Here is a 57,671-nt window from a genome sequence, read left to right on the forward strand (position 1 = left end):
TTAATCGCTAAAAAGTATTTATGAGTGCTTTGCACAAAAAGTGCTCATCACAGTTTCACTCCCCACCCCTTCTAGTTCTCATTTATTTAATGTTTGATCTGCAACTGCATAAAAAAAGCGACTCTCGCCGCTTTTTAAAATTACCGTGCTTTAGCGCTTACGCCTTCTAAGAAGTGCAAGCGGTGCACTCAGTAAAGTCAGCCAGCCAAATGAACCCGAATCACCATCTTGGTCATCGTCGTCATCTCCCCTGACATCAATGAGGTTAACTCTCACCTCGGTATACTCAGATACATTACCGAACGTATCCTGAGCCCGTACACCAAATCTAATTACACTTTGGAATTCATAATCCAACTCACCTTGAACAATGATATCGCCATTACCAGCAATGCTAAATGGCGCACTGCCTATGATCATGAATGAGTCAACAGGTGAAGTATCTGCATCGGGATCCATAAACTCTAAACGGCCTATGATAGTCCCTAAAGCAGCATTTTCTCTCACTTCAAAAATCTGACCGCCAGGGATATTAGGTGTTCGGTCAGGCACATCTTCGTCATTAGGGTCATCCACAACATCAATTTTCACTTCGACAAAGTTAGATTCATTCCCACCTGAATCAACGGCTTTGACGACGAAAACGAATGCTTGATGAACTTCATAATCAACTAAACCAGTGACCTTAATACTGCCGTCTGCATCTATCTCAAATGGTACATCACCCAAAATTGTGAATGATTCTATCGGAGAATCATCAGGATCTGGGTCTTCAAACTCGAGCATGCCAACAACCGTACCGACTTCCGAGTTTTCAGTAACCTCAAAACTCTGTTCGTCTTTAATGACGGGTGCGACATCGTCATCACCCAGCTCATCCAATACCTCAACATTTACTTCAGTATAATCAGATGTGTTGCCCATTGAGTCCATAGCACGTACGAAGAAGCTGTATTCACTTTGCATTTCAAAATCCAGCTCAGTAGTGACAATCACTTCACCTGTAGGATTGATCATAAATGGTACTTCATCCAAGATCATAAAGCTTTCCACTGGTGATACATCCGGATCTGGATCGGTAAACATTAACATCCCGATAGACGCGCCAGCTTCATTATTTTCCATTACTTCAAATGATTGGCCTTGATCTATCACTGGATCTCTGTCGGGTGGAACTGAAATAGCCATATTAAACATTTGTTGACTTTCAAGTTCGCCATCACTTACCGTCAAAGTCATCTCGTCATCAAATGATGTATAAGGCCTTCCTGATAACACGCCGTCAATAAACGACATGCCCGGCACCGAAGGTTCTAAAGTCAGTGTAAGATCACTTCCCTCAATATCTTCAACTTTATCGTTAAAGTCTAAAACAGTCAGCTCACCAATGAATAACTCAACGTCTTCAATAGGAGAGATCACTGGTGCATCATTAACTGCATTGATAGTAATTGTGACTGCAAATTGCCCGTCTGGCAGTGGGTCATTGTTTGGTGCTGTTTGACTATCAGTCATGCCCTGGAATACAAAGTTGTCTTCGCCAACGTAGTTTTCATTTGGCATGTACATCACATTTGCATAGTCTTGCGCTAATACTTCGGCACCCTGTTCCAGTGCGTTCTCACCATTAAGCAACATACCATTGCTTGGCACCTGAATTATTTCAACTGAATCGAATGCATTAGATAAATTGTCTGCAAAGGCAGAGCCTACTGCCACTTTCATATCTTCGTCAGTAGTAAATTCTCTGTCTGATTGCGTTGAAATTGGCACTTTGTAAGCGCTGCGACCATGCGTAAAGGCAAACAGCTCATTCCCTTTAATCGCAAGTTTAGCGATATTTGTATTCGCTAACCCTAGACCATCAGCCATCCAATTTTGGCCACCGTCAGTTGATACAAACACCCCTAAATCTGTTCCGACAAATAGCCTCTGGGTATTATTCGGATCTACTGCAATTGTCATTGCAGGAATATTTGGCAGACCGGTGTCACTGGCTTGCCAGTTTTGCCCACCATCCGTTGTTTTCCATACGTGTGTCGCATCAAAATTGGAGACAGTTGCATAAATAATTTGGTTGTCTGTCGGGTCAAATGCAACTGAGCTTATCGTTACCCCTGACTGAACGGTTGCGGTTGTCCAACTCGAAGTAGTTGTAGCTTGATCTGCTTGGTATGACACGTAAATAGCGCCATTATCTGTTCCTGCTGCGACCGCGGTTTCCGTATTTGGTGCAATTCCAATTGAATATACAGAACCATCCAATGCCGCAGATGCAGCTGACCAATTTGCGGCTTGGTCATCTGTTCTCCATAATTGACTACCACCTATCCATAAGACTTGTGGGTTTGATGGCGCCATTTCAAAACGGGTTATAAATGGAAAACCATTGTCACCAGTAATACCATTGACAGCACTGCTAAAGCTTTGTCCGCCATCTGTAGACTTTTGTAAAGATAGACGCGTAAATTCACCAAACATAATATCAGCATTGGTCGGATCGATGGCCGTCCAGCCACCATCACCGCCAAGAATTTCTACCCAGCTATTAAAACCATTGTCCACCCCGACCAAAGTACCGTTATCTTGAGTTCCGCCAAAGTAACTTGTGCCATTGGGCTTGACCGTACCATGATAAAACTGAGTAACTGCATATCCATTATTAAGCGTTGACCAGCTTACTCTCTGCGTTGGATCTGCCGTTGAATTACCGCACACTTCGCTTACCGTTAATCGACCAGACAACGCATTGTCTGTTTTTTGGATCCCGCCATCATTGGCAACAAACATGGTGGTATTCGTTGTACCGTTGTAATCTGGATGAAAAACAATTTCATGTTGATCCGCATGTGCATACTGTGGGTTTGTGGGGTTTAGCCACCAAATACTGGTCGGTACGAATGTTTGGGCACCATCGTCAGAGCGAAAGACATCTATACCACCTGTCCATACTACATCTGGGTTAAGCGGGTCGACCGCGATAATATTGTCATACCAACCCTGATTGAAAAACTGCGGCGTGCCACCGGTACATTGATCTAACAATCCAAAATACGTATTGCTGAGCAGCAAGCGAGTAAACGAATCTGCAGTATTTTTGGTTACTGTTTGGGTCCAATTCACCCCCATATCTGTGGACTTGTAAACAGAGTCCATCCCATGATCATTGCGATTGGCAGCCAGCGCATAAATAATATTGTTATCTGATGGCGCGACAGCAATAGTAGTTCGGCCTTGTTCGGTGCCAGCAATGACTTGAGACCAAGTCTCTGCGGCATCAGAGCTGCGATGAACTCCGCCAGCATTAAAAGAACCACAAGCCGTCAAAAGTACATCCGTACCTGACTGGGATAACACAGTTAAATCAGTACAGCCTACAGAGGTACCTTGAGGCACAAATTTGGTTTCCCAAGAAGTACCACCATCTGTCGACTTATGCACACCCGTTCTCGTTGCGGCGTAAATAGTATTCGACTCATTTTTACTAAATTTAATCTTATTTACATACTGAAAATTAGTATTGCTCGCAGTGCTTGAAATCTGTGTCCAAGTCATCCCGGCATCTTCTGATTTAAATAACCCGTCACCGCGCAATGCATCGAAATTAAACAGGCCTTCACCTGTGCCAGCATAGAGAATATCAGCATTACTTGGATCAAACGTTAAGGTCGTTACTGCAAGGTTTGTAGCCAGATCGCTAAGTGGCTGCCACGACGCCCCCGCATCGGTTGTTTTCCATACCCCACCAGCGACACCTGCTGTATACATAATATCGTGATTTGTAGGGTGAATGATGAGAGTCCGAGTTCGACCGCCAATATTTCCCGGACCTAATTCCTGCCACTGACCAAGCTCTTGATTTTGTCCGTCAGGTGCGTTTAAGTTGGGCTGAATTTCTGAAAGCAATGCATTATTTGCTATTGAAAACTGCGGCATCTGTTTAATTTGCTTTAATGCGTCAGAATACTTTTCAACAGGCAGCGAGGTGGCACCAACCGGCAGCCTTTGTTGAACATAAAATTCTTGTGCCTCTTTCGGTTTGTCGTAGCGCTTTGGCGATTGCGACTTTTTCTGTGCTTTCTTTTCTAAAAATTCCGCTTTACGCTCATATGGTGTCAAAGCTTGATCTTGCAGTGCAATGTAAGACACACCGCCAAGCGCAATGGCGACGGCAATACTCACAGGGTGGAGAAGTCTCATTGGTTTATCCCTTTTCACTTTTTAATGTTTTAGAGTGCCTATCAATCTAGGGATCGAGACTTCTTAAATATGACTACAGACAATTTGAATGACAACGCACCAAGCGTTTCACCCTAGCACGCGCAGAGTACGCTTTGTTATCTCTACACTTAACATCGTTCTCTTTTAGATAGGTATCCGACTAGAGTGTAGTAACAAACGCACATTAAACATAAAAAGTTTTTAAAGAGAGGAGAAAAAAGCAAAGGTTTGAGGATATAAGTTAAATAGACACACTCTAGTGTGCCGGTTTGTAAGTTCAGTGACTTACTCTATTTTAAAGGACTGCGCTAATATAAATATCAAACCGGACACTACCGTCTATTTGCCAAATAGCAGGTCCCAAAAACTCGGAGGCTCGTGTAACTGGTGATATTCCTCACGAAGCGAATTAATTTCTTTGAGTGCATTGCGTGCTCGGTCTGGTTGGCCATTGTTAGCCATCACTATGGCACTCTTAGCAACAGCGATAGTTTTATTCAGGCCATCAATTGATTGAGCCTTTTTTTCCGCCTGAAAATTCTCGCTTTTTGCCTGCTCGACCAACGAAATAAAGCGTTCTAAATGGCTAATCATTTGTCCTTTATTCTCAGCCTTTATCGCAAGTTTATACTCGTGACCCATTTTTTTCATGAGCTGGTTGAGATCGCTCGACTCTGCATATACTGAAAAGCCCAAAAACACTGCTATAACCAAAACAAACTTCATGACGCCCCCTTAAAGTTTGCGCTAGTATATATAAATAAACTTTGCAAACAAGACCAAATATACGTAATGGGAAAATTGACTTTAAGCTGTAGAAAAGTATTTGTATTCATTACTTTATTTTGCATAAGCTACCTACATCCAATCAGTGCTGTCGCGGCTCAAGACGCAGCCCGCTTAAAAGTGACATTTGTAAACCCAGGCTCAAGTGGCGTAAATCCAACAGGTAATTTTTGGCTTAACGTCTCTAAAGTAATGAGTGCCGTCGCACAAGATACCAATATTGACCTCACTATTTTATACGCAGAGCGAAATCATATTCTGATGAAAGAGCTTACCAAACAAGCGCTTGAGTCTGATGCTGATTACCTTATTTTGGTTGATGAGAAGCGTGTAATCACAGAAGCACTGCTTGACTCACCCAAAGTCCACCCGAATATTTTGTTTTTATTGAACAGCCCTAATCAGCTAGAAATAAACAGACTGAGCGCAAAAGGTTTTGGCATAAAAGCAGCCATCCTACCTGATAATTATCAAGCCGGAAAAGAGCTTGCACGAGAGTTAGTAAAAACGGTTCAAAAAGATTTAACGGCCACCGAATCATTTTCCATGCTAGCGTTTCTAGGCGATATCGCCACAAACGCAGCCCTAGAGAGAGAACAAGGGCTATTGAGTTACACAAACCGTATTTCAAATGTAAATATTGTAGATAAAGTTGATGCCCATTGGTCTCAGCAAAGAGCCCATGAACTAGCAAGAGGATTGTTAAGGCGACATAGAAATGTCGAACTAATTTGGTGCGCGAATGATGCGATTGCATTTGGCGTTAATCAAGCAGCAATAGAACTTGGTATCAGGGATAAAATCAAAATTGGCGGAGTCAATTGGGACAGTGGTCACGAGGATAAATTAGATGTATCCATTGGTGGTCATGTCTTCCTTGGAGGCTACCTACTTATTGAGCTTAAAAAATACCAGCGTGGATTAGTGAAGTATATCGGTACCCAAAAAGTAGCTATCTTTCGCCCCTATAGCAGTACTTTCGAACCAGTTTACAAAGCTATACATGAAGATAACCTAAATCAAATAGACTTTTCACAATTTGTTGACGGAAAGAAAAGTTACACTATTATGACTTTAAACAAAGAATTAAATTTTTGACCTTTTTTTGACCAAAAATTAGATTCTTTAATTACCACAAAACATTAAATTGAAATTACAATCCCAATTAAGTTTTTATTATAAATTTATTAACCTCGTCGCTTTTTAGCGTATTTTTTGCACTGTTGACAGCTTCTCAAATACCTGTTTTAGTTAAATTGGTTAACAACATGTAACTAGGACAAACAAAATGAAACATAACATTCTAACAAGCACGAAACACACATTACTTGCCCTTGGCGTTGCGTCTGCGCTTGGTGCTACAACTGCACATGCAGCTGCATCTGAACGTATGATTGTCACATTAAAACAAGAATCGATGGCAAATGCGCTACCAGTTGCGTTATCACAAGCTGAGATGGCTGATTTTAAATCTCAGTCTCTTGAATTGTTCGCAAATGACATCAATGCACAAGCGATTAAAACACTACCTAATATCAACGCAGTTGTTATGGAATTAACTCCTGAGCAGCTTAAACAACTTGAGGCTGATGGTAATGTTGCCACTGTTGAAGTTGACCCTAAACGTTTCGTTCCTGAAGCGATTGATGCAAGCATAGCTCCTTTTGCTGAGTCAACACCCTACGGTATTACTATGGTTCAAGCTCAACTAGTCAGCGATGCAGCAGCAGCTAACCGTAAAGTATGTATCATGGACACAGGTTACCACCGTGACCATGAAGACCTTGTAAGTGTTGGTGTGACAGGTGATGACGGCTATGGTTCAAACGATACGGGCCTTTGGCACAATGATGGACACGGTCACGGTACTCACGTTGCAGGTACTATTGCAGCATTAGGCGGCAATGGCACAGGCGTTGTAGGTGTGAATGCATCTGGCAACCTAAAACTACATATTGTTAAAGTTTTCAATGACTCTGGTCGTTGGGCTTATGGTTCTGACCTCATTGAAGCAATCAATCAGTGTGAAGCTGCTGGCGCTAACGTAACAAGCATGAGCCTTGGCGGAAGTGGCAGCTCAACAGCGGAAAGAAATGCATTTGACCAAAGCTACCAGCGCGGCATGCTACACATTGCAGCAGCGGGTAATGGTGGTAACAGTGCTCTGAGCTATCCAGCTTCCTATGACAACGTTGTTTCTGTTGCTGCTGTTGACAGCTCAGAAAACAAAGCGTCTTTCTCACAGTATAACAGCCAAGTTGAAATTGCAGGTCCAGGTGTTGGCGTAAACTCAACATGGAACAATGGTGGCTACAGAAGCATCAGTGGTACATCCATGGCAACGCCTCACGTATCAGGTGTTGCAGCACTAGTTTGGAGTAACTTCCCACAGTGTTCTAACGCTCAAATTCGTGCAGCCTTAAATGCAACAGCAAAAGACAAAGGCGCTGCGGGTCGCGATACATCATATGGTCACGGTATCGTTCAAGCAAAAGCTGCGTATGATTACTTGGCACAAAGCTGTGGTGGTGGCGTTGATCCTGCACCTGTTGCAAACTTTACATTCTCTACTTCAGGCCTAACTGCAACATTCACAAATGGCTCAACTGCTGGTACGTATAACTGGACATTTGGCGACGGAAACTCAAGCTCACAGAGCTCACCAAGCCACACTTATGCTCAAGCTGGTGCGTATAACGTAACACTTAAAGTTACGAACGCTGCTGGCGACTTTGATACAGTTGTTAAGCAAGTAACTGTTGAAGATGCAGTAACACCTCCTGGATGTTCTGGTCTAAGTGCTTGGAGTGCGTCAACGTTCTATCGTGTTGGTGACCGAGTGTCGTATAAAGGCTATGAGTACAAGTCGACTTGGTGGTCACGTGGTGCTCAACCAGACATCTTCAGCAATGTTTGGAACAAAGTAGGTAAATGTAATTAATTCATAACCTATTGCGAGAATAAGATACTCGTACACAATATAACCCCAACACAGGTCCACTGAGTTGGGGTTAGCTTTTCTTTAAATACGTAAACTCCGATTAAACCAGCCCCGATTATGCCAATTGCTCTTTTAAGCGCTTCTAAAATACCTGGTTGAATAGATTGCAAAGCAATGAATTGCAATGTCACAGCCAAAGAAAAACACAAAGCGGCTAATATCCACATTGCTTTATGCTTGTTAAGTTTATCAAGCGCCAATGTAGGCCTAAACAAAATCGAATTAAGTACTAACACGATAAATGTGACATACAGAATATGAAAATCCACCGGGCTATGCTGCAAAGCTTGCTTGTCAAAAACAATACATAGACCCCAACAAAATGACGTTACCAAGATATACCCCGCTCCTGGCTCTTGAACTGACAGCCTACCTCCTTGCAGTATGAATGACGCCAGTACCAGTACCCCGACCGCAACCGCTTCTATTAGACTTAACGCTTCTCCCATCCAAATCCAAGCCGCAGAACCTGCGATCACAGGTGTCAAACATAACATAGGTAACATAACAGCCACCTTGCCTAACGCCAAAGCCCGGATAAAACACACACTCCCCACGCCAGCCAATACGCCACTGATTGTTGCCGGATAGAAATAGTCAAACTGAGGCAGTGCTCGGCTGAAAGATAACCAATAAGCAAAGTATGCTGGTAACACAGTCGCGCTAAATACAACAGACATTGCTGGAGCAGAAAAGAATGCTGACAATCGCTTCCTAGCATAGTCAAATCCAACCCAACAGAAGGCACTTAATAGGGCAAATTCCATACTTATGACTAACTTATAATTTGCTAAGCGCAAGTTGTGTTTGGGTTTTCATATACTGATTGATCTTAGGGTGCTCGGGTTTCCAACCAGCCAAAAAACGATGAAAGTCGGCCCATATAAAACACCAACTTTCTCGCCACTCACTTTCCAATAGTTCTATATCTATTGAAGCGTTTTGATTTTTAATCAGCTCTTTTAATTCCGAAAAATAAATATCCAAAAAATATGCTGCATGGGAGCTGAGCTGCTCAGCATTTAGCACGGTTGTGAATAGCAACATGACATCTGCGAGTCCTGTCCCAATGCCCGTATGTTGAAAATCGTAACCCATCACTGAACTATCATTGAACGCAAAGTTTGCAAGTTTAGCATCGCCATGGATCAGCGTTTTAAAACTCACCGCATCGAGCTTTTCATTAATTGCATGTGCCGCACGCTTTAGCGGCGAGTCTGGCATTTTTTCAAATTCGTCAGGTCGAGTTTTCAAATACCAGTAATTACCATAACCCAACAAACCAAATGAAGACTCACCTCCGCCAACTCGCATCCAATTTGCATGAAAACCCGCTAGCCATTTAAGAGTACGCTCAATATCCCCATGACTCGCCTCGACTATATTATGAAAACCATGTTGCTCGAAGTCTTCCAGTAACGTAACAAAAGTCCCATCAAATTCATGTAACTCAATTACCTTAGGTATGTAACACGGCAAAGGAAGGCTTTCGGCATAATGCGTGTAAAAATACTGTTCTTTAACATAACTACGCACTTTTCTTTGCAACGAGAAGGGAGTTTGCCGAATATTTGCATGCTTCAGATCATCAGGTACCTTGCTCAGCTTAACCGCATATTTACAAGAACCAAATTGGAATTTGTCCAAAAAACCACAGCCATTCCAAAGAGCCTGAGCACTTCGTTCGTGTGTTTGGAGAGAATTAAGGTAGTGTGAGTAAAGAGAATGCTGCATAAAAAAACCGTTCGCTTTTTTATGCAGTTTATATGATACACCCAATTATATAAATAATTGGGTGTATGTTCTTAGTATTTATTGATTAACGACAGACTTAACTGAATCGACTTCCTTCGAGTCTTGGATTAAATTTAAATCAAAATCAAACTCATCCACTCGAATCGCTTTTTCACGCTTGCGATTATAATCGACCAACTTAACATATTCTTGCTCATTGATGATATTCGCGACAAAGGCATTGTTTAACGTATCTGCGAAGCTAACACCCGACTTAATTTCACGCTTTTTAAGTGACTTCTTCACTTTCGCTAACGACTCTAAACACCCCATCTTCGCTTTATAAGCCTGTTCATTGATATCATGTCCATCACCTTCAGTCGGCTTAACTAAATGCGTAAGTTGCTGTTTAAAATCAGTGTCTAATTGTGCAGCTTTTGCTAGCTTTCTGATCATATCGTCACTAATTTTTGGCATACGGTGCGAAAAGTTCATTGTCGCAATACGCATAAAACGTCTTGCTGCTTTGCTTGGGAAGTTATCCAAAAACTTATGAAGTGCCTTTTCTGCTTCCATCAATGCATACCGTGTCGCATAGTGAAAATAAGGTGCAGCTTGCGCCCTATCTTGCTGAGACACTTTTTGCTCATAGTATCGAATTGAAGCCATCGCAGCGTACACAAAGCTCATCACATCGCCAAGTCTTGCTGATAGTAATTCAGCTTGCTTTAGCTTGCCACCAAGAACAAGTAACGAGAAGTCTGCATAAACGGCAAGTTTAGAAGCCAACTGCTGCGCTGCTTTTTCATATTGGACGACTTCAGGCAAAGTGGATGAACCTGACGCCAAAAATGGGAATGCACCGAGTTTAAATGCACGAAGCCCGTTACCAATACTATAGCCGACCGTTTTTCTTAAAATTTTATTGAATTCTTTGTCTGCATTCGCCTCTTCGCTATGAATAGACTCGACCATCGTTTGCAAATAAGGGTGACATCGCATAACGCCTTGACCAAATATCATTAAGTTACGAGTCAAAATATTCGCGCCTTCGACTGTAATCGCGATAGGTTGTGCAACATACCCGCTTGCCAATGTATTTTGTGGGCCCGTTTGGATTGCCTTACCCGCGAGGATATCCATAGCAGAGTCAAGTACATCACGACCCAACTCCGTCATATGATACTTTGCAATAGCAGTGACAACAGACGGTTTTAGGCCCATGCCTAAGCCTTCAGTTGTTAAAACTCGCATTGATTCTTGCAAAAATGCTTTGCCAGCGATATCCGCTAGCTTTTCTTGGATCCCTTCAAACTGGCCAATTGCCAAGCCGAATTGCTCTCGTACAGCTGCGTATTCAGATGCCGACTTCAATGCAACTTGGCTCGTTGAGACGCCCAGTGCCGGCAACGAAATGCCTCGACCAGCTCCCAAACAACTTACTAGCATTTGCCAACCACGGCCGATATTTTCTTGTCCGCCAATGATGAATTCCATCGGAATAAATACTTTGTTACCCCGCGTTGTACCATTGTAGAATCGGATCCCCATAGGATCATGGCGATTGCCAAGCTCTACACCAGGGTGAGATTTCGGGATCAAAGCACAGGTGATACCCAAAGATTCCTTGCCTCCAAGTAAGCCATTTGGATCAAACACTTTAAAGGCCAAACCGAGCACCGTTGCTATCGGAGCAAGTGTGATATATCGCTTATCCCAGGTCACTTCAAGACCAAGTACCTCTTTGCCTTCAAACATGCCTTTTGTAACAATGCCTTGATCAGGAATACCACCCGCGTCAGAGCCTGCTTCCGGGCTTGTCAAAGCGAAACATGGAATGTCACGCCCATTAGCAAGTCTTGGTAAATAATGTGCCTGCTGCTCAGCCGTTCCATAATGCAGTAACAATTCACCCGGACCTAATGAATTTGGAACCATCACAGTAACAGCCACAGCTGAAGATTTGGTTGCAATCGTACCAACAATGGTGGAGTTGGCGTAGGGGCTAAACTCTAGACCACCATATTGCTTTGGAATAATAAGGGAGAAAAAGCGCTCTTTTTTCAGAAACTCTAAAATATGTTCAGGTAAGTGCTTTGAATTTTGGATGTGATTCTCATCAATCATCGCCATTAATTCTTTAACAGGACCGTCTAGAAACGCCTGTTCGTCAGCCGACAATTTCGCTTCGGTCACAGCACGTAAAGCGGAAAAATCTGGTTTTCCTTGATAGATAGAGCCTTCTAGCCATACATCCCCCGCATCTAAAGCTTCTTGCTCAGTAACTGAGATGCTTGGCAAAATTTTTCTTAGTTGTGTTCTTAAACTCATAATTAACTCATCCGACCAGATAGATATACCTACATTACGTCATAAAAATCAATTTAGATCAATTGCTCAAATGAAAAAATTAACGATATTTTTACTACTCGCTGAGTTTTTTCTTTAAAACCTACTGATAATTAATAGCTTACACGTGTGCGCTGAAATAATATTTTTTGTCTTCAGGAAGGTAAAATTTGCGATAAAGCATTGCGGATGCTAAAAGTTGGCACAACTTGCTTGCGTTATAGTCATAAGTGTTTGAGGACAAATCGAGATTTCTAGCCCTCTTTTGCCACCACTGACATAAATTTGCTCATGCTGTTTCGCACTGTCATGCAATATCACCGGAATTTTACGCTTATGAGCGAATGGGCTTATCCCACCAAGCAAATACCCTGTAGCACTTTGCGCGCGATTTTTATCAGCCATTTGCGCTTTTTTACCTGACACAGATTTCGCAAAAGACTTCAAATCTACTTGTTGTGTAGCTGGTGTGATGCCTATAAACAAGTCTCCATCTACATCAATCACTAGGGTTTTAAATACCTTACACTCTTCAAGATTTAGCTTGCTAGCGGCTTCTTGTGCATAATTTGGCGATTTTGGATCATGCTTAAATTTTAAGACCTCAAACTGGACTTTACTTTTGGTCAACAAGTTAATTGCAGGTGTCATATTAAATCCTTACTAATTATGGCTTTACTAAAAAATAACGAGTATTCAATCGAGCCTTAGTGCTAAAACATCTACACGTTATTTGCAATTTATTATCCAAGATATTTTTATTATAAATTGTACTAAATTATGCTCGACAATACTGGATTGTCGACTAAAGTAGTATATACCAGCAGATTCAATCTGCGTTGGTAGTTAGAAGCGAAAACTTGCTGTAACAGCGATGTTGAATTGTGCCATTTATAAGTAGGTGCGTCGCATGTATACAAGCTTAGCGCAAGGTATCGGTGTCACTTTGAGTATTTTGACCGTCATTTTCGTTTTACACAGTGAATACAATGCTTGGTCGAACAAGCTAGCGTGTAATGAAAAGTGCGAGCTATTAGGGTGTCATTCAGGAACACTGATTTCAGGAGAAAGCCGACCGGATTTAGTTTGTCGGTGCAACGATGATATGGATTATCTCGTAATATTAGACTGAGAGTAAAACGGCGCCATCGGCGCCGTTTTGATTTATTCTGACAGACTAACCAAATTACTTGGTCAAATCATCAAAAAATTTCTTTACGCCATCAAAGAAGCCTTGTGCTTTAGGGCGGTTCTTACTGTCACCGCTCATGCTTTCTTCAAGCTCTTTTAATAACTCTTTTTGACGCTCATTCAGGTTAACAGGCGTTTCAATTACAACTTTACAGATTAAATCGCCAACAGAGCCACTGCGTACTGACTTCACGCCTTTACCGCGCATTCGGAACATCTTTCCAGTTTGGCTCTCTGAAGGGATTTTAAGATTTGCTCTGCCATCTAAGGTCGGAACTTCAATCTCACCGCCAAGCGCTGCGGTAGTGAAGCTAATTGGTACTTCACAGTATAGATTGTTACCATCACGAACAAAGATTGGGTGCTCTCTCACGGTTACCTGAACATACAAGTCGCCTGCTGGCGCGCCATGCATACCGGCTTCACCTTCGCCAGATAAACGAATACGATCACCCGTATCAACACCTGCCGGAATTTTAACCGATAGCGTTTTAGTCTTTTCTACGCGACCTTGACCATGACAGCTGTCACATGGATCAGAAATAACCTGGCCTGTACCTTGACAAGTAGGGCACGTCTGCTGAACAGCGAAGAAACCTTGACGCATTTGAACTTGCCCCGCGCCGTGACATGTTGAACATGTCTTCGGTTTAGAACCTGCTTTAGCACCACTGCCATCACATGGTTTACAACTTACCCAAGTAGGCACCTTAATCTCTACGTCTTTACCCTTAACGGCCTCTTCTAGCGTTAAGTCTAAGCTGTAGCGTAAATCGGCTCCACGTTGCTGTCTCGATTGACGACGGCCACCACCGCCACCAAAAATATCACCGAATACGTCCCCGAAAATATCGCCAAAGTCGGCTCCGCCACCGAATCCGCCATGGCCTCCACCACCGTTTTGTTCAAACGCTGCATGGCCGTATTGATCATACATCTGGCGTTTCTGACTATCCGTTAGGACCTCGTACGCTTCTTTTACTTCTTTAAACTTAGCTTCTAAAGCTTCATCACCCGCTGTACGATCTGGATGATACTTCATTGCTAGGCGCTTATAGGCCTTTTTTATATCACGTTCACCGGCGTCTTTTGATACACCTAATACTTCGTAATAATCACGTTTGGACATAGTTATCACACTACTCTTACAAGACAACTCTCCGAAACCTACGTTCGGTTGTGAGCCAAAATTTAAAAACACGAAGGGCGCGTCAAGCGAAGTCGCCGCGCGCCCTTAACAGTCAACAATTACTTGTTGTCTTTAACTTCTTCAAACTCAGCATCAACAACATCATCGTCTGCTTTCGCTGAACTTTGTTGTGCACCTGCATCAGGACCTGGTTGCTGTGCCTGCGCATTTGCTTGTGCGATTTCCATTAGCTTTTGAGATTTCTCTGCAAGCGCTTGAGTCTTCGCATCGATGTCTTCTTTGCTGTCGCCTTTAATAGCTGCTTCAAGTTCAGTTAAAGCACCTTCAATTGCAGTCTTGTCGTCAGCTGGAAGTGCATCACCCGCCTCTTCAACTTGCTTGCGAGTAGCATGAACAAGTGCATCAGCTTGGTTACGTGCGCCAACTAGCTCTTCGAACTTTTTGTCTTCTTCAGCATTTGCTTCTGCATCACGTACCATTTTTTCTACTTCATCGTCACTTAGACCAGAAGAAGCCTGGATAGTGATTTTCTGCTCTTTGCCCGTATCTTTGTCTTTTGCAGATACGTGTAGGATACCGTCCGCATCAACATCGAAAGTTACTTCGATTTGTGGTGCACCACGCTGAGCTGGGCGAATGCCTTCTAGGTTGAACTGACCAAGTGACTTGTTATCAGTTGAACGCTTGCGCTCACCTTGTAGTACATGGATAGTTACCGCAGACTGATTGTCTTCAGCTGTTGAGAACACCTGTGACTTCTTAGTCGGGATAGTTGTGTTCTTCTCGATAAGCGCCGTCATTACTTGACCCATTGTCTCAATACCTAGAGATAATGGAATAACGTCTAGAAGAAGTACATCTTTAACGTCACCAGAAAGTACACCACCTTGAACAGCTGCACCTAGTGCTACCGCTTCATCAGGGTTAACGTCCTTACGAGCTTCTTTACCAAAGAATTCAGCAACTTTTGACTGAACTAGTGGCATACGTGTTTGACCACCAACTAGAATGATATCATTTACGTCGCTTACAGACAGGTCTGCATCAGCTAGTGCGCGCTTAAGCGGCTCAATTGACTGATTTACTAAGTCTTCAACTAAAGACTCAAGCTTAGCACGTGTTAGTTTAACGTTCATGTGCTTAGGACCAGTTGCATCAGCAGTTACGTATGGAAGATTAACTTCTGTTTGCTGTGCAGATGAAAGTTCGATTTTCGCTTTCTCAGCCGCTTCTTTAACACGTTGCATCGCTAGCGGATCTGCTTTTAGGTCGATGCCTTGCTCTTTTTTGAACTCTTCAACTAGGTAGTTGATAACTCGGTTATCAAAGTCTTCACCACCTAAGTGCGTGTCACCGTTTGTTGCTAGTACTTCAAACGTGTGTTCGCCGTCTACTTCGTCAATTTCAATGATTGAGATATCAAAAGTACCACCACCAAGGTCATATACCGCAACAACGTTGTCACCTTGCTTTTTGTCCATACCGTAAGCAAGTGCAGCAGCTGTTGGCTCATTGATGATACGTTTAACGTCTAGACCTGCAATGCGGCCAGCATCTTTTGTTGCTTGACGCTGAGAGTCGTTAAAGTATGCAGGAACTGTAATTACTGCTTCAGTAACTTCTTCACCTAGGAAGTCTTCTGCAGTCTTTTTCATTTTCTTAAGAACTTCTGCAGAAATCTGTGGTGCAGCGCGTTTTTCGCCGCGTACTTCAACCCATGCGTCACCATTGTCAGCTTTAACAATGTTGAATGGCATGATGCTGATATCACGTTGTACTTCTTCATCTTCAAAGCGACGACCAATTAGTCGCTTAATTGCATATAGCGTATTTGTAGGGTTAGTAACTGCTTGACGCTTTGCCGGTTGACCTACTAGCGTTTCGCCTTCTTCTGTAAATGCAATAATCGACGGGGTAGTACGATCGCCTTCCGCGTTTTCGATAACGCGCGTATTCTCACCATCTAAAACTGCTACACAAGAGTTAGTAGTACCTAAATCGATTCCAATAATTTTACCCATGTGAATCTTCTCCGACCTCAAAAAATTCGTTGTTCTGTTAGATGACTTGATAAATAGGGGCGGCAATTTCTAATTCAACCTTAAAGTAGAAAAAAATTTCATTTTTTTTCAATTTTTTTTATTTTTAGGATGAACAGAGCAAAAAGCAGGCAAAAAATCTGTATTTATCCATTTAGAGTATATATTCTAATTGGGTAAAAATAACACATGGACTCACTATGGATTTTCATACCTTAATTTCGTCTTCTCAACTACAGGCACAAGAAAGCACCTTAAGCGTTCCTAACACTTGGAGCCAAGGCCGAACCGTTTTTGGTGGGTTGAGTGCTGCGCTGATGCTACAACAAATGTATTTAAAGCTTGACGATGCATCGAGAAAACTGCTTTCTTTCAATTGTAATTTCGTCGCGCCACTCATCACTGAAACACCATTTACGATTAACACCACGATATTGAGGCATGGTAAAAACGTTACGCAGATTGAATCCAGAATTATGCAAAGTGATACTGTATGCCTCGTTGCCCTTGCCTGTTTCGGTACGCAACGGCAATCTAAAATACAAGTAGAATCAACTCAACAACCCCGCATACTCAATCAAGAGATAGTTAGCAGTCAAACGATTAAGTATGTTGAAGGTGTGTTTCCAGCGTTTATTCAAAATATCGATCTCAATATTCAAGCAGGAGCGATGCCCTTTAGTGGCTCTGACTCGACAGAAATTCATGGTTGGATGAAGTTTAAACAGGTCCCAAAGAACTTATCTCCGGAATTAAGTATCTTAGCGTTAGCAGACGCATGGCCACCAACTTTACTGCAACTGTGCGATAAACCGTCTCCTGCAAGTAGCGTGTCTTGGTATGTAGAGTTTCTACAACCTTTAACCATGAATATATCTGATTGGTTTGGTTATGAGGCAATCACACATCAGGCAAATAGCGGATACGGTATTGAAGATGCAAAAATTTTCTCTAGCAGCGGAGAGTTAGTGGCACTTAGCCGACAAACTGTCGCCGTATTTGATAGTTGATATTCTTTAAATGCTGGAACACAATAGAGGTATATATCTCTACTGTGATTTTATATTGTGATAACTGCTTGCCAACATTGTGATTATTTAGTGTCTATCGCACACATGGACAAGCATCAAAGAGCCATATGTCCGCATTGTGGTAACACCTTGGCTCACTGTCAAGTTAACTACAACCAGAGCATAAATGCGTTTGGTTTGTCATCAATACTTTTTTTGATAGTGAGCCTGCATCCTCATTTTATCTCTTATGCACAACATGGTTTAAAACAATCCATTAGCTTGATCGAAGCAATCTCGCTCCTCGCTACCAACTTTAGTACGCTGTTGGCCGGGCTACTCGCCTTTACTATTTTGCTGATGCCTTTGCTTGCATTAGTGTTAATTATGTTGGCTCACTCCCCGCTTTGGAAAAACTTAAATCCACACAATGCACGCGTCATAGTACGAATTTTGATGCTATTAAAGCCGCTTAATCTTGCAGATATTTTTCTTGTGGCTGTACTGATCAGTGCTTTCAAATTGACTGAATTTGCAGAGATTGAGGTTGGACTTGGTTTTTGGTCTTATATTCTCTTTGTTTTGTGTTTTATTGAAACACTATCCTTACTCAGTAAAGAACAACTCTGGGAAAGAGAGCAAATAACTTACTGTCCAGATGAACAAACTTGTGCACCCAGAGCACAACAGCAATCCTTAAAGAAATGTCATGTTTGTGGCCAGCTTAGTAATGCAACACATTGCCCTAGATGCACATCAAAGCTAAAGTACCGAAAAACAAATTCGCTAGAAAAAAGCGCGGCATGGATGTTGACTGCCATGGTTTTACTGATCCCTGCTTTGGCGCTTCCAATTATGGATACCATCAATCTTGGACTGCATACCAAGGCAACTATCTACAGCGGTGTCGAAGTTATGTGGCATGCGGGCTCCTACCCAGTGGCAATTCTTATTTTTGTCGCCAGTATTTGTATTCCCATCATTAAAGGGGTCGCGCTCTTTTATTTACTTTATCAAGTTAAAGCATGCACTCAGCCTAAATTGGCAAGTAAGTTGTATAGAGCACTTGAATTTATGGGGAAATGGTCGATGATCGATGTGTTCGTCGTTATTTTGTTGGTTTCTCTAGTGCAACTTGGTACTGTGTTAAGTGTTGAACCTCAATCAGGTATTGTGTTTTTCACTGCTATGGTATTATGCCAAATAATCTCTGTAAATCATTTCGACCCTAGGCTATTGTGGGATAACTTGAATAAACATGAATGAGAAAGCTTATATAGAATCCAAACCAAAATTTTCTGTAATTTGGATTGTTCCTATCATCGCTGTTTTAATCACCGGATGGATGCTCTATCAACACCAATCTAATAAAGGCCATACGATTTTTCTAAAAATGGATAATGCTGACGGCATCATTGCAGGGAAAACTGAGGTGAAAGTCAGAAGTGTGCAAGTTGGCATTGTTGAGTCTCTCAAATTACAAATAGAGCAAAACGCAGTTATTGCAACCATACGCATATTTAAAGACTATGATACTTTGCTCACAGAAGACGCCAAATTTTGGACCGTAAAACCACGGGTCGATGAAACCGGGATATCAGGCTTAAACACATTGCTTTCAGGTGTTTATATCGAGCTTTTACCTGGAGAACAAAGTAACTTAGCCAACCTCTTTACGATGCAGAATCAGCCTGCGCTCATTGCACCCGATATTGAAGGTGTCAGATACAAACTCAAAGCAGCAAACGCCGAGGTTCTGGACGTTGGAACTGGCATATTTTTTAGAAATTACAAAATTGGACAAGTTGAAACCGCCAGTTTTAACGAAAAGACACTGGAAATGGACTACGGAATTTTCGTTAATTCCCCCTATGATGAACTCATCTCTAACAATGTTATTTTTTGGGTTAACTCAGGCGTAGAAGTTGACTTATCTACCGAAGGGATCAAAGTTTCTACTGGTTCTTTGTCAAAATTGATCAAAGGCGGGATCTCTGTTGATTACCCGCCAAACTCTGTCGCTGACTCTATTGCACAGCAATACACTCAATATAAGTTACATAAAAACTTTGCGGTTGCACTGGAGAGGCGATTTGACTTATTTGATCTATACCTTGTTGAATTTGAACAATCCATTAAGGGGTTGAAGCCTGGCGCACCTGTCGAATATCGAGGAATGCGTATTGGTACCGTGGAGCAAGTGCCAGCGCAACTAGTTCGAGATGGACAGCCTTTATACTTCCAACAAAATAATACGTCGATTCCGGTGTTAATAAAGGTAGAATACGGCAGAATCTATGAGGTAGATGAGCAGGCCAAGCAATACTGGCAAGGAAACATAGAAAAATGGATTGAAAATGGGCTACGAGCATCGCTAAAAAGTGGTAATTTATTAACCGGTGCGGTATATATAGAATTAGATTTTTATAGTGCAGCCAAGCCGGAATCAATTGCCAAACACTCTGTATATCCTGTGTTACCCAGTGTACCGAGTGGATTTACGGCTTTATCCGAACAAGTTATGGCATTGCTTAATAAACTAAATAGTTTGCCGTTAGATGCAGCCTTGGGTGAAGCCAAAGACACGCTCACCGCATATAAACAATTGGGTGCTGAAACTGAGCAACTTATAAAAGATTTAAACAACAAAAAAGTACCAGAAAAAGTGGAAAAGAATTTAACTCAATTACAGGGCACGTTGACTCAGCTAACCGCAAGCTTGAAACAATTTGAAAAAACCCTGTCGACCTATCAACAAGGCTCTGGTGTAATGGATCAGTTGACCGATACACTGAGTGAGCTAGAAAGCTTGTCCAACACCTTAAAACCAGTAACTAAAGGCCTAAATGAGCAACCTAACATGCTGATTTTCGATAAAAACGCGTCCGAAGATCCCGTACCGAGGAAGCGTTAATGAAATCGTCATTACAAATTTGCTTGTTAGCTTTACTAATGATGGGTTGTAGTAGTAACTCAGATGGTCACAAATACTATAAGTTCTCTGATCAGGCTCAGTCGGTCGAAAAACAAATTGGCGCGCCAGAGACACCTATTTACTTGGATCAGGTAGCTATTTTAGGCGTTTCCAACCAACAAGCATTTGTTCAGTTTACTCAACCCAATACGGTTAATATTGCAAGCTTTCACTTCTGGGCTGAACACCCAGAAAACATGCTGACACAGTTAACCCTGAGCTATTTAAATAAACGAGGCTTGACGATAATTCCTAGGACGTTGGCAGGCGATTTAAATACAACCCGTTACAGTTTAAAGCTTGTTGTAGATGAGTATGCAGGTCACTATGAAAAAGGCGCTATTCTCAGCGGCAATTGGTATTTTTACAAGTTGCAAGCTGGCAATACCCAATTGATTCAAACAAAACGATTTTCATTTGAAAACCAGCTTCAGGACGATGGTTTCGATGCATTAGTAGCAGCTCATAAAAGCAACTGGCTGCTACTGTTAAATGATGTTGAGCAAATACTTACTGCCCAACTCAACAAAAGTAGTAAGTAAACAAACAATCAGCTTTGTTAGGCGACTGGCTAAAAATCTTCCCGTTGCCTTCAAAGCCTAGCCTCTTTAATAATTTTTTGCTGTTGTGATTTTCAACATCTGTTATAGCGTGAAGCTTGGCTATGTTGAGGTGTTCACGTGCAATAGCAATAAGCTGTTCACATGTCTCAAAAGCTAACCCTCTACCTGTATAATCATCTAAAAATGCATATCCTAAATCAGGCTCTTGTAGATAAGGACGCTGGTAAAAACCCGCAATCCCAATGGCCTCACCTGATTGCAAATAAACAATATACGGAGCGCTGAGTCCTTCTTTATAAGGAGATAAAAAAGAGCGTTCAATATACTCGATTGCGGTATGGTGGTTGTTTACCTTTTTGTCACCAATATACTCGATAAAACTCTGCTGATTGAGCAACTTAATAATAAAATCAGCATCATCAAGAGTCGCTTTTCTAATTTCACACCGTTTAGACACTGTTATTATATTTCCAGGCATCACAAACTCCCCCGCCACATATTTTTGTTTTTCTATTTTAAGGCTGTAAAAACCAATATAGAGCCGTGCTCTATATTGGTTTTGTTACCACAGCATCGAAGGTGCCGTAGTAGCAAGTAAACGAGAGTCTACTCGTAGCTGACTTTTTTATACAAGTCCTCTAGAGAGCTTATCTTCTTTTGATTAGGCAAGTCAGCAAATGGCTTTTCAGAAAACTTATTGCCTCTCAATTGAATATTTAACCTTGGTGCCTTTGCATTTAACAATGTATGACTTAAATAAGACTTAAGATCTTCCATTGTGACCTGCTCAGCCGCAGTAATTAATTGCTCTTTTGAGTCAAATGACAATTCATTTTTATACCAGTCCGTCAGAATAGGCTGCGCTTCTTCTGCTAAGTTTTTAGGTTCCTCTTTTAGGTTAGCCAATGCCGATGCTTTGATTTGTTCAAACTCTTCCGCGGTTAAGTTGTCCAGCTCTTTTGCATATTCCAACTTAAATGCGTCAAAACGTGCTTGCATCGACTTGACATCTTTGACCGGCGTTTGAATAAAGAGCGCAATTGCCGAATGTTCATCAATACTAGTCGCTATAGCTCCCACAGCATAGGCCAACTGCTCTTCAGTACGTAGTGTATTGAAAGCTTTTTGTCTTAAGTGCGACTTCAATATTAATGCTGCGGCTTTCTGTGCGTAACCAGGCTCCGGATGTACCACAACATCAATAACTGCGACATCAGCTACATCAGTATCTTTTTGTAAGACGATCACTTCACCTTGTTTTGGCTGCCAAAAACCAGCCCTAACATAATCGACCTGACTTACTTCGTTACCTATATGGGCCTCTAGGCCAGATACAACATTAGTGATATCTTGCTTATTGTAGTTACCATAGCCAAATACACGCACTAAGTTATTACTGAGTAATTCACTCTGTGCATTTTTAAAGCCATCGGTAGTCATATTTTTAGCAGCTTTAATCAAAGCCTCCGTATCGAAACTACCTTCGCGAGTAACTTGCCTGTATGCTCCAAAAACTTGATAGTATGGGATTTGCTTTTCTTTATTTTGCAAAGTACGAACATATCGATCAATTGCTTGCTCGAGTTGTTTTTGGTTTGGAGTTACGGCCAATCCTTCGAGCGCTTTTTCTAACAATACTGGCTGCTTATCCGTAAAGCCTGAAACCGACATCACCAAGCCGTTAGCGTAGCTAAGCTCCAAACCCATTCCTGCAACGTGTGCTTCAGTTATCAACTTCGCTTTTTCAATCTCATAGAGATCAGCCCAAAGGTTTGCAGCAACTTGGGCATTGATATCGTTAATTGGCAAAGCACTGTTTAAGACTATTTCTAATTTCCCTTTTGGCTGCTCGCCAAAACGTTTGCTCGGCTTAAGCCACGCATGTATACGCTTACCCTCATATACCTTTTCAACCACTTTAGATTCGGAGTTTTTGAGCTCAAAGTTTTCCGGTAGCAATCGGTTGACACTCGGTAACGCTAAAGCAAACTGACTGGGTTTAGACCAAGATTTAACTTCACTTTCCCCAATGGGCTCAACCTTATATTCTCCATCATAAAAGTGAAGCTTGCTGTCAACGGGCTCATCTTTACTTATGTACCAAACACGCATGGTATCGGAGTTAAGCTGCTTTAGGACCTGATTTACTGCTTTTGGATCAAACTGAGCAAAATGATAGTTTGCATTAATCGCATGTGTTAATGGATAGTCTTGCATATTGGCAGCTAATGTACTTACATATGAAAACTCATCACTCTTTTCTAAGAATCTAAATTGATTATTCAATGATGTTCTGATCTCTTCGAAGTACTTGCTATCAACTCCCTGCTCTTTAATCAAGTTTATGTACTGCATAATTGTTGCAACAATGGTTTCGCGTTGCTGCATTCCTTGATCAGTCAATTGAACATCAATTGTTAATGCACCGTAATTACCATAGTGATTTGGCGACGCGTTTGCCGTCAACGAAGAGATAAGCCCCTGCTCTTTCAATACTTGAGCTGGACTGCCTTGCATTTCATTGCTCAATAAATAGCTAACAAAATAGTTAGGTTTGACGGCAAAGTCAGACATATTATTTTCAATTATAAACTCGACATTAAGCGCTTTGACATCTTGATTCGGTCGATAATGAATGCGTTTTTTGCCTACTTCGCTAAAGTCTATCTTTTTGGTTACTTCTGGCTCAGGGATATTTTTATTTTTAATGGTACTAAAATGTTTTATCGCTTTTTGTTCCATCTCAGCCAATGGCATATTTGAAACCATCGCGAGTTTCATAATGTTCGAAGAATAATATTTATTGTAGAAAGCGACTGTTTCTTGATGCAGGCTACTATTCTCCTTGTCACCGAGCGTTTCCAAATTACCTATCAAAAATCGGTTAGACGGATGGTCACCTAAAAGCTGCCTAGCCAACTTGAACTGCCCAAAAAAGTCCATTTCTCTGCGCATCGACCACTCGGCATTTACAGCGTTTTTCTCTTTATCTGTATACTCAGGGTAGAGTTTTGCCGACTTAAAAAAGTCTGAAAAGCGGTCCAGTGCCTCGTCGTAAGCATCATTGTTTATTTTAACCATGTAGTTGGTCACATCTAACCAAGTATACGCATTATTGGCGCCGCCATTATTTTGCACAAACTCCGCATACCCATCTGGATCTGGAAACTTTTCTGTGCCTAAAAACAACATGTGCTCTAAATAGTGTGCCATTCCTTGCTGAGACATAGGATCATGAAGCAAACCAACACCAACGCTGAGAGCAGCAGCTGACTTTTCAGCACTAGGATCAGAAACAAGCACAACCTCAATGCCATTCTCTAGAGTAAGTACTTTGTAAGCACGGTCGTCATTGGGGCTCACCACAAGCTGTTCAGAAATAAGTTGTACAGGTTGGTTGTTGAAAGTCGTCGTCGAGCACGCTGTCAAAATGCCAAGCGAGATAGCGCCTAGTGCCATTAGTTTTTTCATAAAGTTCCCAATATAAATTGCATATTTGCCGAGTAGCAGTACTTAAAGCAAATAGCCTTAGATTATCTTTTTGAATGTATTGCCATATACTGATAGTAATGTCCGATATGCACAAGCACAAGCCAAAAAAAAGTGTAACCGATTGTTAAATATAGACAAGCTAGCGCTATTAAAAGTTCTTCAGTAAGAATCTTTTTATCACTATTTAATAACTTAGCCCATTCAATGAACAGAAAAGTTAATTTTTATGATTAAAAGTGTTTTTTTTGAATCAAAAACACTCTACACTGCGTGCAAATTGCTCAGTTCTCAAACTGGTGCTACAAGGCAAGTATATAAAAATCAACAGGGGCTAAAAAATGAATGAAGAGCAAATTTGTGATTTTGGCATTCATGCAGGCGAACCATATAGCAAACTGCCCGCATGCTTTTTAAATTGGATGGTTGAAACCAACCATAAAAAACGGAATTTTGCGAAAAGCGAACTCAATAGAAGAGAAGAGGCTGTGCTCAGTTCTCGCAATACTTCAAACCCCACAACTTTGTAATGCCATTTTCGTGTAATTGCTTTAAACTACGCGCATAAATAAGTTCAGATTTTTATAATAATTTATGCGCATAATTATTTCTTTGTTTTTGCTTTGTTTTTTAGCTGCCTGCCAATTACTGACAGTAAAAGACAATGCACAATATTTAACAGTCCTACATACCAATGACAACCATGGTCGATTTTGGCACAACGAAAATGGTGAATACGGTATGGCTGCACGAAAAACCCTTATCGACAAATTGCGCAACGACGCAGTAAAACAAGGGCATAGTGTTATTTTGCTGTCTGGGGGTGATATAAACACAGGCGTTCCGGAGTCGGATTTACAAGTAGCTGAACCCGATTTTAAAGGGATGAGCATTATTGGTTACGATGCAATGGCCATTGGCAATCACGAGTTTGACAACCCATTGAGCGTACTAGACAAGCAGATAAAATGGTCTAATTTCCCTTTGCTCTCAGCCAACATTATTGATAAAAAAACCAATAAACCAGCTTACCAGTCGTACACTATTATCCAAAAAGGGCAGCTAAAAATAGCGGTTGTAGGATTGACCACTGTCGATACTGCAAAAATCGCCAATCCACAGTATATCGGCCATTTGGACTTTATCACGCCGGCGGTTGCTACACAGCCTCTGGTAGATATGATCAAATCGACGTATCAACCTGACGTCGTTGTTGCAGTAACGCACATGGGTCATTATCACGATGCCAAGCACGGAATCAATGCTCCTGGTGACGTCACTTTAGCCAGAGATTTGAAACCAAACACCTTAGATATGATCATAGGAGGTCACTCTCAGGAGCCGATCTGTGTAGATGAAATGGGTAAGCAAGATGCTTCTTTTTCACCAGGTAAAGCTTGCTGGCCAGACAAGCAAAATGGTACTTGGATTATGCAGGCCCATGAATGGGGCAAATATGTGGGCAAGGCGGTCTTTAAGATTGAGAATGGCAACAAAGAACTACTTAGTTACGAACTAGTTCCCGTCAATTTAAAAGATGACCAAGGTAACTTCATCACCAATGAAATTGAGAAGGATACAAGCCTATATAATTTCTTACTCCCCTTTCAAGAAAAAGGCGCGGAAAAACTTGCTGGGGCAGTTGGTAATGTAGATGCCTTCCTAGATGGCCGCAGAGACACAGTTAGATTTACCCAGAGTAAATTGGCCGACCTTATCATCAATGCACAAACTGAAGCTGTAGGAGCAGACTTTGGCATCATCAGCGGTGGCGGTATCCGTGCAAGCATAAAAAAAGGCGATGTAAACTACAAAGATATTTTGAAAGTCCATCCATTTAGAAATCGCGTTGCTTATATTGACTGGCAAGGGCCTGAATTAGTGGACTATATCAGTGTCGTAGGAAGCTTTCCAGCAGATGCAGGTGCTTACCTACAGTATCATAAAATCGACTTTAGTATTGAAAATGGCCTTGCCAAGATAAAGACAATTAATGGCAAGCCATTTGATATTAATGGAATTTATAGAATGAGCATCAATAGTTACAATGCAGCTGGAGGAGATGGCTACCCGGTTATTACCGAAAAGGAAAGTTATCAAAATACCGACAGCACAGATGCGCAAGTATTGAGAGCTTATATCGAAAAATATTCACCAATAAAGACAGGTAACCTTTGACCTGAAATTTAAATAACAGATGAGAGCATAAAGCGACCCGCTGAATGCTCTCCTCTTTCTTTTACTTACCTACTACCTCTATATCTTCTTCATTTATTTTCGTTAGAGCGTAACTATGCAGCTTTGATCGAGATCCCTCACCATGAGCTTTAGGCGGATAATACTTAGCTTTTAATTCAGGTGTTGCAGACAACAGCTCATCAAGTGCAGCCCGAATTTCACTGAGCGTTTTTTCAAGGCTATTCGAAAAGTTCGGTCTTTTTCGAATTGTGTGCCCGAGTGAAACTAGGCGGTGAAAATACTTATCAGCCATATCCAATAGCTCTTCAGGTAAGTCTTTGTTTTGATTTAGTGACGCTTCAGGATACGTCATACAATACTCAAGCAATGCTAGGTAAAAACACAAGGGTTTATTTGCTAACTGTACCGTTAGCTCTTTATTAGAAGTAAGATGTAGCGTTTTGGAATATAAATCAATTTTAAGAATTTCCAGAGTAGGTAAAACAACCTTTTTCTCTTCACGGACCTGCTGTTTATACTTCCTTCTCGAAATATTTTTTAAAAGCGCAAAGTTAAACATTGCAAATACCAGCGGAAATATAAGCAAAGAGTAATTGTGACTGTAGTCTGCCTTTAATAATAAGTATGTTCTATTACCTGGAGCTACAAGCTGCTCAACACTCTCCCCTTTAGCTGGCGATATGGGTTTATTTGAGATAGCGATGAGCGTTACACGGCTGCTTTGCTGTGATAAATGTTGGTTCACACCCTCAATATACAGCTCTAATGCTTCTGGATCTCCTGAATAATTCAGCATAGCATCTGCTAATGGTAGTCTGTGCCTATCTAGCGAAACTCTAAGTTTAATTTCTTGTAGGTCATGATATACAACATCATCAATTGTATATTTGGACATCGTAATAAAAACGAATAGAAAAAATATTAGGTAGACAGAGAACACTAACGCTTTTTTTAATTCCTTCATTCGCGCTCACCTAAAAACTCATAAGGAAACGTATTACATTGCCAATATTCATTAATACTATCAAAGTAGCTTGAACCTGTCTCTTGGGCTACTTGATGCAATAGGCTTTGCAATGAACAAGCAAGCTCAGTGTTGTCGCTAACCATTTTCAAATACCACTTACTTCCGCTTATATTACTCCCTATCGGAGTTATATAATTTTTTGAGAAATGAGCTTCGTCAGCTTCATTCCAATATGTCGCTATAATATCTAACTCTCCCGACGAAAGTTTGTCGCGTAAAATTTTGTGAGATGTAACATACTGTATGTTTAGCGCATCTATATCTATGTCTAATGCTTTGAAGGTTTGCTTTGGCATAATATGCCCGGAGCGGCTAGTTGGATAGTCTAATAGGCCAATTTTTTTATCTAAAAAGTAGGCTTTTTCCAGCTTAGGCTTCTCTCTATTAGATATAAAAAATGCAGTGTACTCGGGATAGCCAATAACAGCTTTATAACTGTAAGTGGATTCAGCCATCAAAGCCTTCATCACATTGTCTTTTGATAACGTCAAATCTGCTAGACCTTTGGCTATGAAATCAATTTGCTCTGCTAAGTTGCCACTCCAATATACATTTACTAAGCCAAATTGTTTTGCTAACACAGGATCTGAGCATAGTTTTTGTGCTAATGCGTCTGCTAATTTTTTTACCGGGACATGCACATTGAATGACTGTGTATTTGATACTGAGCGAGTTTGGCATTGAATATGTTTTTCAAGCAAATTAGGAAGCACTACCACAGAAGGGCTATTGAGCGCCTTTGCCAAGTAAAAACATGCCAAAACAGATAGAAACAAAACTGTAACAATGGTTGTATTATTGCTTAATTTAAGATTGTATTTCACATCAATTAGATTCTTTTATTTCCTACAGGCTTATTAGATCAACTTTCTTTACTTATTGCAACAGGTAATTTTACTAATAAGACGTAAGATATTGATTTAAATGCTTTATTAACAGGAAATTATGAATACTCTTGACTCCTTTTATTTTCGTTAAAAACCCGGACAATTGACCTCATTAGAATACTTGGTAATTATCTGATTTACATTTAGGCGAGTAAGTGATGTTTAGAGGTTCAATTAAAGTTTTTGCACTCTCCCTTGGCTTGGTGAGTAGCTCCGCTATTGCTTGGGGTCAAAACGGGCACAGAGTGATCGGTGAGTTGGCTCAGAGCTATTTAACGCCCGCTACTGCATCTCATATTCAATTGATCCTTGGTGACGACACATTAGCAGAAGTATCCACTTGGCCGGATGAAATGCGCTCTGACTCGGCACACTTTTGGAAAAAGCAATCAGGTAAATGGCATTACATCAATATTGATAAACCTGAGCACATGCATCGCCACAGCAACCCTGAGATCTCAAACAAAGAAGAAGTAAAACACATTCTTGATGGTATCAATTTCACAGCAAATGTACTTAAAGATTCTTCCTCAGACTTAAAAGACAAGCAATTTGCTTTAAAGTTCCTTGTACATTTAGTTGGCGACGCACACCAACCTTTCCATGCTGGACGAGCCGAAGATTTAGGCGGAAATAAAATTGATGTAGAATTTTTTGGAAAGTCTACTAATCTTCATAAAGTTTTTGACACGGAGCTAGTGGAATACCAAAAGTTATCTTTCACAGAATTTACTCGCTTCATTACTACCTCAGACAAACAGTTAATCGCTAACTATTTAAACAGCACACCTTCTGATTGGTTATTGGAATCCAATAAAATTGCTGAGGACATATACGAAAGCAATGAAACTGAAATAAGTTGGGGTTATATATATAAACATACACCGACAATTAAAATACGCCTTCAACAAGGCGGATATAGATTGGCTGGGTTGCTAAACCAAATTTTTGACAATAACTCAAAGCCTTTAGTTAATGCGCTTGCTAATAAATAAAAGCTTTGAAAAATGATATTTAAACTAACTGATAAACCTAATAACACGGGAAACAACATAATGAAAAACGTTCGCTTAACTAAAGTAGCTGGTGCTTTAGTCTTAGCCCTAGGCGTGTCTGCTTCAGCTTTTGCTTCTGAAACATCTTCATCGATGCGAGGTAAAGTAACTACTCCTGAAGGCAATGCCGCCGCAAACGTTAAAGTAACTGTCATTCACGAACCTACTGGTACTGTTAGCCAGTTTGTAACTAACGACTCTGGTGCATTCATTGCAAAAGGTCTTCGTGTAGGCGGTCCATACAAGGTTATCCTTGATTCTGACGCTTACCGCGACTCTGAGCTAAACAACATTTATTTAGACTTAGGCCAAACTCGTCGTGTAACTTCTCAGTTAGAGCCAAAGAAAATTGAAACTATCTCAATTTCAGGTTACAAAATTGTTCAGCAAGCAGGTGGTTCTTCAAGCGTATTTGGTGAAGAAACAATTAGAAACATGCCAAGTTTCAACAACGACCTGAAAGACGTGGCTCGTTTGAATCCACTAGCTTCTGTAAACGGCGCAGGTGAATTGACCATCGCTGGTAACAACCCAAAAACAAATAGCTTCACAGTTGACGGTATCGGTCAAAATGATGATTTCGGTCTAAGCTCTGGAGGCTACCCTACTCAGCAGCCACCAGTTGCACTAGATGCTATTGAGCAGGTTTCTGTAGACGCAGCACCATTCTCTGCTAAAAAAGGTAACTTCGGTGGTGGTCAAATTAACGCTGTTACAAAGTCAGGTTCGAATGATTATACCTTCACAGGCTTTTACGAGTTCTCGAACCCGAGCCTAGCTGGTAAATTAGACTCAATCAACGAGATTGCTGGTGAGCGAGATGAAGCTGGCCACCGTACATACGAAACGGTTTCTGATGACTCTATCCTGAACGAAAACCGTTATGGTTTTAGTACAGGTGGTGCGATCTTAAAAGATGAGCTTTTCTACTTTGTAAACTACAACTCATGGACTCAAACTAAAGAGCTTTCTTACGGTTGGGAAGGTGCTGGCACAACTCATGAGCACGATATCGCTCAAGCAGATTTTGATCGCTTCAACAGCATTTTACAAAACACGTATGGCTTAGATGGTGCCCTAGGTGGTGATCCAGAAAGTACAAACGATGCTCTACTTGTGAAATTAAGCTGGAACATCAATGATGCACACCGTGCTGATTTCACTTACCAGTGGCAAGATGACAATCAAGATCGTGAATACTCTGAAGGTGGTGATGAGGTTTTACTTGCTTCTCGTCGCTTCACTGAAGAGAAGTCATTCAATAACTTCTCTACAAAAGTTTATTCAGATTGGACTGACAGCTTCTCAACTGAAATTGGCTTCGCTTATAAAGATGTTAAAAGCGAAAGTATGAATAACTCAGACTTAGGTACTGTTGAAGTTCACATTGATGGTGGTCGTTCACCAAGCTTTAACTTTGGTCGCGATGAATTCCGTCACGCGAACATTTCTGAGACTGAAACGGCAACATTCACTTTTGATGGTACTTACTTCTACGGTGACCATGAAATTAACTTCGGTGCTCAATTAGAAAGCTTACGTCTGTATAACTTATTTGGCGCGAACACCAAGGGTTCTTGGACATTTAACTCTCTAGATGATTTCGCCTCTGGTACACTAGACGAATTCTCTTACCGTAATGCATATACAAATAATGTGAATGACTTGGCATACGACGCGACTCGTAAGCAAATAGCTCTATATATTGAAGACAAGTTCTACCCAACTGACGATTTAGAATTAAATGTTGGCCTACGTTATGAGCGTTTATCTTCAAGCGATAAGCCTACTTTGAACGCTGCATTTACTGAAACGTACGGTTTCTCTAACCAAGAAAACTTAGACGGCATCGACATTATCCTTCCTCGTATTGGCTTTAAGTACTATGCAACTGAAGCACTAACAATCAATGGTGGTATCGGCCGCTTCCAAGGCGGTATTCCAAATGTTTGGTATAACAACCCTTACCAAAATGATGGTCTAACATACGTTACAGCTTCTAATACAGCTGTTGACCAATATGTAGAAGTTAACAACAACCGTGCACAAGCAGACGCTCTAAGAGTTAACAACGCAGGCTTTGCTTCTGTTCCTGCAAGTGTACAAGATACACTGGCTAAAGGCGCAGGTAGCACAAACTATACAGATCCTAACTTTGAACTACCTTCAAGTATCCGTGCTCAAGTAGGTTTTGACTACGAATTTGACTCAGAGCTACTAGGCGATGGATTTAAATGGTCAGCAGAGCTTTCTTACCACATCAAAGAAAACGAAGCGATTTGGAAAAACACAGCACTTAAGCCTGTCGGCACTTCTAAAGATGGTCGCGTTAAGTACGAGTCAATCTACGATGGCGATGCTGCTGAAAACTTCGATATTATGATGACTAATGCATCTGAAGATGTTCGCTCTATTATCTTCAGCACATCACTAGCTAAAGAGTTTGATAATGGCCTATACGTGTCTGCAAGTTATACGCATCAAGACATTGAAGACGTATCGCCAGGCTCATCATCTCGTGCGCAAAGTAACTATAAACATGCAGTTACACAAAGCCGTAACGTTGACCACGTTGCAACTGGTTACTATGAAATTGAGCACAGCTTGAAACTGAATGTTAGCTACACGACTCAGTTCTTCGATGGCTATGACTCTAAGTTTAACCTATTCTTCGAGCGTCGTTCAGGCCGTCCGTATAGCTATGTTATGGGCTTCTTTAGAGATGGAGACTACGGTGATACTCGTGACTTCAACTCGAATAGCGCATACCTAGCATACATTCCATCAGGTCCTGATGATCAGAATGTAGAATATGCTGAAGGTTTCAGCTGGTCACAACTTGAAACTTTATTAAACCGCGCAGGTATCTCTGAGCGTGGTCAAATCCTTGACCGCAACACGTTCAGACAACCTTGGGTTACAACTATGGATGTCAGCTTCAAACAAGAGATCCCGGGTTTCTACAAAGACCATAAAGCTCAGTTTTATGTCATGATCGAGAACTTCGCGAACATGCTAAATAGCGACTGGGGTCAAGAAGAGCGCTTGAGATTCCCTAACCAAAGTATCTATGACTTTGGTGGTCTAACTGACGACGACAAAATCATTATCGAAAATAAATTCGGTGGTGCAGACGTACGTAACTTCAACGAAATCGATGAAAACAAGTCAGCTTGGCGCGCTAAAATCGGTGTTCGTTACACATTCTAATATCTAACTTAAACATGTAATTAGATGTCAAGGCCAACTTAATGTTGGCCTTTTTATTGACTATGCATTGACTAATGATTCTTTTGTACAAACTCTTTTTTAAACCTCACATAGTAAAGCTACAGTATCCTGTAGTGCGATATCCGCCTAACAGCCATCTTTTTAAAGCTATAACCGCGTCCAGCAGATACAACATGAACGAGCTTTATAAAATGCCGATTAGATATGTTACATACGGAGAAAATGAATTAGCTTTGTGCAGACAGGGATTTTAAGTTATGAAGAGACAGGTGGTGCCAGGAGTAAACAAAACAGTTTAAACCATCGATGACTTTGAAGAGGTCATTTATGCTCACGAGTCATAAAAACCCTCTTCATTTTATATGTAGCAGTTACGATGATCGTTTAGACAATTACTTTCAGCCAGTCACTTTTCTTTCGACAGACTGAGATAGCTTTTCGATCAAAGCTTTTAAAGTAACCTTTTCACTCTCACTAAAATTTGACAATAAATCCCGCTCCCACTCCTTCGCCTTTGGTGTCAACATCTCGTATAAATTGATACCACCTGGTGTGGCTTGCAACACCGTTGCGCGTTTGTCATCAGGGTGTTTGTTCAACCCCATTAACCCTTTTTCTTCTAATTGCTTTATCGCGCGCGATACGGTGGACTTGTCCATATTTGCCAGCTCACAAATTTGCCTAGCTGTAGCAAACTCCAAATTGAGTACATGAGACAGTACGCGCCATTGGGCTTGTGTGAGACCCGCCTCTTGATTATAAACTTGAGCAAAGTCTTCACTCACTTGAGCGGATAAAGATACCAACTGATAAGGTAAAAACTGGCTAATATCTAAAATAGTTGGTTTACTCACGGTGCAAAGTACCTCTCACTTTTGTAATTATTTATTTACAGTACATCTTTATCAGGATGTTTGCAATTACTCTCACATGAGAGTATCTTACAGGAAACATCAATGGAGTCTACGTAAAATGAGTACAGAGTTCGACTATTTGACAGGATTTGGTAACGAATTTGAAACCGAAGCCCTACCCGGCGCATTACCGGTTGGACAGTTTTCACCTCAAAAAGTGAAATACGACCTATATGCTGAACAATACAATACAACGGCGTTTACAGCACCGCGTGCAGAAAACCGCAGAAACTGGTTCTACCGTATACGCCCATCTGTATTGCAAGGTGAATACCAGCCAATGGACAATGGCCTGGTAAGAACTGCTCCTATTACTGAAGTACCAACGCCACCGTCAATGCTGCGTTGGAACCCGGTAGAAATACCAGCAGAAAAGACTGACTTTATTGATGGCCTTGTGACTATGGCTGCCAATGGTAGTGCTAACAGCCAAGTTGGTATCGGTATTCACGTATACGTCGCAAACGCTTCAATGGAAGGTAGATATTTCTACAACGCTGACGGTGAATTGTTATTCGTTCCACAACAAGGCGAACTTGTACTGCACACTGAGTGCGGCAAACTTGCTATTAAACCAGGCGAAATCGCAGTTATCCCTCGCGGGCTGAAGTTTCGTGTTGAGCTAATCAGCGAACAAGTTCGCGGATATATTTGTGAAAACTACGGTCATCCATACATTTTACCTGAACGCGGTCCTGTGGGCGCTAATGGCTACACAAACGAACGTGATTTCCAATATCCAGTTGCTGCTTTTGAAGACCTTGAAGGCGACTTTGAGCTTGTAGCTAAATTTAATGGCAACCTATTCCGCTGTGATATTGGACATTCGCCACTAGACGTAGTTGCCTGGACAGGTAACAGCGCACCATATAAATATGACTTGTCTCGCTTTAATGTAATTAATACTGTGAGCTTTGATCATCCAGATCCATCAATCTTTACAGTGTTAACTTCTCCATCGGGCCAAGAAGGTGTTGCAAATGTCGACTTTGTGATTTTCCCTCCTCGATGGATGGTTGCTGAAGACACGTTCCGCCCACCATATTACCATCGTAATATTATGAGTGAGTTTATGGGCCTTATTGAGGGTGTCTATGACGCAAAAGAACACGGCTTTGTGCCTGGCGGTATGAGCTTGCACAACTGTATGTCTCCGCACGGCCCAGAAGCTGACGTATTTGAAAAAGCCTCAAATGCAGAGCTTGAACCACAGCGCTATGAAAATACATTGGCCTTTATGTTTGAATCACGCTATGTAATTTCACCAACTAAATATGCACTTGAAGGCAAAGAGCGCCAACCTAACTACTCGGATTGCTGGAAAGGCATTAAGAAGTATTTCAAGGGCGCATAATTGCATAACAGGCATTAAGCAATCATATTTTATATTGGCCACTTTATTGTGGCCTTTGTCGTGAATAAGGATTTAACATGAAACTTTATACATACTTTCGCTCATCTGCTGCGTATCGCGTGAGAATTGCCCTTAATTTAAAAGGCATTGATCATCAGCTTGAAGCCGTTAACCTATTGAAGTCGGAACAGCAACAGGCGCCATATACAGCTAAAAACCCGCAGGGCTTGTTGCCAGCAATGGAGACAGAGCAAGGTACTTTGGCACAGTCTTTGGCTATTTTGGAATGGTTGGAAGAAACGCATCCAGAAACACCGCTTCTACCTGCTGATCCATGGCAAAAAGCGCAAGTTCGTAACTTTAGTTATGCCATTGCCTGTGATATTCACCCTATTGATAACTTGCGTGTTCTTAAATACTTAAGCAGTGAGCTAAATGTTACTGACGAACAGAAGACAACTTGGTATCAACATTGGATCATTGAAGGGTTTAAGAAATTAGAACCTACATTGGGAGACGGCCCTTTCTGTTTTGGTGACCAACCTACACTGGCAGATTTGTGTTTAGTTCCGCAAGTCTTTAACGCGTTGCGCTTCAAAGTGGATATGTCACAATTCCCTAAAATTGCAGCCGTTTATGAACACTGTAATACTTTAGATGCCTTTATCAAAGCGGCACCCGAAAACCAACCGGATGCAGCTTAAATACGTATTTATGTTTGGGGTATTATTTTAATGCCCCATGAACTTGATCAATATGAGCCAGTAAATCGTGTCCCAAATCCGTTAAATAACCGCCATCGGGCCTATCTATCACCCCTTTATCAAACAACCGCTCTGCAGCAGCTAAAATACTTTGATCCGCACTGCTATGTATTTTAAGGCCTTGGTGCAAACTACTCCTTGGAAATTTTGCCAATAGTTCCAGTTCCGCCATCAACTGAGTGTCAAATGCCATACTTCCCCCTAATTACAATCAAGCTACCAATTGGGCATGACTTGTGCTTACATTTAAATATACTGGTCAGACGGTGTTGCCGCTGACAATCCTTTAGAACAGCCGTTTAAGCTAGCTAAAGTACATACTACCTTTAGTGCCGATAAACGTACTTCGACCTAATAAACATTAGCCCAGACTATGAGTAATGCCATGTATAAGATCAATTTTTTATCATTTTTAATAATTTTTTTATGTTCCCTGCCGATTAATGCAAAAGAAAACTCCCCTAGGGTGTTCGTTGATTCTCCGCAGCGAGTTTGTTGGTTTAATTCATCTCAGTATAGCGAAGGCGCTTTGATAAAACAGTTTGACCACATATATGTATGTAGCCATAAATATGGTAACCAGCCACAAAGCCAACTCGTATGGTTAAAGCTTGATGAGAATGGAGAGCCGAAAAGGCTAGATCTTAGAGGTAAGATACGAGTACACTAGCGCGTCGCGAAAATTAGGTTTTAAATATGAGTACACAACAACCAAATAACCCACTGCACGGTGTTAAGTTACAAGACATCGTTGAAAAGCTTGAATCTGAGCTAGGTTGGGAAGAAATGGCGCAGATCGTCAATATTAACTGCTTCAAAAAAGACCCTTCCGTAAAGTCCAGTCTAAAATTTTTGCGAAAGACACCTTGGGCAAGAGAAAAGGTAGAGCAACTGTACCTTGATACATTTCACGGTTTTGCTTGGCCTTCCAGCCCAGAATCTAAAAAGTAGCCATAAAGCCAAGAGGAAAAGCTCCTCTTGCTGTTTTTTAGTTAAATCCCAATTGCTTATAACTGTTAACTATTTTTTTTGTCACATGAGGTGGCAAGTTTTTGTTGCACGCAAAGTATAGCTCCATGTCCAAATTGCGCAGCGTCAAAACCGGTTCAAGCAATACACTTACGGGCTCGTGCTTTCTTTTAAACTCAAACTGATCATCACTTAATATCACAAGGTCAACAAATTTATGTCGTGTTGCGAGCAACTCAAAAACACGTTCAAACGAGTTGATAAGCACGAGGTTGTATCCCTCAATAAAACCATTTTTCACTAAAAACTGATGGCTGTAATTATCTTTGATAACGGCAACTTTGTATTGCTTAGCTTCTTCTATTGAATCAATTGAGATCTGAGACGACTTTAAAGCATAAAAAGAGGTGACAAACTTACTAATGGGAAATACCCAATTGAATTTTTCGCCTCGTTGCTCATTTTTAGCCATAGAGAAGATACAGGTATTTTCATCTCGAGCTGCTGTATTGTAGGCTGTAGTCCAAGTTTCTACCGAGATCCGGTAGTTGATCTTTGACTTATTTAACACCGCCTTTACTTTGTCAACGGCAGTGCCTACTAGCTCCCCTTCTCCATTAATATACTGAAATTGTGGGAAGTTCTCCGTAACAATATGTAAGGTATAACTCGCATGAGCAAAGCTCAATGTTAGCAATAAACAGCATCCAAGCATCCATCGATACAACACTTATCTCCTAACAAATCACATTTAGTAATACAAACTATAGGTAACAATTACGGGTCTGTGAAATTACAGCACGAAGAGGCAATCAGCAGCGCCTGTGAGGTATTTTCTAAAGTAAGAGTGGGTAAAACAAAAAGGAAAAGGGGCATATTAGCCCCTCTTAGAATCGCAGTTAGGCTTTATTCATCGCATCAATTAAGAACGCTGAAATCTTCGCACCTTCTCTCAATGTTGTTTCTGAACTTGATTGGCCTGCAAGGGAGCTATCTGTGAATGGCGCAATCTCCATCATATCCGCACCAGTGATCGGGAACTCTTTAGCAAGAGCTTTGAGGATTGTCATAGACTCTTCAGGTGTTAATCCGCCAGTTTCAGGGGTGCCTGTCGCCGCGGCAAACTCTTCATCTAATGCGTCAATATCAAAGCTTACATATAGCTCATCGACATTGTCGGCTTTAAGCTGCGCAATTACGCCAGCAACGATAGCGTCAGCACCTTGCTCTCTAATTTCATGTGCCCAGTGTTGTTTAACGCCAAAAGTGCCTTCCCAATGCTCTTTTGCTTTACCGCTTGAGCGGATCCCAAATTGAATTAGGTGATGAGGAGCAGGCAAAAATTCAAGGATATGTGTACACCAAGAACCAAAACATAGGTCAATACCTAGTCTTTCAACCAACAGATCTGTGTGAGCATCAAAGTGAATAATCGCAGTGCGTTTGCCTTGCGCTCTTTTCGCTTTTAAATATGCCTTTGTTAGTGGGTAACTAATAGAATGATCACCGCCAATACCAAACACACCTTTATCAGGGTAATGCTTGTAGAAACCATCACACACATCTTCGGTAATTGACAACGGCGCTACAAAATATTCGCTATTCTCATCTTGATAAAGGGCTTTCTGACAATTAGAGATGGTCCCTTCATTTAAATACTTGTCATGTAGTAGGTGAGGAATAACACGCACATCACCTAAATCAAATGCTGTTGTTTGTGGCTGCTGTTCTATTAGCGTGCTGCGTAAAAATAACGGACCCCAGTTTGCACCACGTAAAATACCACCACCACAATCAGAGCTAATACCTAAAATAGCAGCTTTGTGTTCGCTGTTTTCAATATTTTGCAAAGAGTCTTTCCAAAGTGCCTCTACACCTTCAGTTTGACCATATAGCTTTTGTCTCAGTGCTTCTTTGCGTTCCTTAGCTGTATTCACAGTGAATACCCCATCACCTGGTGGGCACAGACAATTTTCTAGTTTTTCAAGGTATTGTGATTTGCTGTTGCTCATAGCGTGCTCCTCAATAATTTGCATAATCATGCTAAATTGACTCTACTTCAAAAACGTAATCCGCTAATGAAATCAGCTCACTTTTAACCAATTTTTATTTGAACACAATAAAATCACTACAAATAAAAACCAATTTAATCAACGACTTAATTGATTATAAAAATGACCTACGAGAAAATTACAATTAGAATAACGCTGATATAACATGGTAGGAATATAAGTCAACCGCTGGATGCTAATCACATAAAAACACCAGCGGCTGAATATTCACAGAAGATGTCTAGTTATTCGTATCCTCTGGGCTTTTTGGTCTTGATGATTGCGATATATCCATGCCAACTGGCATAAGCAAGTAGCGGCATAATAATGATGAACCCTGCTGCGCCTGTCAAAAACCCAATGATAACCATAGTGACTATGGTCAACCCCCACACGATCATGGCTGGTACATTAGTGCCAACCGCATGTATAGATGACACTACCGCCGTCATAATATCGACTCTTCGCTCCATCATGATTTGAGGCGTAAATGCAGAAATCGCGAAAACAGCCATCATCAATACACCACCAACAATGGATCCGAGTGTTAAAAATGCTGATAGTTGTTCAAAGTTGGGGTTTGGCACATTCGGATACAATGCATGTATCAACGCCGCCAGTCGCATCCACACTATCATGATAACCATTAATAAAATGGCAAACCCCCATTCTCCCGCAGGGTTTCTAAACATGGATTTCAAACTATGCATTAATGTTGGCTTGTGACCTTTTTCTAACTCCCAAGCAACATCGTACAAACCTGCAGCGAACGCGGGACCGATTAAAGCGAATGCCACTGAAGCAGGTAAAATAACGAGGTGTGTGCCAGACTGAAAAACAAGCCACATAATAAAAGCGGGGATAATACTAAATACTAAACCGTATATTAGACTCAGGATTGGTGCCCTCACAATGTCTTTGCAAGCTAATGATAACCAGTGAAATGGGGCTAGCGCACTAATTTGATTGCTTTCCAAGCACCGCGCGAATTCTGGGGTTTTATCTACCGAGTGAGATGTTGGCATAAAGGTGTCCTCTCTACATTGCTATATTAAGGTTTAGATGAGCTGGGCCTAACATGCAAGCATTGCAATAGTACACTGTTATATTTGTTTTCAAATTCGTTAAAAAATGGTTTTGCGTTACAACTTTACCCGTAATCAAACCATGCTCGTTTTATAAGTAACCAGTCAGTTAGCTTGGTTTAGCTCAGAGGACATGTGTCCTGTACTTAAACCTCTTTAACTTTAACCATTACGTTTTAGAACATAAAAAGGTTTTTTATGGAAAAGGTATTTCACTTGGGATTAACCCAAGCAGATCTTCAAGGTGCTAAGCTAGCAATCGTTCCGGGCGATCCCGAACGTTCAAAACGAATCGCCCAGCAGTTAGACAATGCTATTTGCCTAGCGCAAACAAGAGAGTTTCATATTTACCTAGCCACAATTAAAGAGCAACCAGTTGTTGTTTGCTCCACAGGAATTGGTGGCCCGTCTACTTCTATTGCTGTGGAAGAACTCGCTCAGCTCGGGATCAAAACATTTTTAAGAATTGGTACCACAGGTGCAATTCAGCCACATATTGATGAAGGTGATATTCTCGTCAGCACTGCATCAGTTAGACTAGATGGCGCAAGCCAGCACTTTGCTCCTTTGGCATACCCTGCGGTTTCAGACTTTCATAGTACTCAAGCTATGGTGCAAGCTTGTGAATTTGAGAAGGTGCCTTATCACACAGGTATCACCGCTTCGAGTGACACATTCTATCCAGGACAAGAACGTTACGACACTTTCTCCGGCTATGTATCCAAAGCATTCCAAGGGTCATGTGAAGAATGGCAAAAGCTCAATGTCATGAACTATGAAATGGAGTCAGCGACTCTATTCACTATGTGTGCAGCTCTTGGCCTAAAAGCAGCTTGTGTAGCCGGCGTGTTAGTAAATAGAACAAGGCAGGAAATTCCTGACGTTGACCATCAGTTGGTTGAAAAGCGTGCTGTTTCAGTGGTAATTAAAGCCGCCGAGATCCTTATTACTCAATCAAAGTAGGCTTGCGCCTACTTTAGACTAAAATACGTGGTGCTCCAAAGGCACGGTGCCTTTTAAGTTGGTCAATACAGCTTGAGCCACGGATTTTTGATTTTCAAAACCCGCTTTCTCTACTAATGTAATGCGCTCTACACAAGCATCTTCTAACTTGATACCGGATAGCGCCAATTGACTTAATACGCTGCTCATGGGTGATAAACTCGGGCTGTAAGCGGCATTTTCCGCATATCTGCCATAAAAGGCTCGTCCATCTTTCAAAACCAACTCTGCCGCACTCAAATTGCTAGTATAAGGCACATAGGCTTGACGTAAGTGTTGTTTCAATGCTTCAGATATAGGCAGGTTGATATCAACATCGGACGCTACATTTGACATAAGTGACGCCCCATTGCCCAGATCACTCGGACCAAAATCACAAGGCAACAACTCGTTCAAGGTAAACCTTCCATTTGGCAGTAGTATTGACAAGGTACCAGCCGAGTTCAACTCATTCATAAACTGGCGACAAAATCCACAAGGTGCGGCATTAATGGCTATCGAAGTGATTTCTTGCGCACCATTTATCCATGCATTATTGATTGCTGCTTGCTCTGCATGAACTACCAAAGATAGTGCCTGACGTTTAAACTCTAAATTAGCGCCCAAATACATACTGTCCGTAATTTTATCAAAAACCACGGCACCAACATAAAAGGAAGAGATAGGAGCTTGAGCAAATTTTGCTGCAATTGGTAACAAGGCTTGCTGAAGTTGCTCTTTGTCACAATTGAGTTGACTTATCAGTTCAGATACGACAGTCGTCTTTAATACACCGTGTGTTTGCTTAGCGCTATCGTAAATATATTCTTCTGTTTTGCTGTCTATTATTACCATAATTTAATTATTATAGAATATGGCATGTCAGTTTACGCAGGTTTTACGCGTTACTCAACCATTCCTTTGCAGATTTAAAACACTCAAAGTTTTCTGCATGAATACCAAACCTTTTTACTTTTTGTAAAAACAAATCGTGCATATAACCTTCAAAACCAACAACACGGGCAATTTGCATATTGGTCAAATGATGAGCAACCTTAGGCATTACATTGACAATGTCAATGGCAGCAAATTTATGCTCTAACTCTGAAACGTCAATGAGCACTTTCTTACTGCCATGTTGCTCTGAATACGCCTTAGCTGCTTTATAAGCATTGACCACATCTTCTGCTCCGGCTTTACCACGCACAGTCATTAAAATTAAAGACGTAGTTTGATCATAGGTAATACTGGTTGATAGTACTGACATATAGAACTCTGCAAAGATACCGACATAGAAATTACTAAAGAGGGCAAGGATTTTAGTTTAAAGCGTGGCGCTGTCAACAAAATAGGATTTAAAAATGAGTAAAAAATAAAAAACCAACCCTTTATGGTTGGTTTTTTATTTCACTGCGTTATAAAAATGTATTTTCAAATTACATTTAGCACATAAGTATTAGCCAGTATTACGTAAACCTGCGGCGATCCCCATCATTGTGATCATCAGTGCACTATCTAGATTTTGATCATCTGCTGCGCGTGTGCGCTTTAATAACTCTACTTGCAACAGGTTTAGAGGATCAGTATAGGGGTTACGTAACGCAATTGACTCTTTGATCCAAGGCTGTGCAGACAATAAACTCCCCTTAGGTGCCAGTCGCAATACTTCATCCATGGTCTCTTTCAGCTCTGCTCTTAGCTTTTCCCCAATAATCTGAAGTTCTTTAGGCACTAGGCGCTCGTCATAATATTCAGTTAGCCATAAATCAGCTTTACAAAACACCATTTCAAGCATTTCGATTCTTGTTCTAAAAAAAGGCCACAGCTCACTCATTTCTTCAATTAACGATTCACCACCTAAGTTGAGGACAGCTTTTATCCCCTCATTCGCTCCGAGCCAGGCGGGCAACATCAAGCGGTTTTGACTCCATGCAAAAATCCATGGTATTGCACGTAAGCTTTCTATACCTCCTTTTGGATTACGTTTGGCAGGTCGAGATCCGAGTGGCAATTTAGCTAGCTCTATTTCTGGTGTCGCACTTCTAAAATATGAAACAAAATCTGGCGTATTACGGACATATTGGCGGTATCGTTCACATGACGCTTCACTGAGCATATCCATGGCCTCGCGCCATTGTGACTTCGGTTTTGGAGGTGGGAACAAGTTATTTTCTATGATCGCACTGGCATATAACGAAAGACTTTGAATCGCAACTGGAGAGAGTCCAAATTTAAATCGTATCATCTCCCCTTGCTCTGTCACTCTTAAACCATGTTTAAGCGAACCTGGTGGCTGTGAGCGTAAGGCTTGACGTGCGGGAGCACCACCGCGGCCAATGGTCCCTCCTCGCCCATGAAATAGCTTCATTTTAATCCCGTGCTTGTCTCCCAATTCGATAAGAGACTCCATGGCTCGGTATTGCGCCCAGCCAGCCGCCATCATTCCCGCATCTTTTGCCGAATCTGAATAACCAATCATGACATACTGTTGATGTGACAAGTGGCCCTTGTACCAACTCGAACTGAAAAGTTCAGTCATTACTTTGTCTGCGCGGTTTAAATCGTCGAGCGTTTCAAATAACGGCGCGACTGGGAAATTAAACCCAACACCACTTTCTTTGAGCAGCAGTTGAACAGCCAATACATCAGACGCATACTGTGCCATAGATATGATATAAATCCCCAGAGCAGCACTATCTTGTTGCGCAATCACATCAAACGTATCTATCACTTCTTTTACGGATTCATTTGGACGCCAATGCTTTGGTATGATCGGTCTCCTTGAACTTAGCTCAGACAGCAAAAATGCCTGTTTATCTTGCTCAGACCACTGGGCGTAATCACCGACTCCCAGATATCGCGTAAGCTCTGATAGAACCTCAGTATGACGGGCTGAGTCTTGGCGAATATCTAGCTGGCATAAGTTCACGCCAAAGCAATTTAAGCGACGTAGCACATCTAACAGCAAGCCATTGGCAACAACTTCCATTCCCAGCTCATTGAGAGAATTGAAACAAACCAACAGTGGCTCTCGTAGCTGTGCTGTGAATTTAATTTTATCGCGGCAAGACGTTGGTGTTCCTTTGATTTTACTCTCTAAAAAGTCAATGGTTTCGCGTACATCTAATTTAAGGTTTTTCAATAGTGCACGATATGGTTCACTCGTTTCACCCGTTTGCGCTAACAACACCTTGTTTGCGCCACTCATAGATAACTCTGCACTTAGCTTATCTAGATCTCGGTAATAAAGGTCAAGCGCCATCCAGCGGCCATGGTCGAGCACACTTTGTGTTACTGTCGCGGTTACATTGGGGTTACCATCTCTATCTCCGCCCATCCACGATGCAAGCTTCACTGGTGAAAAGCTCTGAGGTAGATGAATACCTAGATACTGCTGCGCCATCTTGCCAAGTTCACCAACAAATTGTGGAATTGCGTGCCACAAGCTGTTTTCAACCACGGCAAACCCCCACTTAGCTTCTTCTAAGGGTGTCGGCCGCTTATCTCGAATTTCATTGGTATGCCAAGCCTGACAAATCAGCTGTGCTATCCGGGCTAAAATGGTATCTCTTTCTACACCTGTACACTCAAGGCTTTCAAGTTCTTTAAGACAATCACTTAATTCAACGTGTTTGCTGATTATTGTGCGGCGAGTTACTTCCGTTGGGTGTGCCGTGAGCACTAATTCTATTTGCAATGTGGATAGAGCCTGTATTGCATCCTCTTGAGAGCACTCTTCTTTTTCAACACGATCGGCGAGATCATTAATGGTGCTTTCAATCGTTTCGAAGGCTCCCTCTGGTGAACCGGCTTTTGAAGTCGTATGATACTGCTCTGCAACGTTCGCTAAATTCAGAAAGTGGTTAAACGCTCTACAGACAGGCAAAAGTTCTTCGTTGCTTAGCGCCTTTAACGTATTAATTAGGGCATCTCGCGCTTGATGATCTCCGCTTCTAGAGGCTTTGGCGAGATGTCTGATCTGCTCTACTTTTTCAAGTAGTTCTGAACCCAGAGCATGCTCGATGGTTGCCCCCAAACACTCACCTAAAAGACTTACATTGCGACGTAGATTTGTATATTGCTGGTCCATACACTTTCCTTTGAATACAATTTATCCAAACCAATATACTGTTAAACATACATAAATGAAAAGACCATTTCGTTACACTTTTTTAATCTTGGCCTCGTCCATTTTTGCCATTTTAAAGCAAAATCTCCTGAAATTGAGGGGATCCAAACTCTGTTCAGAGCCGTTTATATCTAAATTATTTTCATAGCAAATAAGTTTTTATGGTGCAAAAAACAGCCGTGGTGATCGGTGCCAATGGCGCGATCGGTAAAGCACTTGTCAACCAGTACTTGCGTCTAAATTACCAGGTCGTTGCGATTAGCTCAGGTAAGTTAAACGTGGCACATCCCATGTTGACTAAATTTATAACAGATTACTCAAGAGACAACATACAGGACCTCTCAAACCGTATCGCACGGATCTATCCTAACACTGCGTATATTGCTGTTTGCAATGGTATATTACATACCGAAAACCACATGCCCGAGAAGAAAATAGAAGCATTTGATGAGGCATATTTCAACACGCTTTTACAAGTCAACACAATGACGCCTTTTTTATGGCTGCAAGCATTTATGCCTCATTTGCTATCAACTAACACGCCCTGTGTGTTCACCGCATTGAGTGCCCGCATCGGTAGTATTTCTGATAATCAGCTTGGAGGTTGGTATAGCTACAGGGCGTCCAAAGCCGCACTCAACATGCTATTTAAAACGGCCAGCGTTGAACTGAAAAGGCGTCGATGCAATGTTAAGTTGATGCTTTTTCACCCAGGCACAACTGATTCTGCACTGTCAAAACCCTTTCAAAATAATGTTCCACAAGACAAATTATTCAAACCAGAATTTGTCGCTCAGCAACTACACCAGCTTCAAACTAGTAGGGTGTTTGATGGTGATGTTGACTACATCGATTGGCAAGGCGAAAGCATAGAATGGTGATCTCATGATATTTAATACCCAAGACTTACTTAATTTTCCAGACAGGTATCGCGCACATTTTATCAATAGCCTGTCTGGCTATAAAAGTGCAAACCTAGTTGGTACACGAAGCCCTAATGGCGAAGAGAACTTGTCAATTGTGAGTTCGGTATTCCATTTGGGTGCGCACCCGCCGTTAATGGGGGTCATTTTTAGGCCTCATAGTGTCAGACGAGATACACTCGAAAATATATTGCAAACAAAGATATACACTATTAACCACGTAAACTCTTTAATTTGGAAAGAAGCCCACCAAACTTCAGCGCGATATGATGAACATCAGTCAGAATTTGACGCAACGGGCTTGACGCCTTATTACCATCAAAGTTTTGACGCGCCATTTGTTGCACAAAGCCAGCTTAAAATAGGCCTTGAATTATGCCAGCATCAAACCATTGAGTTGAATAAAACCGTACTAGTCATTGGTAAAATAGTGCATGTGGAAGTCGACGACAATGCTGTTGAAGAAGATGGATTTATCAATTTAGAACAGCTTGATACCATTGCCGTCTCGGGACTAGATTGCTACCACACGGCGAGTAAAATAGCGCGACTTGAATACGCCAAACCAAACAAGCCCGCTGAAACAAAAACATGACGGGCAATTAACCGCAAGATAAATGTGTAACTTTCATGTTCATCAAGACGGCAATAAAGTGCTTTACAGTTTGGCATCGTTAAACTCTTCGAGTATATAATCCAAATCTTTTAGATAATCGACAAACTCGGCTTGCTGATCTGTTGAGAGTGTAGCTCTCAAACTTATCAACAAGTCAATTTGCTTGGCAATACGCTGAACTCTGTGCTTTTTAATGTGCTCTGGTAAAGTATTAGGAGCGTCAACAATATACCTTGTCAGTTCTTCGATTTCAGCCACTGTGAGCGAACTTCTTTGAAGCAATGCTTCAATTTTCGAAAGCCGTTTTTGATTGTGGAGCACCCTCACTTCTCGATAAAAAGCCACTTTATCGTAATGGCGGCTGATCATTTCTTTTTGCTGGAGATTTAATTTTCCTAATGCGTCCTCGAATCGCTCAATCGAATTTTCAACTCGCTCATTTCGACTTTTATACTTTCCCATTTCACCTTTGATATTTGATATAAGCTGTTTTCTTTGTTTTTGGTCAAGCGAAACTAATAACTGGACAAGCACTGGCCCAGCATCTTGTATCAAGTCATACCAATGCCCACTTACTTGTTGACTGAGTTCGAGAATCTGCCTTTTATCCATTGTCTGCCAATTGGCGCCAAGGGTTTTAAGCCAACTTGAATACATTGGCAAATAGTGAGATTGATGTCGCAATTGAATTTGGTGAAAGCCTTTTAAAAGCATTTCTTCTTGAGGGCGAGTTAATGTTACAAAATCCTCGAGCCTATTAAGTATAAGCCTGTCTGCATTTTTATAAATTGTCTCGTACATACAAGCAGTTAAAGATAACAATAACAACAAGACTGTGATTACTTTCGTCATAAAACACCTTAAATGCAATTAATTATCATTTGCGGTTGACATTTACTCCCGAGTAACTGATAATCATTCTCAATGAAGCCGAACTAGTTGATTATACGCACAATGAATGCTCGCTTCATATAGTGAATTACTACTCGACCCAGTAATTTCACACACTCATTTACTTGCTACATTGCTCATATCGGTGACGGTAGATATGAAAATTAAAAAGCCCGAAAGGGCTTTTTTTATTTCCCTTCATAAACTTATAGTCTAAACTGCGTTATTAAACTAGGTGCATTAAGCTAAACACACTCCCCTGTAACATAAGGAGAAATAATGATGCGGAAAATAACTCAAATACTTCTTTTCTCGGGCCTCATAGCATGCTCAACTCCCTCCATCGCAGGATTAGAAGAAGGCATCGCGGCTGCGAATGCGGGCCAGTTTGATGTCGCTCTAAAGGAGTTTCAATACTTAGTCGATATGGGATTCGCCCCAGGCATGTACGAGCTTGCAAAAATGCATGAAGGCGGATATGGCGTGCCAAAAAACCCTAGAAAAGCAGCTGAATTATTGCAACGGGCAGTTAAATTAGGCAGCGCTGATGCTATGTTCGCACTGGCAGTTTTGTACCAAGATGGTAGAGGTGTGAAACTAGATAAACAAAAAGCCGTGGATCTTTTCACTCAAGCGGCTAAAAAGAGTCTGCCTGCCGCTCAGTTTAACCTTGGTGTTATGCATGCAAACGGAGATGGCGTTGTACAAGACTACTCCAAAGCACGTTTTTGGTATGAGCGCGCCGCTGCCAACAATTATACGCTTGCAATGTATAACTTGGCGTTACTGTACTACCAAGGCTTAGGTGTGCAAAAGAATGTTGAACGCTCATACATATGGAACTTGCTCGCTGAGTTTAACGGTTACGCTCAAGCAGCAGAAAGCAGACAACTTGACGAGCAAAGCCTGTCTCGCTCGCAGTTAGAGCGTGGACAACGTATAGCCAATGAGATTTATCACAAGATTCAAGCCAAAACCTATATTGCTGGTAGTGGATTTGCCGAATAGCTAAGTCAAACTTAACGCAAATATAGCCATGTCAAAACATGTTTTATGATGTGGCTATAGCGGTCAAACAGCTGACTACGCCACATTTTATCGCTAGATTTGAAAATGGACTTGCCGTGGCTCAATGCCATAAAACCCTCTTTTGCATGATACTGACCCATGCCCGAACTCCCCAATCCACCAAAAGGCAAATCGACGACGGCAACATGTAGCAGCATGTCGTTGATACACAGTGATCCTGCTTGCAAACTACGACGGAGCGCGGCCTCGGGCTCTTTACTGTTTGTATATAAATAACATGCTAAAGGGGTGCCAAGAGATTGCACTACACGCTTTGCATGTTCAAGATCTTGGACCTTTAACACATTTACAATAGGTCCAAATACCTCTTCTTGCATAATGCGGGATTTCAAAGAAGGTTCGATGACTATATGAATCCCAAATTCTTTAGCCGTTAAACTTTCTAGGGGTTTGGAGGAGTAAACTTCTGCGCCCTGACTTTGTGCATCGTTCATAAGCGACAAGAGTCTGTTGGCATGATGCTGGTTTATAATACCTGTGCAATCTTTTGACTGACTACTTTCCCGCACCCTGCTTTTAAGTTTTTCAATAAACTCATCAAAAATAGACTCATTAACAAGTACATAGTCTGGAGCAACACAGATCTGCCCCGCGTTCATTGTTTTCGCATGTATGATATCTAATATCGCTTTATGTTGATTAGCATCATCTAACACCAGCATGGGTGATTTGCCACCTAGCTCTAACGTAACAGGGACCAAATTTTGTGCTGCTGCTGCATAAACCTGTTTGCCGATATGAGTTGAGCCTGTGAAAAATAAGTGATCAAAAGCTAGTTGACTGAATTCAGACGCAACATTCGCGTCTCCCTCAATAACAATACAGTCTCCTTCTAAAGGCGCCAACACATCTTTAATTACCTGATTGATAGCAGGGGTCAGCTCACTGAGCTTAAGCATTACTTTATTACCGGCAGCAATGGCCGTCGCGAGCGGGACAAGCGCTAGCTGTATAGGGTAATTCCACGGGGCAATAACGCCAACAACCCCCTTTGGCACGTACTCTATCCACACTTTAGAAGGTAAAAACTGCCAGCCAGCTGATCTACTATGAGGTTTCATCCAAGAGTCAAGGTGCTTAGATATATACTTAATATGACTAATAGTTGGTATGATATCGGCCACTAAAGAATCATAATCAGAACGCGTACTAAAGTCAGCCTTCGCAGCGTCTACAAGGCGCGATTTACTTTCAATTATTGCTGCGCTTAGGTTTTTAAGCAGCTGTTTGCGTGCATCAACAGAAGGATATGGCGTCGCCAAATACGCAGCCTTGAGTGTAGCAAGTTTATCTCCAATAGAGTTATTAAGCACAGCTGTCACATCTTCTCCCTTAACCATTTGTAACGAATACATCTTATTATACGCAACTTTTTAACCTAAAGTTAAAAACAAAACAAAAAAACAACATTTAGTAGAGGTAATAACCAGTCACTTTGATAATAAATTAAACATAAAACAATAATAGTTAACAACATATTATTCACAATAAGCAATTGATGACATTGAATTCTATACTACCAATAGAAAAGAACTAAGTTATACAGCGCTCATTAATAGTACAGATTTAAAAGTCATGATCATCAATTTTTAAAAAAACCAATAAGCCATATCCCACAAAGACAACTAAAAAAATAAAGCATTGATATTTATGCCTATATTTCAATCAAAATAAGATAGCCCCCCTTCTTGTTTACTCTCATTTACAAAAAAAATGCATTACTTAATCCCTGTTATATTGGGAGAAAATAATAATTCGATTATTAATCAAACAAATTTATAGTAGAACTTATACCCAATATGAATATTTTCCTATGGTTTTATGTTTTAATTTCACCCGATAACAAAGTGATGAATTAATACAGGAAGATATTAATGTTTAAATATTCAAAAGTCGCACTTGGCTTAGCTACTTGTTTCGCTCTAACAGGCTGTTTAGAAGTTGAAGATGATGGTAACAAAGAAATTTCAAACCAGCTGAATAGTCAAAATGAACTATTGCAAACACAAATTGACTTGTTAACAGAGCAACAAGAAAACGCTAAGGCACCAGCAGCTATTAAAGGTACTGTAGTATCTGTATCTGAAGGCGTTTCTGCTGCTGACGCACAAGTAAGCGTTTTTGTTGACAATGCATGGACGGAAGCCGTGGCAGTCGCTGAAGACGGCTCATTCAATATTGCAAACCTGCCTGCTCAACGCAGCATCGTTGTAAAAGTTTCTAGTGAAAGCGGCGCATTCCTTACTCGCCACTTTAAAGCCAGAACAACAGGCAATGTTGCCAACGGTGTTCAAACTGCTGACCTGTATAACCTTGAAGTATCAGAGGGCTATACCAAAGAAATTAAAGTTCTTGATTCAGAATCAAACGAAGCAATTAAAAACCTAACTATTTGGGCAGATGACGTTACCGATTTAGATCGTTTCTGGACCGTAGAAAACTTCGAAAAAATGGTCAAAGATACCTACGCAACTAAAGCTGTGTATAACGAAGAGAAAGGTGTCTATGTAATCCAGTTAGCGAAAGACTTGCCTGTTGATTTATACTACAACCCGGACCTAAATGGTGACGGTAACGATAACTACATTCCTGAATCAGGTAACTATTCAGGTCGTGATGGCGAAATTCAACTTTCAGAAGCCAAATTAATTGACTCAATAGATGTCATGTACATGACAGCACTGAACACCCATGAATTTAGCATTGCACTTACTGTCCTTGACGAAGAAGGTAATGCGGTTGAGGTTAAGCGCGTATTTGCGAATGATAATGACCGTGGTGAGAAGTACGCGACTTATAACGAAGAAACAAAGCAGTATGATCTAGACGCTAATTTCTTTAATCGCTTAAGTCTTGTTATTCCGGGTTTTCAAAAAGATGACCTAGTTTACAGCAGTGCAAACGTTGAAATTAGCTACAACACAGCTCTTTCTGCATACGACGTATATAATGGTAATACCCATGCTCCAGTTGAGCTGTCGAACAACACTTTAAACTTGGTTGTTCACCTACACAGCGATGAAGTAAGCGAGTCTTCAGTGTCAAGGATTGCGACTGTTGATGCAAAAGATACTGTTGACAACGACGTACAGCTATACTTAAACGTACCTGTTGAAGTCGCAGCAGCTAACGTTCAAGCAATGGCTGTAAATCACGTTTTAGAATCGAAAGATGGTTCTACTACATTGAATACTGTTGAAACTGTTGTTGAACATGACCTTACGTTAGACTTAGACAATACACGTATTACCATCACACCAAAAACAGAAGTGACAACAAACTATAGATACCGAGTGTCTATCGATGAGGTTACCAATACTATCTCAGGTAAAACTGAGCAGCTTGGCTTCAACAGAGAGTATAACTTACCAGTTAGTAACGCTGTTTTCGATATCAATGAGCTAACAGCCGATAACTTTAACTACACTACAAATGGCAAGCCAATTGTCGCTAAAAACTCAGCAGGTGTTGACGATACTTGGGCATGGGACTACGATGGCTACGTTAGATTCGTTTTACCAAAGCACTTGTACTTGGTAGAAAAGTTAAGCTTTGAAGTTGTTAAATATACACATAACAATGTAGAGACTGTTATCAGTGATCCTAATACAGAGATTGTTATTGGCGACGGCTGGAGTAACCATCACACATCGTTCCTAGCAAAAATAGCTCGCAATGAAGAGCGTAATGGCCATTTCACTGCCGGTGGATCAGCGGAAAGTGGCTATAGATCAATTAGTTATACCGATCTAGGTCTACATTTGGACGACAACAAAGAAGGCGACAAGAGCTCAATTACTATCAACTACAGCTACCAACTGAAAGACAGTAAAGATGTGGTCACAGGTACTCTAGAGTTACCAGTTCAATAAACTTGAAGTATTTAAAAAGGGCTTGGTGTTAACCAAGCCCTTTTTTATGAGTATAATTTCAGTGTTCATATCTAATAGCAATACACTCTATGTGCTACCACCGAGATTAAGCAGATTACCTAATTACAACCCGTCCAATAAAGCTTATTAAATCCGCGTAAACCACTTACATGTAGCGTGACAGATGTATCTCGTTCTCATATTTTATAGAATTTTAATCCCAAGCGAGCAGCCTATAGTGTATGTGGCTAACTCTCAAATTGGTGACTGGTACTGACTTGTGGCCACATTGCATTATATGACTAACTAACGATATGAGGCGGCACTATCAACCCCTATATTCACGACATGTTTATCAAAGCTATATTGCAGCACTCCCTATATTTAAAATTACGATGGACTGCGGCTCCGTCAATAATTAAACAAGTTGCCTGTATTAAAGATCTCCTAAAACCTTTGGTGTATCGACCTAGTTACAATGGGAGAAAGTTCGGTATTTTACATGGTTGGCAACAAACAGACTTAGCTGATGAATTGCATAAGGAGCAACAAAAATGGTGAGTTTTATGACTTAAAAAGAAGGGCCAAGCTCCTCAAAACTGAACAGCTTGGTACATGATTTCGTTAACTAGAATACAAACACCCAACGAGCAACTGTTAATGTCAGAATGCTCAGTATTGCTATTGCTATAAGGTTCATTACAAATCCAGCTTTGATCATGTCTTTAATTTTGATCTCTCCAGAACCAAAAACAATCGCATTAGGCGGTGTAGCAACGGGCATCATAAAGGCACAACTGGCCGCCATTGCAGCAGGGATTATCCATATTAAAGGTGTGCCAGTAACCTGTTCTGCAACAGGGCCAAGTAATGGTAAAAAGCCTGCAGCGGTTGCCGTATTACTGGTTAATTCAGTTAAGAAAGTGATTAGAGCAGCGACCGCAATAACACTCAATACAAGTGGAATAGCGCTGGCACCTGCAAGTAAATTCGCAATATATTCAGCCAGCCCTGATCCCTTGATCTGACTGGCTAAGGTTAGACCGCCACCAAAGAGTAATAAGATCCCCCAGGGTACTTCTTTTGCGGCTGGCCAATCCATTACCTTTTGCTCACCTTGTTTGTCAGCTGGCAACACAAACAACAGGATTGAGGCAGCAACCGCAATCCCGGTATCTGTGATATTTAAACCAGTCCAAGTTTGCAAGTAGGGTCTTAACAACCAACCAAATACTGCAAACAAAAATACATACATAACATTTTTTTCAGCGATTGACATCGATCCTTGATCGCTCAACTGAGCAGAGAATATCTCAGTCATTTCAGTATTGTTTTGCTGTGGTGCAAGTTTAAATGCAAACTTTGTAAGCCATAACCAACATAAGATAATCATCCCAAATGTAAATGGCACAGCCACAATCATCCATTGACCAAAGCCAATTTGTATTTGATGGTTGTCCCATAAATACGCAACCATTAACGCATTAGGCGCAGTGCCTATAATAGTTCCTACGCCGCCTAAACTGGCACTATAAGCAATAGCCAATAACAATGCTTTTGCGTAGTTATCACAGTGCGCACCATTTTTTTGTAAAACGTGAATAACAGACAATGCAATGGGTAACAACATCAAAGTTGTCGCAGTGTTATTGATCCACATAGACAAAAAACCACTGACTAACATCATTGCGAGAACTTGATACTTGGGATTTGTACCACTTTTCAACATGGTTTGCAGTGCAATTCGTTTATGTAACTGAGACTTTTCCATCGCAATGGAAATTAAAAAGCCACCTAAGAACAGAAATATAAGTGGGTGAGCATACGCTGATGAGGTACTTTTTATATCATTGATACCCGCCAAAGGCACTGCTAGTAGAGGCACTAGTGAAGTTACTGGAATTGGCACCGTTTCGCTCACCCACCAAACCGCCAGCCACATGGCAAGACCAGCAGTACGCCAGCCTTGTTCTGACAAACCTTCAGGGCTTTGAGTGAAGCATGTTAGTAGAAAAAGAAAAGGGCCTAAAAATAGCCACAACTTATTGTATAGGGAACTGCCTTTAACCATTGTATCCGTCATTTATCAATTTTTTGTAATTATGAATGCTAATTAAGGAGGCAGTATGAATGAGCATGCTGTAATCTACAAGACACCAAAAGCCTTAGGCAACATAAAAGCAAGCTTTTGCTCACTATATAGTTATACCAGTAATCAAAAATAGACCGCTGCACTCTATGAATACAGCGGCCTAGGCTTACATTTTTAGTTGGCAGTAATTTTAAGCGTTACGCCAGATGCCTGCGTATAACCACGCAAGTCAAAGTACCAGGTCCCCGCTTCTGGCAATGACAATGTGCAAACTTCATTGTTTCCATAACGATATGGACGACAGCGATATTGAGACGTCGTTGATTGACTACCAAAGTTCACATACAGATCGGCATCGCCGGAACCGCCTGAAATGGTCACTTTGAGCTCTTTGTAGCCACTACCGATTGGTAAATTAGTACGCCACCATTGCCCAGACTCAACACTTACATCGGTAAATGTTTTTTGTATTGGTGTTGGATCTGTGGGTGGAGGTGGTGTACTACCTGCGGTTTTTGCCAGCTCAGCGACATAAGCACTGGCCAACTTGGCAAAATTTAAAGAGTGCTCTGCATTATATTCCGTATCGTTTGAAGAGTGGATCAAACGATTTGACTCTCTCATACGAGATTCAAAGGGAAATGACGCAGGAAACCCTTGTTGATACCAAGATGCATGATCTGAGCAACCATAGCCACATCTATCATAGCCATAGCTAATAGTGCTCAAGTATGTATCTATTAGCTGGCTCATAAATGTATTTTGGGCACTGTTGGTATAGTCAGTAATGAGCACAATGTCATATTGGCCGCCTTTGTGTCCAGACATATCAAATTGCGCCATGCCTACGACATTTTTCCCTGATGACTTGTAATCCTGTGCAATTGCTTTTGACCCTCTCAATCCCACTTCTTCCGCAGCGTACCCCATAATTTGCACGGTTCGCTTGGGTTTATAGTTGGTCTCGACTATCGCTTTGAGCACCTCACTTAATACCGCGATACCAGATGCATTATCATCAGCACCAGGCGCTCGTCCCCCACTCGGATTAGAGCCATTGATAGAATCCAAATGCCCACCAATAACCACGATTTCATCAATTAACTCACTCCCAGGGATAGTGACAATGACAGACGGCTGCGCCCACGAATGGCCGTAGGACTCTACGGTGATATCAGCTCTTGAACGAGCCAAATCAGTCCAATGCTGTTTGACCCAATTGGAGGCATCTACGCCTGACTGCTGAGTGTAATATCGGTTGTAAAATGCTGTCATAGCACTGACGGTGCTATCTAGTCCTGTTGATGAAACTTTGCTCATCAGAGCTTGCACGGTTTGTGGGTTGTCTATGGTATAAGCTAGCTCAGGCTGATTTGCGTGAGCATGTGCCAAAGCGCTCAAGTATGATTTGGCTTCTTGCTCACTTTCATGAGCGACAAAACCACCACATCGATGATAGTTTTCGTGCATAAAATGACTGACATTAACATGCTCTGCTTCATCTAATAGCAATAAGTTCACCTCGGCATTATTCGTGGTGGACTGTGGGTATACTCGCCCTTTAATAGAGTTTTCTAATTGGTAATGCTGACTTGCTGGTGCGCCTAACGTTATCCATTTTTTTTCAGATGGTTCGCTTGAGAAACTAGGCTGTGAGAGGCACGCCAACAAACACATAAATGCTTTTGTACGCATAATGTATCCTTTACATGACTTTGCGAGAAGGCGACACGAGGTCGCCTATCATTAAGAACTAACTAGTTGGCTTTGATATTTAGAGTTACACCGCTTGCGCTTGTATAACCACGTAAATCTATGTGCCAAGTCCCTGCCTGGGGGTTAGTAAATGAACATGATTCACTGTTGCCATTTTTGTATGGGCGACATTGATATGTTGAAGTGGAAGAGGCTGAACCAAAGTTAACATACAAATCTGCATCTCCGCTGCCACCAGAAATTGTAACGGTAAGATTTGAATAACCCGCATTTAAAGATTGGGTATACCTTGCCCACTGACCACTAGAAACTGATATATTACTTTCAGTTCTATCAATTGGAGGCGTTGAGCCACCGCCTGTTGAATAACTACCTGTCAGCGTCACACCAGAAATTTGGTTCCACGCTTCCACCATCACATAGTAAGTACCAGCTTGAACTGTATTAATGGCACAAGATTCGTTGCTCGTTGACGAAGTACTCTTACAATCGAAGCTTTGTAATGTGGGTCTGCTACCAAACTTGACGTATAAGTCAGCATCACCGGTGCCACCAGCTGTTTCGAATTTTAAGTTGGTCGCATCAGCTGGTACATTCAGCACAAAAAATTGCTGTGCCTTCGCAGCCCCACTGATGCCAGTGCGAGGTACGCCATTGCTTATTTCCTCGTCCGTTGGGGGAGTGCCACAATTGCTACCGGAGCTCAATTGAGAATTTACACCGACTTGTGCCAAAGCAGCTTTAACGTCGTCAGGGTTATAACCTAAGTCACACGCAGCATCCATTACTCCGTTGCCAGCTAGATCCCAATCAGTGCTCGCTGTCCAATACATTTGATTTGCCTTAGCCATTACAAGAAATGCTTTCTTTGTATCCCACCCTGTCGTGGTAGCTAAGTTATAAAATGCTTTATTAAAAACACCTGATGAATGGTGCACATCCATGCCAGAAGTAAAGTTGTTTTGATGATCAATTGAACGGCCATCTTTCGTCGGGTCATTCATATATCTTAGCGCGCCGGTCGCTTTGAAGATATCTTGCCCAACAAGCCAATCATTGCTGCCTTTCATGTAAAATTCAGCGGCCTCACCTGCCATATCTGAAAAAGCTTCATTCAGTCCACCAGACTTATTGCGGTATACAAGACCTGAATTCTGCTCCGTGAACCCGTGACTGACCTCATGCGCCGACACATCAAGGCTGACTAAAGGATAAAATCTATCCTTGCCGTCACCAAATGTCATCGAACGCCCATCCCAAAACGCGTTTTCGTAATTATTGCTATAATGCACTCGCATTTGTAGTTGAAATGAGAGTGG

The 57,671-nt window shown here is 41.4% G+C and carries 45 protein-coding genes (2 of these 45 cut by a window edge); 20 read left to right on the forward strand and 25 right to left on the reverse strand.

The window, feature by feature from the left end:
• Positions 1–4: the end of a type B 50S ribosomal protein L36 gene (ykgO, locus tag MHN81_RS08325; RefSeq protein ID WP_080672543.1), read on the forward strand. It extends 134 nt beyond the left edge of the window; only the last 4 of its 138 coding nucleotides appear in the window; its start codon lies beyond the left edge, outside the window; it ends in the stop codon at positions 2–4.
• 146 nt (positions 5–150) lie between these two features.
• Here the strand turns inward: ykgO and MHN81_RS08330 are convergent, their stop codons facing one another.
• Both MHN81_RS08330 and MHN81_RS08335 read right to left on the reverse strand, forming a co-directional pair.
• Complete coding sequence (locus MHN81_RS08330) at positions 151–4,200, reverse strand: rhombosortase-dependent cadherin domain-containing protein (RefSeq protein WP_239425508.1); 4,050 nt, start codon at positions 4,198–4,200, stop codon at positions 151–153.
• A gap of 360 nt (positions 4,201–4,560) precedes the next feature.
• Positions 4,561–4,947, reverse strand: a complete 387-nt coding sequence (locus MHN81_RS08335; protein WP_023397846.1) for a cytochrome b562 — start codon at positions 4,945–4,947, stop codon at positions 4,561–4,563.
• A 66-nt stretch (positions 4,948–5,013) separates the two neighbouring features.
• On the opposite strand from MHN81_RS08335, the gene MHN81_RS08340 reads away from it, so the two are divergent.
• A complete protein-coding gene (locus tag MHN81_RS08340) occupies positions 5,014–6,105 on the forward strand; it encodes an ABC transporter substrate-binding protein (protein WP_023397847.1) in 1,092 nt (363 codons plus the stop codon).
• 190 nt (positions 6,106–6,295) lie between these two features.
• Positions 6,296–7,948, forward strand: a complete 1,653-nt coding sequence (locus MHN81_RS08345) for a S8 family serine peptidase (RefSeq protein WP_023397848.1) — start codon at positions 6,296–6,298, stop codon at positions 7,946–7,948.
• An 8-nt stretch (positions 7,949–7,956) separates the two neighbouring features.
• Here the strand turns inward: MHN81_RS08345 and MHN81_RS08350 are convergent, their stop codons facing one another.
• The 4 genes from MHN81_RS08350 to ybaK form a co-directional block, all read right to left on the reverse strand.
• The gene (locus MHN81_RS08350) at positions 7,957–8,775 is read right to left on the reverse strand and encodes an EamA family transporter (RefSeq protein ID WP_343224727.1); all 819 of its coding nucleotides are present in this window, start codon (positions 8,773–8,775) and stop codon (positions 7,957–7,959) included.
• 13 nt (positions 8,776–8,788) lie between these two features.
• The gene (locus tag MHN81_RS08355) at positions 8,789–9,742 is read right to left on the reverse strand and encodes a phosphotransferase (protein ID WP_239425510.1); all 954 of its coding nucleotides are present in this window, start codon (positions 9,740–9,742) and stop codon (positions 8,789–8,791) included.
• Between the two features lie 78 nt (positions 9,743–9,820).
• Positions 9,821–12,073 (reverse strand): acyl-CoA dehydrogenase, encoded by a 2,253-nt coding sequence (locus MHN81_RS08360; protein ID WP_239425511.1) that lies wholly within the window; start codon positions 12,071–12,073, stop codon positions 9,821–9,823.
• Positions 12,074–12,283: 210 nt separating this feature from the next.
• A complete protein-coding gene (gene ybaK, locus MHN81_RS08365; RefSeq protein ID WP_023397852.1) occupies positions 12,284–12,742 on the reverse strand; it encodes a Cys-tRNA(Pro) deacylase in 459 nt (152 codons plus the stop codon).
• A 259-nt stretch (positions 12,743–13,001) separates the two neighbouring features.
• Here ybaK and MHN81_RS08370 point away from each other — a divergent pair, with 259 nt between their 5' ends.
• Positions 13,002–13,223, forward strand: a complete 222-nt coding sequence (locus MHN81_RS08370) for a hypothetical protein (protein ID WP_023397853.1) — start codon at positions 13,002–13,004, stop codon at positions 13,221–13,223.
• A 54-nt stretch (positions 13,224–13,277) separates the two neighbouring features.
• Here the strand turns inward: MHN81_RS08370 and dnaJ are convergent, their stop codons facing one another.
• On the reverse strand, positions 13,278–14,411 hold the full coding sequence (gene dnaJ / locus MHN81_RS08375; RefSeq protein WP_023397854.1) for a molecular chaperone DnaJ: 1,134 nt from the start codon (positions 14,409–14,411) through the stop codon (positions 13,278–13,280).
• 119 nt (positions 14,412–14,530) lie between these two features.
• Complete coding sequence (dnaK, locus tag MHN81_RS08380) at positions 14,531–16,453, reverse strand: molecular chaperone DnaK (protein WP_023397855.1); 1,923 nt, start codon at positions 16,451–16,453, stop codon at positions 14,531–14,533.
• A 218-nt stretch (positions 16,454–16,671) separates the two neighbouring features.
• On the opposite strand from dnaK, the gene MHN81_RS08385 reads away from it, so the two are divergent.
• Genes MHN81_RS08385 through MHN81_RS08400 form a run of 4 tightly spaced genes read left to right on the forward strand, consistent with a single transcriptional unit; the run spans position 16,672 to position 20,997 of the window.
• On the forward strand, positions 16,672–17,481 hold the full coding sequence (locus tag MHN81_RS08385; protein WP_239425512.1) for a thioesterase family protein: 810 nt from the start codon (positions 16,672–16,674) through the stop codon (positions 17,479–17,481).
• Between the two features lie 57 nt (positions 17,482–17,538).
• Positions 17,539–18,747, forward strand: a complete 1,209-nt coding sequence (locus tag MHN81_RS08390) for a PqiA/YebS family transporter subunit (protein ID WP_036975133.1) — start codon at positions 17,539–17,541, stop codon at positions 18,745–18,747.
• A complete protein-coding gene (gene pqiB, locus MHN81_RS08395) occupies positions 18,740–20,395 on the forward strand; it encodes an intermembrane transport protein PqiB (RefSeq protein WP_023397858.1) in 1,656 nt (551 codons plus the stop codon). The genes MHN81_RS08390 and pqiB overlap by 8 nt, the downstream gene beginning before the upstream one ends.
• Positions 20,395–20,997 (forward strand): ABC-type transport auxiliary lipoprotein family protein, encoded by a 603-nt coding sequence (locus MHN81_RS08400; RefSeq protein ID WP_023397859.1) that lies wholly within the window; start codon positions 20,395–20,397, stop codon positions 20,995–20,997. The genes pqiB and MHN81_RS08400 overlap by 1 nt, the downstream gene beginning before the upstream one ends.
• On the opposite strand, the gene MHN81_RS08405 is transcribed toward MHN81_RS08400, so the two are convergent.
• Positions 20,978–21,496 (reverse strand): GNAT family N-acetyltransferase, encoded by a 519-nt coding sequence (locus tag MHN81_RS08405; protein ID WP_239425513.1) that lies wholly within the window; start codon positions 21,494–21,496, stop codon positions 20,978–20,980. The two genes, MHN81_RS08400 and MHN81_RS08405, sit on opposite strands and share 20 nt — an antisense overlap.
• Before the next feature lie 128 nt (positions 21,497–21,624).
• On the reverse strand, positions 21,625–24,489 hold the full coding sequence (locus MHN81_RS08410) for an insulinase family protein (RefSeq protein ID WP_239425514.1): 2,865 nt from the start codon (positions 24,487–24,489) through the stop codon (positions 21,625–21,627).
• Between the two features lie 359 nt (positions 24,490–24,848).
• Between MHN81_RS08410 and MHN81_RS08415 the strand changes: the two genes are divergently transcribed.
• Both MHN81_RS08415 and ushA read left to right on the forward strand, forming a co-directional pair.
• On the forward strand, positions 24,849–25,037 hold the full coding sequence (locus MHN81_RS08415) for a hypothetical protein (protein WP_023397862.1): 189 nt from the start codon (positions 24,849–24,851) through the stop codon (positions 25,035–25,037).
• Between the two features lie 64 nt (positions 25,038–25,101).
• Positions 25,102–26,685 (forward strand): bifunctional UDP-sugar hydrolase/5'-nucleotidase UshA, encoded by a 1,584-nt coding sequence (gene ushA / locus MHN81_RS08420; protein ID WP_239425515.1) that lies wholly within the window; start codon positions 25,102–25,104, stop codon positions 26,683–26,685.
• A 61-nt stretch (positions 26,686–26,746) separates the two neighbouring features.
• On the opposite strand, the gene MHN81_RS08425 is transcribed toward ushA, so the two are convergent.
• Positions 26,747–27,670, reverse strand: a complete 924-nt coding sequence (locus tag MHN81_RS08425) for a hypothetical protein (RefSeq protein ID WP_239425516.1) — start codon at positions 27,668–27,670, stop codon at positions 26,747–26,749.
• A complete protein-coding gene (locus tag MHN81_RS08430) occupies positions 27,667–28,557 on the reverse strand; it encodes a hypothetical protein (protein WP_239425517.1) in 891 nt (296 codons plus the stop codon). Before MHN81_RS08430 ends, MHN81_RS08425 begins: the two co-directional genes overlap by 4 nt.
• Positions 28,558–28,778: 221 nt before the next feature.
• Between MHN81_RS08430 and MHN81_RS08435 the strand changes: the two genes are divergently transcribed.
• Both MHN81_RS08435 and MHN81_RS08440 read left to right on the forward strand, forming a co-directional pair.
• Complete coding sequence (locus MHN81_RS08435; protein ID WP_023397867.1) at positions 28,779–29,615, forward strand: S1/P1 nuclease; 837 nt, start codon at positions 28,779–28,781, stop codon at positions 29,613–29,615.
• Between the two features lie 60 nt (positions 29,616–29,675).
• On the forward strand, positions 29,676–32,885 hold the full coding sequence (locus MHN81_RS08440) for a TonB-dependent receptor (RefSeq protein WP_023397868.1): 3,210 nt from the start codon (positions 29,676–29,678) through the stop codon (positions 32,883–32,885).
• Positions 32,886–33,304: 419 nt separating this feature from the next.
• On the opposite strand, the gene MHN81_RS08445 is transcribed toward MHN81_RS08440, so the two are convergent.
• Positions 33,305–33,760 carry a MarR family transcriptional regulator gene (locus MHN81_RS08445; RefSeq protein ID WP_239425518.1) on the reverse strand — a complete coding sequence of 152 codons (456 nt, stop codon included), beginning with the start codon at positions 33,758–33,760 and terminating at the stop codon, positions 33,305–33,307.
• Positions 33,761–33,878: 118 nt separating this feature from the next.
• Between MHN81_RS08445 and hmgA the strand changes: the two genes are divergently transcribed.
• Complete coding sequence (gene hmgA / locus MHN81_RS08450) at positions 33,879–35,174, forward strand: homogentisate 1,2-dioxygenase (RefSeq protein ID WP_239425519.1); 1,296 nt, start codon at positions 33,879–33,881, stop codon at positions 35,172–35,174.
• A 77-nt stretch (positions 35,175–35,251) separates the two neighbouring features.
• Complete coding sequence (gene maiA, locus MHN81_RS08455; RefSeq protein ID WP_023397871.1) at positions 35,252–35,878, forward strand: maleylacetoacetate isomerase; 627 nt, start codon at positions 35,252–35,254, stop codon at positions 35,876–35,878.
• 22 nt (positions 35,879–35,900) lie between these two features.
• Here the strand turns inward: maiA and MHN81_RS08460 are convergent, their stop codons facing one another.
• On the reverse strand, positions 35,901–36,131 hold the full coding sequence (locus MHN81_RS08460; protein WP_023397872.1) for a TIGR02647 family protein: 231 nt from the start codon (positions 36,129–36,131) through the stop codon (positions 35,901–35,903).
• A 503-nt stretch (positions 36,132–36,634) separates the two neighbouring features.
• Here MHN81_RS08460 and MHN81_RS08465 point away from each other — a divergent pair.
• Positions 36,635–36,889, forward strand: coding sequence for a VF530 family protein (locus tag MHN81_RS08465; RefSeq protein WP_023397874.1), 255 nt, complete (start codon positions 36,635–36,637; stop codon positions 36,887–36,889).
• A 37-nt stretch (positions 36,890–36,926) separates the two neighbouring features.
• Here the strand turns inward: MHN81_RS08465 and MHN81_RS08470 are convergent, their stop codons facing one another.
• From MHN81_RS08470 to MHN81_RS08480, 3 genes are all read right to left on the reverse strand, one after another.
• Complete coding sequence (locus tag MHN81_RS08470; RefSeq protein WP_239425520.1) at positions 36,927–37,637, reverse strand: transporter substrate-binding domain-containing protein; 711 nt, start codon at positions 37,635–37,637, stop codon at positions 36,927–36,929.
• A 169-nt stretch (positions 37,638–37,806) separates the two neighbouring features.
• Positions 37,807–38,919, reverse strand: a complete 1,113-nt coding sequence (locus MHN81_RS08475; protein ID WP_023397876.1) for an arginase family protein — start codon at positions 38,917–38,919, stop codon at positions 37,807–37,809.
• A 284-nt stretch (positions 38,920–39,203) separates the two neighbouring features.
• Positions 39,204–39,983: a DUF2189 domain-containing protein gene (locus MHN81_RS08480; RefSeq protein ID WP_023397877.1), complete on the reverse strand. Its 780-nt coding sequence runs from the start codon at positions 39,981–39,983 to the stop codon at positions 39,204–39,206.
• Positions 39,984–40,241: 258 nt separating this feature from the next.
• On the opposite strand from MHN81_RS08480, the gene udp reads away from it, so the two are divergent.
• A complete protein-coding gene (gene udp, locus MHN81_RS08485) occupies positions 40,242–41,006 on the forward strand; it encodes a uridine phosphorylase (RefSeq protein WP_023397878.1) in 765 nt (254 codons plus the stop codon).
• A gap of 18 nt (positions 41,007–41,024) precedes the next feature.
• On the opposite strand, the gene cdd is transcribed toward udp, so the two are convergent.
• From cdd to ppc, 3 genes are all read right to left on the reverse strand, one after another.
• Positions 41,025–41,879, reverse strand: coding sequence for a cytidine deaminase (gene cdd / locus MHN81_RS08490; protein ID WP_023397879.1), 855 nt, complete (start codon positions 41,877–41,879; stop codon positions 41,025–41,027).
• A 43-nt stretch (positions 41,880–41,922) separates the two neighbouring features.
• The gene (locus MHN81_RS08495; RefSeq protein ID WP_023397880.1) at positions 41,923–42,291 is read right to left on the reverse strand and encodes a hypothetical protein; all 369 of its coding nucleotides are present in this window, start codon (positions 42,289–42,291) and stop codon (positions 41,923–41,925) included.
• A 189-nt stretch (positions 42,292–42,480) separates the two neighbouring features.
• Positions 42,481–45,114 carry a phosphoenolpyruvate carboxylase gene (ppc, locus tag MHN81_RS08500; protein WP_239425521.1) on the reverse strand — a complete coding sequence of 878 codons (2,634 nt, stop codon included), beginning with the start codon at positions 45,112–45,114 and terminating at the stop codon, positions 42,481–42,483.
• Between the two features lie 200 nt (positions 45,115–45,314).
• Here ppc and MHN81_RS08505 point away from each other — a divergent pair, with 200 nt between their 5' ends.
• Together MHN81_RS08505 and MHN81_RS08510 are read left to right on the forward strand one after the other, a co-directional pair.
• Positions 45,315–46,034, forward strand: a complete 720-nt coding sequence (locus MHN81_RS08505; RefSeq protein ID WP_239425522.1) for an SDR family NAD(P)-dependent oxidoreductase — start codon at positions 45,315–45,317, stop codon at positions 46,032–46,034.
• A 4-nt stretch (positions 46,035–46,038) separates the two neighbouring features.
• Complete coding sequence (locus tag MHN81_RS08510) at positions 46,039–46,671, forward strand: flavin reductase (protein WP_239425523.1); 633 nt, start codon at positions 46,039–46,041, stop codon at positions 46,669–46,671.
• A 63-nt stretch (positions 46,672–46,734) separates the two neighbouring features.
• Here the strand turns inward: MHN81_RS08510 and MHN81_RS08515 are convergent, their stop codons facing one another.
• Positions 46,735–47,544 carry a DUF6279 family lipoprotein gene (locus MHN81_RS08515; RefSeq protein ID WP_239425524.1) on the reverse strand — a complete coding sequence of 270 codons (810 nt, stop codon included), beginning with the start codon at positions 47,542–47,544 and terminating at the stop codon, positions 46,735–46,737.
• A gap of 318 nt (positions 47,545–47,862) precedes the next feature.
• Between MHN81_RS08515 and MHN81_RS08520 the strand changes: the two genes are divergently transcribed.
• Positions 47,863–48,591 (forward strand): tetratricopeptide repeat protein, encoded by a 729-nt coding sequence (locus MHN81_RS08520; protein WP_023397885.1) that lies wholly within the window; start codon positions 47,863–47,865, stop codon positions 48,589–48,591.
• A gap of 11 nt (positions 48,592–48,602) precedes the next feature.
• Here the strand turns inward: MHN81_RS08520 and MHN81_RS08525 are convergent, their stop codons facing one another.
• Entirely contained in the window at positions 48,603–49,994 is a 1,392-nt protein-coding gene (locus MHN81_RS08525) for an aldehyde dehydrogenase family protein (protein WP_239425525.1), read from the reverse strand.
• 552 nt (positions 49,995–50,546) lie between these two features.
• Between MHN81_RS08525 and MHN81_RS08530 the strand changes: the two genes are divergently transcribed.
• Complete coding sequence (locus tag MHN81_RS08530; RefSeq protein ID WP_023397887.1) at positions 50,547–52,544, forward strand: hypothetical protein; 1,998 nt, start codon at positions 50,547–50,549, stop codon at positions 52,542–52,544.
• A 628-nt stretch (positions 52,545–53,172) separates the two neighbouring features.
• Here the strand turns inward: MHN81_RS08530 and MHN81_RS08535 are convergent.
• The 3 genes from MHN81_RS08535 to MHN81_RS08545 all read right to left on the reverse strand — a co-directional run.
• Positions 53,173–54,627 carry a DASS family sodium-coupled anion symporter gene (locus MHN81_RS08535; RefSeq protein WP_023397888.1) on the reverse strand — a complete coding sequence of 485 codons (1,455 nt, stop codon included), beginning with the start codon at positions 54,625–54,627 and terminating at the stop codon, positions 53,173–53,175.
• 183 nt (positions 54,628–54,810) lie between these two features.
• A complete protein-coding gene (locus MHN81_RS08540) occupies positions 54,811–56,331 on the reverse strand; it encodes a M28 family metallopeptidase (RefSeq protein ID WP_239425526.1) in 1,521 nt (506 codons plus the stop codon).
• A 62-nt stretch (positions 56,332–56,393) separates the two neighbouring features.
• A protein-coding gene (locus MHN81_RS08545) for a pre-peptidase C-terminal domain-containing protein (RefSeq protein ID WP_239425527.1) crosses the window boundary here: on the reverse strand, positions 56,394–57,671 show its 3' portion. 894 nt of this gene lie beyond the right edge of the window; 1,278 of the gene's 2,172 nt are visible here — the last part of the coding sequence; its start codon lies beyond the right edge, outside the window; its stop codon occupies positions 56,394–56,396.

The organism is Pseudoalteromonas sp. Of7M-16, from assembly GCF_022347805.1.
GTDB classification, from domain to species: Bacteria; Pseudomonadota; Gammaproteobacteria; order Enterobacterales; family Alteromonadaceae; genus Pseudoalteromonas; species Pseudoalteromonas luteoviolacea_F.

Coding starts and splice junctions, on each gene's coding strand:
- MHN81_RS08330 (WP_239425508.1), bottom strand. CDS start 4,200: ATGAGACTTCTCCACCCTGTGAGTATTGCCGTCGCCATTGCGCTTGGC.
- MHN81_RS08335 (WP_023397846.1), bottom strand. CDS start 4,947: ATGAAGTTTGTTTTGGTTATAGCAGTGTTTTTGGGCTTTTCAGTATAT.
- MHN81_RS08340 (WP_023397847.1), top strand. CDS start 5,014: ATGGGAAAATTGACTTTAAGCTGTAGAAAAGTATTTGTATTCATTACT.
- MHN81_RS08345 (WP_023397848.1), top strand. CDS start 6,296: ATGAAACATAACATTCTAACAAGCACGAAACACACATTACTTGCCCTT.
- MHN81_RS08350 (WP_343224727.1), bottom strand. CDS start 8,775: ATGGAATTTGCCCTATTAAGTGCCTTCTGTTGGGTTGGATTTGACTAT.
- MHN81_RS08355 (WP_239425510.1), bottom strand. CDS start 9,742: ATGCAGCATTCTCTTTACTCACACTACCTTAATTCTCTCCAAACACAC.
- MHN81_RS08360 (WP_239425511.1), bottom strand. CDS start 12,073: ATGAGTTTAAGAACACAACTAAGAAAAATTTTGCCAAGCATCTCAGTT.
- ybaK (WP_023397852.1), bottom strand. CDS start 12,742: ATGACACCTGCAATTAACTTGTTGACCAAAAGTAAAGTCCAGTTTGAG.
- MHN81_RS08370 (WP_023397853.1), top strand. CDS start 13,002: ATGTATACAAGCTTAGCGCAAGGTATCGGTGTCACTTTGAGTATTTTG.
- dnaJ (WP_023397854.1), bottom strand. CDS start 14,411: ATGTCCAAACGTGATTATTACGAAGTATTAGGTGTATCAAAAGACGCC.
- dnaK (WP_023397855.1), bottom strand. CDS start 16,453: ATGGGTAAAATTATTGGAATCGATTTAGGTACTACTAACTCTTGTGTA.
- MHN81_RS08385 (WP_239425512.1), top strand. CDS start 16,672: ATGGATTTTCATACCTTAATTTCGTCTTCTCAACTACAGGCACAAGAA.
- pqiB (WP_023397858.1), top strand. CDS start 18,740: ATGAATGAGAAAGCTTATATAGAATCCAAACCAAAATTTTCTGTAATT.
- MHN81_RS08400 (WP_023397859.1), top strand. CDS start 20,395: ATGAAATCGTCATTACAAATTTGCTTGTTAGCTTTACTAATGATGGGT.
- MHN81_RS08405 (WP_239425513.1), bottom strand. CDS start 21,496: ATGCCTGGAAATATAATAACAGTGTCTAAACGGTGTGAAATTAGAAAA.
- MHN81_RS08410 (WP_239425514.1), bottom strand. CDS start 24,489: ATGAAAAAACTAATGGCACTAGGCGCTATCTCGCTTGGCATTTTGACA.
- MHN81_RS08415 (WP_023397862.1), top strand. CDS start 24,849: ATGAATGAAGAGCAAATTTGTGATTTTGGCATTCATGCAGGCGAACCA.
- ushA (WP_239425515.1), top strand. CDS start 25,102: ATGCGCATAATTATTTCTTTGTTTTTGCTTTGTTTTTTAGCTGCCTGC.
- MHN81_RS08425 (WP_239425516.1), bottom strand. CDS start 27,670: ATGAAGGAATTAAAAAAAGCGTTAGTGTTCTCTGTCTACCTAATATTT.
- MHN81_RS08435 (WP_023397867.1), top strand. CDS start 28,779: ATGTTTAGAGGTTCAATTAAAGTTTTTGCACTCTCCCTTGGCTTGGTG.
- MHN81_RS08440 (WP_023397868.1), top strand. CDS start 29,676: ATGAAAAACGTTCGCTTAACTAAAGTAGCTGGTGCTTTAGTCTTAGCC.
- hmgA (WP_239425519.1), top strand. CDS start 33,879: ATGAGTACAGAGTTCGACTATTTGACAGGATTTGGTAACGAATTTGAA.
- maiA (WP_023397871.1), top strand. CDS start 35,252: ATGAAACTTTATACATACTTTCGCTCATCTGCTGCGTATCGCGTGAGA.
- MHN81_RS08460 (WP_023397872.1), bottom strand. CDS start 36,131: ATGGCATTTGACACTCAGTTGATGGCGGAACTGGAACTATTGGCAAAA.
- MHN81_RS08465 (WP_023397874.1), top strand. CDS start 36,635: ATGAGTACACAACAACCAAATAACCCACTGCACGGTGTTAAGTTACAA.
- MHN81_RS08475 (WP_023397876.1), bottom strand. CDS start 38,919: ATGAGCAACAGCAAATCACAATACCTTGAAAAACTAGAAAATTGTCTG.
- MHN81_RS08480 (WP_023397877.1), bottom strand. CDS start 39,983: ATGCCAACATCTCACTCGGTAGATAAAACCCCAGAATTCGCGCGGTGC.
- udp (WP_023397878.1), top strand. CDS start 40,242: ATGGAAAAGGTATTTCACTTGGGATTAACCCAAGCAGATCTTCAAGGT.
- cdd (WP_023397879.1), bottom strand. CDS start 41,879: ATGGTAATAATAGACAGCAAAACAGAAGAATATATTTACGATAGCGCT.
- MHN81_RS08495 (WP_023397880.1), bottom strand. CDS start 42,291: ATGTCAGTACTATCAACCAGTATTACCTATGATCAAACTACGTCTTTA.
- ppc (WP_239425521.1), bottom strand. CDS start 45,114: ATGGACCAGCAATATACAAATCTACGTCGCAATGTAAGTCTTTTAGGT.
- MHN81_RS08505 (WP_239425522.1), top strand. CDS start 45,315: ATGGTGCAAAAAACAGCCGTGGTGATCGGTGCCAATGGCGCGATCGGT.
- MHN81_RS08510 (WP_239425523.1), top strand. CDS start 46,039: ATGATATTTAATACCCAAGACTTACTTAATTTTCCAGACAGGTATCGC.
- MHN81_RS08515 (WP_239425524.1), bottom strand. CDS start 47,544: ATGACGAAAGTAATCACAGTCTTGTTGTTATTGTTATCTTTAACTGCT.
- MHN81_RS08520 (WP_023397885.1), top strand. CDS start 47,863: ATGATGCGGAAAATAACTCAAATACTTCTTTTCTCGGGCCTCATAGCA.
- MHN81_RS08530 (WP_023397887.1), top strand. CDS start 50,547: ATGTTTAAATATTCAAAAGTCGCACTTGGCTTAGCTACTTGTTTCGCT.
- MHN81_RS08535 (WP_023397888.1), bottom strand. CDS start 54,627: ATGACGGATACAATGGTTAAAGGCAGTTCCCTATACAATAAGTTGTGG.
- MHN81_RS08540 (WP_239425526.1), bottom strand. CDS start 56,331: ATGCGTACAAAAGCATTTATGTGTTTGTTGGCGTGCCTCTCACAGCCT.